Source organism: Bacillus sp. DX4.1, from assembly GCF_030348195.1.
Taxonomy (GTDB): domain Bacteria; phylum Bacillota; class Bacilli; order Bacillales; family Bacillaceae_G; genus Bacillus_A.
Genome location: NZ_JAUCFT010000008.1, coordinates 2,694,205 through 2,751,875 on the forward strand (window position 1 = coordinate 2,694,205; position 57,671 = coordinate 2,751,875).

The following is a 57,671-nucleotide window of genomic DNA, read 5'->3' on the forward strand; positions in this document are numbered from 1 at the left end:
CCGGTTGTGCTTTTACCCATTCGTTTAATTCCTTCGCTCCATCTGTACTTAGGTCCCATTGACTTATATCTTTTGTCCCTTTCCAAACTGAGCTGTTTAACACACGGTTTGAATATTGAAGAAACGATTCTCCCGCTTTCTTTTTAATTCCCCATTGATCTAGTTTAAAGTCATATAGTGATAGATTATTATTTTCTCCCATACCAGCAGTTGCGACAAGTAATTGCTTAACAGATGGTAGAAGTAAACTTCCATCTGCAAGAGTAGTCCCATTATGCGGTGTTGCCAATGTTGTTACACTATGCACGTAAGACTTTCCTCCCTGGAACAACGGAGAAATTTGCACATCGGCATGTTGTTTTGCATAGTTTCTTTCTTCTTGACTACCTTCTTTCAATAATTGGACAAGTGTACGTATCGTTTGTCCGCCCATACTATGTCCTACCAAATGAACCTTATTTGTTTCACTCCAATTTGGAGCAAATCCTGTATATGTTCTACCATATCGATCATGTCCATGTTTTGCAGCATGTTCCGCTCCATAGTCAACTGTCCCCCCATTGATTTGTGTGTATAACTCACATGCACGATCCCAGTTACTAGATAACGGTCCAACAGCTGCCGTATGTACATTATATCCATCTTTCTTTAAATTCTCTTGAATATCGTGAACGCCACCCCAATATTTCACACCTAACAATTCATCTCGTCCCCAACCTGTAAATCCATGAACAAGAATAATAGGATTATTATTGCTCTTTCCTTCTTCTGCATGTACCGGTGATGAAACCATTGCACATGAAACAGTAAAAAATAAAATCAAAAATCCCCCAAACAATCTTCTCATTTTACATCCCCTTTCTTTTTCTCCCCCTAATAAAACGCTTTCAATTCTCCCTTCTTTTATGCGATAGAAAAAAAGACCCAAAATATACACCTATGCAATACGCAAAGGTTATACAATGTGGATCTCCAGTTCTCTATCACAGTTATTAACTTAAACATACTGTAAACTATTTTATTTTAATTGTCACTAAATTATGAAATATTGCATAATTCGTTCGTTTTATTGACAATCGGGTACACTTTATAAACTTTCATCTCTTTATTTCTTATCTTCAAAAGTTACAAACTTAACTGATATTAACTTATCAAAATCTTTTACTTGTTTCTTCATTTTTAAGTATTCATTTACAACAGTATTATCTGTTGACATAGTCGGCTTTTGGTCTCCTAATGACTTTTTTAGATCAATCAATTGCAGATTCGTTTCATCAGCTTGTATCGCCTTATATTCATTGTTTTCTGTAACAATAAGATACCATTCTGAATCATAATCACGTGAACTTCCAAGCCAAGAATTACTATCATATGTAACAGGTATTGTCTTGCCGTTTAAATCAATACTTGTTATATGACTTTCGTCTTCATATGCAAATAGCAGTGAACTCCCTTTTGGTATTTTTGGTAATTTCGCTAATGGCGTAGAATCCATATTACCGTTCACATCATCACGTTTGTGAAAGATTTTTGATTTTATCAAAGCTTGAGCTGTTGATTCGTCTAAAATAAGCACTTTTTTCTCGTTAAATTTTCCTATTTTTACTCGAAACATGTCTTTTTCTTTTATATTTTCTTTATAACGATCAAAAATCGATAATGCATATTGTTCATCCCCAATAATAAATATCCCGTTCACTGGCTGTGTACGCTGCTTCGATTTTGAACATGCACTCAAGCTTACAAGAACGAGTGCACTTATAATAAAAATAGTTAATAACTTTTTCATTACGGCTCCTTTCTTTCCCGCGAAATAGGGAGCAATACTCCCCCATTACAAAATGAATTTGAAATAAAGAAGTAAGTTGAAGGATATACTCCCTATGATGAGCATTCTCATTTGTTATTGATAACACCAACCATTTCTTTACTGATCGATTGTCGTATAAAGTCTCTGCAGATAACGCCAACGGGTTATAAAGAAATACAAGATTTGTATACATAAGAACGAAATGAGAATGACAATTGAACTATTTAAAATAGAAAAGTCAACTAATTGTTGTAGTGCAATATATGCTACTGTTGTATGAATGATCGCAACGATAATCGGCAAAAAGAACATGATAAACAATTGTCTTGTTACAATTCTTTTTAGCTCTCGCTTACTTAATCCAATCTTGGAAATCATTTTATATTGCTGCTGATCTCGATCTAAATCTGTGTATAAACGGAAATAAATAAAGCTTGCCGCAAATGTGAAAAAAACAATTCCAACAAGAACACTTACCATAAGTAACAAACCATTCATTTGTTTCGCTTGTAGCCATTGTAGTGTTAAAGCTTGGAAATAGTACTTGCCATCTGGATTATTGTTATCAAGTATAGTATTCAATCGATTTGAAATCTCTTTTGTCTGTATCCAGTCTTCCACTACAAATCCGTAAATACGATTTTTTTCTGTATAAATAGGATCGTCCGCAGGAATGATTGTTGACATTTTATCATAGACACTATCTTTTACAGCAATAAGAATACCTCCTACATCATGTGGTAAAACAAGATTCTGCATTGCTTTTTTCACACGGAATGTTTGAATCCAATCTCCGTGGATTATCTCTATTTTATTTTTAAACTGCCCTTCTTTAAATTCTTGTTGCTGAGATATCCAAGCTGGGACAAGTAGTATTTCATCTTCTTTTCCCAAAGTCTCCATTTCGTAACCGAGAGCTTTTGCAAGTTCGTTATATTCACTTAATTTCATGACAGAAATTCCGTTCTCTGTCAACATAGGTGAGGCCGAAGCGTATTTATAATCAATTTTCTCATGATCAAGTTGCTTTTGAATCTCAGAAATATGTTGCTTTTCAAGCTTGTTTCCATGAAAGCTCATATATGTAAACGTGTAAGGATTTGTCATTCTTACTAGTTCTCTATTACCCAGCGCAAAGCTAGTTCCAATTGCAGTAAATGATACAGCAGAAATAATTGATACAATAAAAAACATTACAGCGTTGTCTTTCATACGGTATATGAGTTCTGAAAACGTCAAAATATTTGTTTTACTTAAGAATACACGTTCTCTCATTTTTAGGATACGCAATAAAAAGACACTGCATTGCGTATAGAGAAAATATGTACCTATGATAACCAATAACACACCTAATGCTGGGTAAAGTATAGAAATGATTCTCCGAAATACAAAGTAAAGTACGACACCGTATCCTGATCCAATACTAACCAATGAGAGAATTGATAACAATATAGAAGCTTTCGGTTCTGGTTTTGGTTTTTCTTCTGCTTGTATAAGTTCAACAAGCTCGTTCACTTTAATCGTTTTCATAATAAAAAGGGAAACGATTAAAAACAAGATAAGAAATGCGGTAACTGTTAATAGTACTGATTGAATTGGAATATAAAAAGGTAATCCCTTTGGAATCATTAAAATACTCGCACTAATCAGCAACACTAATTTTGCAAATATAAGACCGATGATAATCCCTATAAAGATTGAAGAGATGCCAATTAACATATTTTCAATCAGCACTAACTTCTTCAATTGTTTCATCGACATTCCTTGTATCATTAATATGCCAAATTCTTTTTTACGCGTTTTTAAAAATGAGCTAACAGAATATAGGATAAAGAAAAATGAAAAAATGAAAATTAAACCTTGTGAGATTCTAAATCCTATTGTGCCAAGTTCACTTATCGTTTCACTTGTCGATTTTAGCTCACCAGCTAAATCAGGATGAAATAATAAAAGTGCATACGTGAAAAAAATCATAATGGAAAATGTACTACTCAAAAAATGAGCGGCATACGTTCGTTTATTTCGAAAAATATTATTGAATGCGAATTGACGAAAAGTCATGCCTTTTCCCTCCTAACAACGAGAGAACATCCATAATTTTTTGATAAAAAGCTTCTCTACTATCGCCGCGATATATTTCATTATATAACTGACCATCTTTAATAAAAATGACACGATTACAGTAACTTGCTGCATATGGATCATGCGTCACAAGCATAATTGTCGTTCTCTCTTCTTTATTAAGCGCCGCTAACATTTCCATCACATCGTTTGAAGATTTAGAGTCTAAGTTCCCAGTCGGTTCATCTGCTAATACGAGTTGAGGTTTATGAATAATCGCACGTGCAATTGCTGTACGCTGCGCTTGCCCCCCTGATATTTCGAATGTTCGTTTGCTTAAAATGTCAGTAATACCTAACTTTTCCGCTACTTCTTCCACCCTCTTATTCATTTCCTTTACCGAAATACCATCTAACGTCATCGGTAACACTATATTTTCTTTCACTGTAAGCGTACTTAAAAGATTAAAAGATTGAAAAACGAATCCTAATTGCTGACGGCGAAATAACGCTAGTTTTTCAGATGATAACTGAAAAGGGTTTGTACCATTTATTAAAATTTCACCTGACGTTGGTGAATCTATTGTCGATACCATATTTAACAGCGTTGTTTTTCCGCTACCTGACGGACCCATAATACCAACAAATTCTCCCTCTTGAATAGATAAATCAATATCGGTAAGAGCTTTATAAGGAACTTTCCCTTTATATACTTTACTAATGCCTTTCGCATGTAATATTTCCATGTCTATTCTCCCTTCATGTATACTTCTTACTATGAAGTGTAAAGTAGTTTTCTTACATCTCATATTGAATCGTCTTTCATTTCCCTTACAACTTTGTAAGATTTCTGAAAAAAGCCGATGAAATGTACTGTTTCATCGGCTTTTCTTATGAGATATGAAAAATAATCCGTACAAGCGTGCCTTTCCTTACTTCCGATTGTAATTCAATTCCATGCCCTAAATGTTTTACAATTTCATGTGTAAGATATAATCCCATACCAGTAGATTCTTTAAAATCTCTACCATTTTCACCAGTGAAAAACGGCTGAAAGACACGCGGTACATCCTGTTTCGGGATACCAACGCCATAATCTCTCACTTCTAAAATAATTGCTTTCTCTTCTTCATAAGCTGTAATAATAATTTTTTCTCTACTACCTGCTGAATACTTAATCGCATTAGATATAAGTTGACCAACTAAAAATCGGAGCCACTTCGCATCACTTTCTACTACGATTTCTTTATCAATTTTGACTTCAGGATATACAAAATTACGGATAAAAAAGCGTTTGTGATCAAGTACAGCTTCGTTTACTAATTTATGTAGTTGTACTCTTTCCACATGAAAATCTTGTGTGAATGTTTCTAAACGAGCTACATATAAAGCCATTTCTAACCCTTTTTTTAGTTTGTCTGCCTCTTCGCTAATACTTTCAAAACGAGGATCTACCTCGTCTTGCGTAATTAATTCAATAACGGATAGAGGTGTTTTCATTTGATGAACCCATTGATTCATGAAAGTGAAGTGTTCATCATTTTTTCGCAATTGCAATTGCAGTTGCGTTTGATAGTGACGATATTGCACTTCTAATAAATCATGTAGAGTTGTTGATAAAGCCGCAAAATCAGATTTCTGTACGGATTCATCTAAAGATTGCATCGGATTTGATAACCGCTCATAAAAAGAGCGATGGGTAAAATAACGATATAATAAATACACAATAAAAAAACATATTCCGAGAAACATAGCGTAAAGTGCAGTTGCGACATGATGATACCCATCAAACCAATATACAAGAAAAATCGCAAGCAACTGTAAAACTGTAAAACAAATAAGTGGAATATGATCACGCAAAAATAACTTCATCATTTCTTCCCACCATTATTCCATGTAATATGTAAACGGTAACCTACGCTGCGAATTGTTTCAATTGCATTTTTTATTCCTAATGCTTGTAATTTTTTTCGTACACGTGTTGTATTCACACTTAACGTATTATCATCAACATAGGATTCACTGTCCCACAGTTTATTTAACAATACTTCTCTACTTACAACACGTGGATAATTTTTCAGAAGCACATCTAGTAAGATTGCTTCGTTTCTTGTTATATCGACTTCTTGACCACGTAATTGAAGCACAAGTCTTTCTGGATATAAGTTAAGCCCATGCTGTTCAATCATGCGCTCTTCTATTTTCGGAGCATAGTCTCCATACGCTCGCCTTAGTTGGCTCCGAATTTTCGCCATCACAACTTCATAATGAAACGGTTTTGGTATATAATCGTCCCCACCGTTCTCTAAAGCCATAACTTGATCCATCGTTCCTTCACGTGCCGAAATAAATAAAATTGGACACGTAGAAACAGCTCGAATCTGCCTACACCAATAATATCCATCAAAACTTGGTAGATTAATATCTAATAACACTAAGCTTGGTTGTTCTTCTAAAAAAGTATCGAATACACGCTCGAAATCAGAAATAGTGACGCTTTGATACCCATATTTTTGAACGCATGATGATAATAATTCCGCAATTTTCGGATCATCTTCCACGATCATAATCTTTACCATTTTATAGCCCCTTTTATTTAAAAGTTCTCATCAACAACTATGCAACACTTATACTACCATATTCTTCAATAGTTCACATACCATAGAAAAGAGATGGTTTTTTTAATAAAAAGCATCTCTTTAGGTTCAAGCCCATATACAAGTAACATTAAAATCCTTTTATTCTAAAAAAAACTTTATTTAAAAAAAGAAATTGAATATGCAATATTGCATATTATTTATAAAGTCACACTTGTAAAAGCACTACGCTACCTTTTCAACATAAGATTAGCTATAATACACCTCTAGAAAGGCGGAAAAACGATGGCACTCATTCCTTATAACGAAAGTGATGTCGATGTGTTAGCACGTTTAATTCGTGCTGAGGCTGAAGGTGAAGGTCGACAGGGTGAACAGCTTGTTGGTTGTGTTGTAGTGAACCGTGTTTTTTGTGATTGTTTAGATTTTAAACAATTGCGTACTGTGCGTGACGCAGTATATCAAAGTCCAGGCGGATTTGAAGCTGTTCAATACGGATATTTTTATCAACGTGCTCGTGAATCAGAAAAAGAAATTGCAAGGCGTGTATTACAAGGAGAATGGCGCTGGCCAGCAAGGTGGGCACTCTGGTATTTTCGTCCGAATGGTTCTTGTCCGAGCGAGTGGTATAACCAACCTTTCGTTGGACAATATAAGAGCCATTGTTTTTACGAGCCAACTGGAGATGAATGTCCGAAAATGTATACAAGGTAAAGTGAAACTCACTTCAGTTGGGTTATTTTCACTAGAAAAAAGTAATTGATATTAACAATATTTAAAGTACAAAAAAACTTAAATAACCAGGACTCTTTTTTTAAGAAAGTAAACTAAAATATAAAAGTTTACATCCATTTCCCCATAATCATTGACCGAATCCCCTGATATCATCAAATTTAACTACAAAAATATGTATTCAAAACACTAAAAATAAAAAAATCATAAAACCCATAAACAAAAAGAACATCTCATTAATGTACAACCGATCCGAATCAAAGAACAATTAGATGACATGAAATGGGCGCTACAGAATCAATAAAGAGGAAAAAGATAATGTACTTGATACCTTCCTTATCTGAATCAGTCCATAACCTCACTTCTCGGCGGTAAAACAGAAAAGGAACTAACTCTCATAAGATAATGAGTCAGTTCCTTCTTCACTCTTTTTTATAATATATGTAGAGCTTCATAATAGTAAATAAGACAATATTTCTTTGATGTCCATAGTATCGTCCCCACCTACGCCAGATACCTTGATAGCCACTCGTGCCATCCAACCCATTATCACCATAACAGAAAGCTCTTGCAAAGTAAGGGATTTTCTGTTTTTTTAAATCTTATTACTATGCCTCATTATAATGACAAAAAAACTTCATCCTCTTATGAAGTCCCTTTTGCTTTCCTTATAGCTATAATATAGACAAGTACGTAACTTTACTCATAGTAGAGAGAAGTGATTTTCTTCCATTTTTCAAAAAACCGACTTATTCCAATTTCCTATACATCGTTAGAGCCTTTTTATTTTTTTCTTGTGGTTGAAATTTCGTAATGATTGTTACATAAATATGACTAAAAAAGCCTGTCCCCATTCTTGGGTTCAGGCAGGTTACATATTAATTAGGGAGCGAACTCTCGTCTCTTCTCGTCTTGGTCAGATAGATGACCAAGCTCAAGATCGTTACGAGGAAGATCACGCTAGTTCCCACCGTACCCAGACCAAGGCCATCCGCATCGCGAGGCTGTGACAGGTAGTCGCCAAAAGAAGCGCCGAAAGGACGAGTCAAGATGTAGGCGATCCAGAAGGCCAGCACTGCATTCAGCTTGAAGCGGTAGTAGGCAATGGTCACAACCCCGATCAGTGCGGCGAATATGAGCGCTGAAATCCAGTAACCCAAGTTAAGACTCTCTGCTATGAGGTCACCGGCTGCAGTACCCAAGGCGAAGGTGAACAGGATGGTCAACCAGTAGAACGCTTCCCGCTTGGTCGTGTAGATGGAGTGAATGGACAATGTTTTTTCACTTGCGTACCAAGCCGCAAAGGTCGCCAGCAGTGCGAGAGTGAAGATGATGGTCGTTGTCTCCAGAGCGACCCCAAAGTTGTCTGTGAGGTTGTCGGTAACCAACGTGCCGACAACGCTGATCAGCAAGACCGTGAGCCAGTAGATCCCTGGCACGTACTTCCTTGACCTGAACTGGACGAACAGCGTGATGAACAAGAGGCCACTCATAACAAAGGTCGTGTTAGTCAAGCCCAAGTTCAGGTTTGCGTTCAGGAAGTCTGCGCCCGTCTCGCCCACTGTGGTTGCCATAATCTTGATGATCCAGAAGAAGATCGTGACTTCTGGAACCTTGTTCAACATCTGCCAGCCTCGTGGTGGGGCGGCCACGACTCCATCAGAAGTGGATGAATTTCCCCTATTATTCTCCTGATCCTTCTCATAATATTTCATTTATGATTCCTCCTTACCAGTTTTATTATGACCAACGCCTATTCATATATACAGTGTAAGTAGTGCAAATGAAATTCGAATGAAAAAATCATTAAAATAAGATTAAAAAAAGACACCTCTAATGTGTCTTTTTTTTGTTCAATAAATTCAGCTAAACAAGTATATTCTTTCTGTGTTTACGACATACAAAATATAGCAAAACCGGAACTCTTCATTTGATATCCTAAGTTTGTGACTAATCGGATAATGAATGGAGAGGAATATTTCATGCTAAAACGCTTCTCTACACTTATTATCGGGGGATTATTACTTATGTCTTTAACAGCTTGTACATCAAGTAATAAAAAAGTTTCAGCAATAAATGAGACTACATTTTGTATATTAAGTCTGTTTTGCAATGGACAATCTAACTTTTGTCTTTTTTTAGAATAAAATACTCGTAACAATGTAATCCTTCGGAAAAACAAACGCCATTTGCTCCATTACAAGTTGCTCAATATGTAAATCCTCTTCATGACGCTCGGTGTCTAAGAGGAAATCAATATCTATATTTCCACTCTTTAAATCATTTCTCAATTCCCTACACGTCGAAGCTTATAATGTGATTTTCACTTTTAAAATCCTCTTCACCCCTTTACATTTAACATATATCGATATATTTTATTAGTATCTTTGTTTATATTTGTAGGAGGCAACATTTTGATTAACGCAATAGGTATCGCTTTTATTCTTTCTAATAAACTCGAAAACAAGAAAAAAGTTTATCTTAATGATAGATTTGCACTACTAGACATTATTGAATCTAAAGATGCATATGATTCTGAAGGCAACCCATTAGTAGAGCTAACCTGTAAATATAGTATTTATTTGGATGAAAAATACTACTGTAAATCTCTTGAAGACTACACTGGACAAATATTCCCTTTCCTAAGTTCAAAAATAGGAAAAGGTCTTGTTAGAAATTTAAATTATTATTTTTCATATGTTGATGTATATAATAAAAAACCACCAGTTAAAGAGATAAGAAGACTTATGGAGCAAGTAATAAATTATAAATAACATTTAATATGTTCTAAATGGAAATGCTCTTTAAAATAAAGGGGGTATCCCTAAAGCCCCCTTATTTTTCAATAACTAATTATTAATCTTCATCTCGATATGTTAATTCAGCTAAAAATTCTTCTAGCGAATCACTATTTGACCAATCCCACGGCTGAAGCCATGGGATTCTTTTTCGCAAACATCTCACTTACTATGTTCCAAAGAAACAAGCAGAGGGGAGATTTTGGCGAACAACTCTCGATAGAAAAGTACGCTAACAAGAGGGCAAGGTCTGTGCCAACTACGCCATCCGACAGGCGATACTTTTTTTCAAAAACCTTTTATACCAAACCGGTTGTTTATGTACAACCGATACAATTGGTTGTACGCCCATCTCATGTAATTTACGCGCAATGTTTTGTGCACCATTTAGATCTCGATGGATTTCTGTTTTGTGAACAGAACATATAAAACGACGTCCGTTAGCTTTGTGTCTTCCCCCACAAAACGGACAGTCCTGTGACGTATAACTTTCTTCTGTTTCTTCCACTTTGATACCTTTTAGCTTTGCTTTATATGTTAGCTTTTGTTTGATTTTCCCTTGATTCCAAAGCGATAATTGTTGTCGTCTTTTTTTGTTGTTTTTTTGTTTCTTTTTTACATTTTGTTTTGTGTTTTTTTCAATTCCTGATACATTTCCAATCACAAAATGTGTCACTTGTTCTTGTTCTAAAAATTGAACTACTTCTTTTGTTGTTTTATGTTCTAACTGTTCCATTTGATTTTTACTTTTTTGACGGATTCGATTTCGTGCTGTTTTGTATTTTTTCCATTGACGAGAACCTTTTTTACACCGAGACATTTTTTTACTCAGGTCTGCTAATGCTTTGGCGCGAAATTGTGAAATACTACGTATGGCTCTTCCAGAAACTAATAAGGCTTTGTCCTTTGTTGCGACCGTTACTGCATGGATTTCACCTAGATCTCCGCCCGCAACTTTTTTCTTATACTGAGATATATCTTTTTCTGAAACAGCAACTGAATAACAAAACCAATACGCACCGTTACGCCAAACAATCTCTGCATAATTACAATCTTTTACATCATCGATTGCTAAGTTTGGGATGGATACCGCATTGTTTTTCTTTGCAATTGATTCGTTCCAATTTTTCTTCTTCTTTTTTGTTAATAAATCGACAAGGCTAACTTCATAATTCACACGTTTGATTTTAATTATTATGTCTGTGATTTCCATACTTGCCTTTTTTAATGGAATACAATAATAATATTTTCTTCGCCATGGATACTTTGCTTTTTTATCCGTTTTTCTTAATTTGCGAATGGTTTCACGATTCGCTTCATATTTGTCCGCAATTGCCTGTACAGTTTGAGAATGTAGGTTGTACGTTTGTTTGCGAACAGCTTGGATTTCGGACTTACTTAACCATTTTTTCCACGTGAAATAATAGCTCGTCGCTTCACGAACAATATCATTCCAAACCGTAGCTGTTTCTCTTTGCATGTTACGAAGTTCTTCGTATAATTCTTTTTCAAATGGAAGTTGAAACGCATGTGTGACAAACATATTGCATCCTCCTTTCTTCTTTATTTTCCCTTACGCTCAATATAACAAATAAAACGAAAATCTACGTCTGTTTTTATTCGCTTTCATCCCACGGCTGAAGCACATGGGCTTTCCCGCTCATAAATTCTGTAATATCTAAAATTTTCACCTCATGATTTTCTAACCGCTCGAGCATACATAGCAATTTATCAATTTCATTCTTGTAGGACATTTTACTATCTCCTCATCTAGCTTTTCGCCTTATAAGCCTATATTTCTAACGATACACAACACACTTATATACAATATAAATCGAATTCTTTTAACTTTTACTGAATCTCGGTATGATTTTCAACCGTACACTTCAACTTCTGTAACATATACCCAATGCCTTTACAGCCTTCTAATGGATAGAAAATCATTTCTTCTGGATATAACTTTGTCACTACTTTTTTATGTTTCTTTCCTGCAAGTAAGATAATTTCATCAAAGTCTAACAGCTTTTTATTAATCATCTGTTTTTTTAGTTGTTCTATACTAATAATCTCATCACTTTTCGAATTAAAAGCAAGATCATAGTTTTCTTTCACTATATCAGTTGGAAGTAAAAATCCATGCTTTGCGGATAAAATAACCCAATGTGTAAAGAATTGAGAAGCATACGCTTGGCACGCCTTTCCGAATGGACTAATGTATACATCTTTCGCTTCTATTGGCCCCTTATCAGGGTACTTATCCCAAATTTTCTTTTTTCCACATGGAATGATGCATAGCCTTTTCATTGTTACGTTCTTACCTCTTTTCTTTTTCAATCCCATTTATAATCTGCTTCATTTTTTCATTATTATTTTTAAGATATGACATATTAATTACCAATAAGATCATAGCATTTTCAATTCACATTTAAAAATAACAAGTTTCTCTTTTTTCATATTCATTTTCTATTTCTCTTATATGGAATACTTAAATAACAGACCTCAATACCCAGAATTTTATGCATCCTAAAAACAAAAAAGGACAAGCAGACTGTTTATCCGCTTGTCCTTTTCATTTCATCCAAGCCTACTCTTATAGAGCTTGGAACGTTTCTGTTAATACAGGAACGATTTGTTTTTTACGAGAAACAACACCTTTTAAAGTAGCTGTATTGTTTTCTAATGTTACGTTGTATGCCTTTTCAACAACTTGTGTTGATTTACCAATCGCAAGACCAACAGAATCGTTTGTTAAGATGTCAGTTACAACAAATAAGAATAGGTCTAAACCTTTTTCTTCTACTACTGCAGAGATTACTTTTTCTAATTCTGCTTGGTGTGCAAGAACGTCGTTTGTATCAACAGCGTTTACTTGTGCGATTTCAACTTTTGCATCGCCCATTTGGAATTCTTTTGCGTCAAGGGAGATTAATTGCTCCATTGTTTTACCGCTTAAATCTGCGCCAGCTTTTAACATTTCTAAGCCGTAGCTATCTGCATCTACACCAGCGATTTCTGCTAGTTCACGAGCTGCAGCTACGTCTTGTTCTGTGCAAGTTGGAGATTTAAATAATAGAGAATCTGAAATGATTGCAGATAACATTAATCCTGCAACTTCTTTACGAATTGCTACGCCGTTTTCTTTGTACATTTTGTTTAAGATTGTTGCTGTACAACCAACTGGCTCACAACGGTAGTACAAAGGATCGCTTGTTTCAAAGTTAGCAATACGGTGATGATCGATAACTTCTAATACACGAACAGATTCGATATCGTTAGCACTTTGTTGACGTTCGTTATGGTCAACTAAAATAACATTGTCCACTTCGTTTGCAACTGTCTCAACAAAACGCGGTCCTTCTACTTTAAAATGGTCTAACGCAAATTGAGTTTCACCGCTGATTTCACCTAAACGTACAGGCTCAGCATTCATTCCTAATTCTTTTTTCAGTTCTGCATAAGCAATTGCAGAACAAATTGCATCTGTATCTGGGTTTTTATGCCCGAAAACTAGTACTTTTTCCATGATTTCCACCTCTTCATGAAAAGGATATCTTATAGAAGCAAATATGACAATATTTTAAACACATTTTTTTATAAATAAACAAAATTTCTTTCCTATTTTGTATAAAAAAACAGCTAATCCACTTTACCTTTAAGGAAATATAGGATAACGTGTTGAATAAATTTACTTATAACATATATTTTCAAATAAAAAGGAGGTTCCATATATGCCGTATATTACGCTTGAAAATAATGTAAACTTATATTACGAAGATAAAGGTAACGGCACACCTATTTTATTTATACATGGTGTTTGGATGAGTAGTCGCTTCTTTCAAAAACAAATGCCTTATTTCAGTGAAAAGTATCGTTCGATTTCTGTTGATTTACGTGGTCATGGTCAATCATCCCAAGTAGAAACCGGACATACGATTTCTACTTATGCCCATGACTTACACGCTTTTATAGAAGCATTATCTTTAAAAAATGTAATACTAGTCGGCTGGTCAATGGGCGCTTTCGTCGTGTGGGAGTATATAAAACAATTTGGAGAACAAAATATAAAAGCGTCCGTGATTGTAGATGAATTGGCTTCGGATTACAAATGGCCTGATTTCCCAATTGGAGCGTTCGACTTTCCAACACTGATTCACTTTATGAGAGAGGTTCAAACGAATCAAATTGAATTTCTAAAAGGGTTTATCCCTCTTATGTTTAAAGATCCTCTTTCCGAAGATGATTCCGCGTGGATGTTAGAAGAAGTTACGAAAGTCCCGGCATCTATTGCAAGTGCTATTCTTTTCGATCAATCCGTCGTTGATTATCGTGAGGATTTAAATAAAATTAAGAAGCCAACTTTACTTTGTTTTGGGAGAGAAGAAAAATTAATTCCAGTTGCTGCTGGAGAACACTTACACAAACATATAAACAACTCTCAATTCGTTATTTTCGAAAATAGCTGTCATTGTCCGTTTTTAGAAGAGACAGACCACTTTAATAAAGTAGTAGATTCGTTTATTCAGTCTTTGTAACTATATAAATACAAATTAAAAAACCGACATAAAACCCTTCTTTTTAATGCAGCAATATTTCATTTGTAGAACCTTGTTGCTGGTAATCCATGGCTATTCCCTCCACACTTCATTATGTACACGGTGTAGTATGTACGTAATCTTTAAACGTATTCAATATTAACGTTAAGTGTATATATTTTCTTTACAAACAAAAAATAGCTGTTAGGACAAAATCCCTAACAGCTATTTTTACTACTCATCTGAGTTATTTAAATTCGCTAAAGCGAAAATACCTTCTTCATCATCTAATTCAAGTTGTAATCTTGCTGCGAATGGATTTACATTGTATTCCGTTTCGAGCCATAAGCGAAGTGCTTCAATTAAGTTTGCTTGAATTAAAATTTGCTGACGACCGTTTACTTCTACTTCAGCTGAAAAACCATAGTCATCATCATACATCAGCTCAACAAGAACTGCTTCAGGACCAACTTGTCTCTTTTCCGCGATATATACGCAAAGGGCGTTAATGAGCTCTTGCTCAGAAATTTTTATCGTTTCCATGCTGCTTATTCCGCCTGTTTCTTACGTTGGTTTTTGAAATATTTAAATGCACGAACTGCTAACATTACGATACCAGCCATTAATAACATATTTACCATAAACGCTAATACAGAACCAAGAGCACCCATGTTTGCAAATAAGCTACCCATTAATAAACCACCAAGACCACCAAGTAATAATCCTTTCATAAAGCTTCCTTTATTACTTTTTGGCGCTGTGTTTGTTGCTTTTGTTTTAGAATCCGGCGTTGTTTTCTTCGCATTCACATTTGAATCTTTTTTGTTTAAATTTACTTTAGAGTTTTGACCTGAGCTTGGAGTAAATGATTTTTTACCAGATTTATAGCTTTTCGCAGCAACGTTATCTGTAAAAACAAAGCTACCTGCAGCAAATACAACCATAAATGCAGTCAATACTGTAACGAATTTTTTCAACATATTATATTCATTCTCCTTTTATTATAGATATATGTGATATCTATCTTTCTGAAAAAATGAAAGTATAGATGAACTTTAAAGTTAAATTAAAAGTTCTTATGAACTCATTATATGAACTTTTAATAGAATAAGCAAGTATTATTTCTTAATCATGTTAACTTTATTTTAGGTTGTTGTTTAGAGAAGAATTAAAACAGAAGTTCCTTTAAATCATAAGATACAGATTCCCTAACGATTTTCTAAACGTTACTGTTTCTATTTTCATCTATCTTACCTCTTCAATACAAACATTGTTAACCTTTTCATAATATTCACTTTGTCTTCTATGTAATGAAACTAGTTTTGTTTTGTTAATCAAAAGGAAAAATCATGCAAAACAGAATTGACTTTGCTAGAAACAAAACATATTATAAGGTCATAAGAACTTTTATTATTTTGGAGGTGAAAAGATGGAAACATTTCATCTCACGCGAAACGAAATGGCAACCCTTCTTCTTTCTCTTAGAGGATGGAATACAAAAAAGCCTCTCGTTATTTTACAAGAAGCTTGGGCTAAGTCACATAAAAAAGACATTGAGAGTGGACAAAGTGTTACAGCTTTTATTACAACTGCACTTTCCCCTATTTTCGAGAAACTGATTAAAGTTGAAGATACAGATATTGGTTTTTCGTTAAACGAAATTGTTGCACTTGGCAATCAAATTGAAAATACGAATTTTTCAATAACTGCTATGCAAAATTGGGTAAAACGAGATATAAAAGAAATGATTGGTTCTCCGCAAAAAGGAAAAAAATATTCTATTGAACAAGCGGCCCTACTATTCATTGTCGAAGATTTAAAAACAGCACTCGATTTTGAATCGATTCGAAAACTGTTAAAACTAATTGTAAATGATCCGGCTGATCGCAGTGATGATTTAATCAATCCAGTTCATTTATATATCGCTTATTCCTCTCTATTCGAGGAATTAAATCAAGAAGGTTGTTTGCAATTTAATGCAACCGATACAATTCATACAATTGAACAAACTGTAAAAGAAAAAGCAGATAAAATAGCAAGTACTTTTCAGAAAATAAACAACGACCAACGCGAAGCAATTCGCAATGCCATCATTATCGCAACGTTATCTGTACATACCGCTTATGTACAAATGTTAGCGAAACGCTATGTATCAGCCACTTTATTTTTACAACACCTAAATGTAACAACATAAAAAACAGGAGCAAAAATTTGCTCCTGTTTTTTGGATATCTATCTTTCTTTTAGAAAATACATATACTCTTTCGTTGGTAAATGAACAACTTCTCGAACGAGATGTGACGCTTGTAAAACATCTTCAAAGTGAGAAGTTCTATTTATATAAATCCCACCCGTATAAGAACTATAACTCTTTTTTTCAGTTATTATCCCAAAGATATGATCCTCTTCTCTTTTACAACCATTGAAATCCCCTTCTATTCCTTCCATCCACTGCAAGCTTTGAGAGGTGGAAATATATAGCTTAGATAGTTGTGCTATTTCCATATTTTCTGACCTAGCAAAACAATGCATTTCATTGTAAATCACTTCATCGGTCAAAGGAAGAAAATCTTCTACTTTTAGTTCCTCTTCTCTCTTATGAAAGAAAATTTGTAACAGGGAGTTATAAAATGGAATTTGATGTTCTTTTATTTTCTTAAACACAGATTGTAATAACAAATCTTTTCCAACTACAAACGGATGACCAAATCCATTGTCATAAAGAGACTTTTTCACCTTTATTAGATGTTCAATATATGGTATCCCCACCTCTTCAATGACTAATGTATGATCTATGTAACGCATGGTAGAAATGAGCTGTTCGATTGGGATTCTGTCTAATCGCAGTGATGAATAATGCAAATCTCGATTCCAAAAATCAAGCTGATCCATTCCAAGTGAGAGAAACATCATTTCTTCGATAATTGGAAAGCGATCTTCTCCCAATAAAATTTTAACTACATCTTCAAGTAAACCAGATGTTCTTTCTAAAATACTGCGCACTTCTTTATCTTCTTGAATGATTCGTATTGTCCAATCCCCGTGATCTTGTCCAGAAATTCGCTGAAAACAATGAGAAAACGGTCCATGACCAATATCATGGAGAAGCCCTGCAACTGTAGCTAATTTTCTTTCATACAGTGAAAAATCAATATCTCCTATTACTGTAAGATGGTCTATGACTTTATTCATCAGTTCATAAACTCCAATTGAATGTTCTATCCTTGAATGGACTGCATTTGGATGTAGAAAGTATGTATGTCCTTGTTGCTTAATATATGAAAGTCTCTGGAATGCATTTGTTTCTATTAAATTGAGAATATCTTTATCATTAATATTAATCGTTTCATATATAGGGTCTATTATCTTCATATTTTCTCCCCCATCTAAAAAAATCGACTCATTTATGTATTATAGAAAACTATCTGTTTACTCCGAAACTTATTTAATATTAGATGTGCAAACCCCTGTTTTCTGTACCTTCATACTCACATATACTTTTTATGAAAATTTATTTTTTGTAAAATGAGAAATTTCTAATATACTTTTCATTCCTTCTTCATCATTCTTTCACACCACTCCAATTTCCCTACTTTACTATAAGAACTACAAACACAAAGGAGATGGTGCAAATCAGTTCTCAAGTTTGCGTATTATGAGCGTCATGCTTATGTCTTTTCTTTCGATTCAGCTCAATTGCGGAAGAAAAACAAATATGTGGTAGGAGGTGAGAATATGAAGAAACAAAAAAAGAAGCGCACAAAATTTCGTTGGTTCATCTGGATAAGTATCATTCCTTTCTTCCTTTTCACCCTATTCCTTGGACTTCATGGTTTGAAAATGGAAAGATGGCACCATGAAAAGCACCAGGCACTTGTTGCACAATCTGAAGGACAAGCTTACTTCTCCCAGAGAGAAAAAATTGCTTCCTTTGAAGATGGTGGAAAGCATCATAAGCAAGAACATAAAGAAAATGATTATGAACACCATGGGAAGCATCATGAAGAAGAGTTTGATGGAATGTTCTTTATTCTACTTTTGATAGAGTTAAGTTCCGTACTTCTTGGTTGGTTCACTCTCAGAAAAGCTGAAGGTCGTACGATAAGAAAATGGATAGGTATCCTTCTTATTGTTATTGGTTTATTACCAATACTTCCTCTTCTAGCTATAATAACATGTGCAATTTGGCTGTATAAACAGCGAAAACAAAAACAAGAAACCGCACACGTAATGATAGATTATACAGCGGATAGCTATTCAATAGCATCCAGTAATACGGCAAGCATTCTAGATCAATGGGAAAAACAGATTCGTAAGGAGGAGAAATAAAAGATGGGTATTTTTAAACGAATTAAAAATATTGTAGCCGCAGATGTACATGAAACGTTGGATAAATTAGAAAATCCGGTAAGTATGTTAAAGCAATACATACGAGAAACGGAACAACAAGTGGTAAAGGCACAACAAGCTCTATCCCAGCAGCTATTTCTAGAAAAAAAATATGAGGCACTGATTTTGGAAGCAGAGGCTGTTATTACGAAAAGAACACGTCAAGCTGAGCTGGCAGTGTCTCGTAGCGAAGATGATATGGCACAATTGGCACTTCAAGAAAAGATTGTCAATGAGAAAAAACTAGAGATGTATCGCGAGCATTACAAAATGACGAAACAACAAACTGCAATCCTGTATGAACAAATTGATACATTACAAAAAGAATATCAAGAATTGCAATATAAAGAACTCGTACTTGTTTCAAGATTACATGTTGCTCGTACAGTGAAAGAAAACAATGCAGCCCTCGCCTCTTTTCATACAGAGAATGCTGTGAAAGGTTTCGCAAGAGTAGAAAATTATATTCAAAAATTAGAAGCTGAGGCTGCTGCAAGTAACTACTTTAATCAAATAAAACCTATTTCTAAAGCACATGATGTTGAAGATGACTTGAAAGAAGAAGTAGAAATAGAATTAGAAAAATTAAAAGTAAGCAAATAAAAACACTCTCTCGTTTCACTTTTTTGAAACGAGAGAGCATTTTTTCGCAATCATTCATAAAAACAATCTATTAAAAATAGAAATGATAAATAATTAATCAGTGTGTAATTCATATATAAGGAATAAGGACTCTTTTTAAAAAATCTCTTAAATAGAAGGTGCAGTATGTTAGGTAGTTTTATTCATTCCATTTTATTGTTTTTAGAAGGTCTTGGTTATTGGGGGATTATGCTTGGCTTAATGATTGAGATCATACCAAGCGAAATTGTCCTTGCCTATGCCGGATATTTGGTATCATCAGGAAACATATCATTTATAGAAGCTGTTTTATTCGGTACAATTGGCGGTATAATCGCACAAATCTTTATTTATTGGATTGGGCGTTACGGAGGTAGACCTGTACTGGAGCGTTACGGCAAATACATTTTCATCCATAAAAAGCATATTGATTATGCAGAAACATGGTTTAATCGCTATGGAACTGGCGTCATTTTCACAGCACGCTTTATTCCGATTGTACGTCACGCTATTTCAATCCCGGCAGGAATTACAAAAATGTCCCTTATTCGATTTATCACACTTACAGCGCTTGCCGTCATCCCTTGGTCCATTATATTTATTTACTTAGGTGAGACATTAGGTGCAAATTGGAGCAATATCAATGCAGTAGCCGGTCCCTATGTTACATCTTTTGCTATTGCTGCAGTTATTCTTGTTATCTTCTACTTCATTTTGAAAATATGGTTGCGAAAGCGGGATAATTTGCATAATCAAGTGAAATGATAACAACATACCAATGAGAGATTGCTTCCCCCATCTAAACCTTTCCGTATAAGATTTAGGTGGGCTTTTATTGTTGGCTAGAGCAGGATAAATTTGGAACGATATAACAATTTTTCGTACTTATTAATTATAAATAGAAATGTTCACGACACCAATTATACATATAATGAGATGTGAAAAGCGTTACATAGAAATAGATACTAGGATAAGCAGCCATTTTAACTCATAATTCGTATAGTATCCTGTAAGGAGGGATACACATATGCCTTGGCAGCAAAAAGTTCAATATTTAATCGGTCAACCTGTTGGCGTTTCTTTAGTAAACGGGCAAGGAACTTCCGGTGTATTGTGTAACGTATATGGCGGACATATTTATTTATACGAATACTTATACCAATCGCAATTCGCTATGAAACATTATGATTTCAGGAAAATTCAAGATATACATGCTTTTCCAAACTGTCATTCTCAACATCCTGTATACTAAAAATGAAACGAGACACCTATCATTAGGTGTCTCGTTTCATTTTATTTCTTCATATCCGCCCACTTCAAGCTAGTTGCTGGGCCAAATTGATGCACATATAAATCTTTCACATATGACTTTTGTACATAAGACAGTCCGCGCTGGAAAACTGGTGCAATGACCGCATCATCTAACAACATTTTTTCTGCATCTTGCATTGCTTTCCATCGTTCTTTTTCATCGTTTCCTAATTCTATTTTTGTCTTTTTGATTAATGCATCGTATTCTGGATTTGCGTATCCAGTATTATTGACTCCACTTTCTGAGATGAAAACTTCTAGGTATGTCATTGGATCTGGATAATCAGGTAACCAGCGAGATAACGACATTTCATATTCTTTCTTTTTCTCTAATGCTAGTTTTTGAGAGTGTGGTTGCAGTTTCACTTTCACCGTTAATCCTGGTAAGCTTTTCTCCAATTGCTCTTTAATATATTCCCCTACTTTTTTAAAGTTTTCTAAATCATAGTTTAGTAATTCTAACGTAACTTCATTCGTTCCTGTTTCTTGTTTTGCTTTTTCCCAGTATTCTTTCGCCTGTTTTACATTCGTTTTATTAAATTCAGTTGTTGTTGCGCGAAAATCTTTTTTATCTGGTCCTTTTAAAAATCCATTTGGGACATAATAGTTTGCTGGTACTGACCCATCATTTAAAAATGAAGTCGCTAGCCCTTTTTTATCAAAAGCCATACTTAGTGCCAAGCGAGCGTTCTTATTTTTAAGCATCGGTACGTTTTCATTAAAACGGAAGAAATACATAACAGGGTCCGTATATTGCTTTAATTCTTTATCATTTTTATATTTATCTACAAATTCTGTTGAAATAACAGCACGATCAATCTTATCTGTCTCATATAAATTTACAACAGTAGAAATATCTTTTACAATTTGATAGTTTACTTCATCTAATTTCACTTCTTTTTTATCCCAATATTGATTATTTTTCTTCATTGTAAAATTCGCTTCATGCTTCCATTCTGATAGTGTAAAAGGCCCATTATATACAGTTGTATTTGCTTCTAAACCATATTTATCTCCTTTTTCTTTCGCATACTTTGCATTAATCGGATAAAAAGATGGTAAACAAAGTAATTTTGTAAAATAAGGAACAGGATGCTCTAATTCAACAACAAAAGTTTTATCATCCTGTGCTTTTATTCCTAACTCATTCAGTCCCAGCTGCTTCTTGTTTATTTTTTCTGCATTTTTCACATCATACATGATGTATGCATATTCAGATCCTGTTTCTGGATTGATAAGCTGTCTCCAAGCAAAGACGAAATCGTGAGCTGTTACAGGATCACCGTTAGACCATTTTGCATCGCGCAATTGGAATGTATAAGTTTTTCCATCTTTACTGATTTCATGTTTTTGAGCAATACCAGGAATAACTTCATCCTTTTTCGATAATCGGAATAATCCTTCCATTACATTATTTAATACGTTAAACGATACGGCATCCGTTACTTTTAAGGAGTTTAATGATGGAATTTCACCTGTCTCTGTTAACTGTAATATTTTCTTCTCATCTTTTGGCTTGGTAACAGTATTTTCTTTTCCACAACCAGCTAAAAATGAAGAAATGAGTAAAGTACTAACTAATGAAAAGCGAACAGCCTTTTTCATTCAAAAACCCCCTTTTCTATTTTCACTATCTATCATCATTCTTATTGTGGTAAAGTGAAACTTTAATCAGTGGGGGTTTTCTTCATCCCCTACTGATTATTAGCCTTCACCAATCGGGCTTTTATGGGCAGTTTATACCCCACCTAATCTTCTTGACTTCCTTCCGGATTTTGTATTACTGCCCGTTAATGCGGGGTAAATAACGACGAGCACCAGCATATTCTTCAATATAACCCGGTGTATTCACTGGGATAATCTCAACTGTTTTTGCTGCATTTGGAGAGTGAATCATCTTTCCGTCCCCGATATACATACCCACGTGATGAACACTGCCCTTTCCTTGATTGTACGCGAAGAATAGTAGATCTCCTTTTTGTAAATTTTCTTTCTCAACAGCGATGCCGGCTTTCGATTGTGGTCCAGAGTCACGCGGAATGGTAATGCCATGTGATTTGTAGATGGTGTGTGTAAAGCCCGAGCAATCAAAGCCAAATCCACTTGTACCAGCCCATATATACGGTAATCCTAAAAATAGCTTACCTGAGTGTACTAAATCATCACCTGTCGGAACAGGTATATCATTTTGTGATACATAAACGGTTCCATCATTTTTTCGCAGCCATGCTTTTTGCCCATTTGGTAATAGCACACGATACGAAATATTATCCTCACTTAGTAGTGGTAAACGTGTGTTATAACTCACTTCTAACGATTTGTATTTATCAGAAGGGTTAATATATAAAATAGCTGTTGGTTTTGTAACGAGTACAAATGGTTGCTGTTTTTTATCTGCGAAATCTTTGTTATAAGTTAGCTGTTTCGCTGGCATCCACCCTGGATATCCTTGTTCATTTCTAGGAGTTGGTTGCCCAGGAACAACTACCTTTACCCAATCACCTTGACGTTCAGTAATGGTAACTTCCTGTCCTAATAAAGCTTGTGTTTCTAATTTATTTGTACTTGTTAACCACAGTTTTTCATCAAGCGTCATTGATTTTGTCCATTTCCATAAATCAACGGGATTTGCCACTGAAGGTTCATCAATAGGACGAATTAAATTCGGTCCAGTCCATAATGTTGCCGCTGCCACATCTACAAATGCTTGATCTCCGTTTATTTCTTCAGCATTCACTACGGAGAAAGAGGTAAAAACCAATAGACATGTAAATAATAATGAAACAACTTTTCTCATAAACATCCCCCTACTATGATTTTATCCTGCTTTAACGGGTACTCCCTCTCAAAGAAGTATGATAAGAAATAAGTGCCCAATTGATAAGAACTTCCATCAGTAGGTAATATATATCTACTGATGGAGAGTTCACTTTATATTCACTGCATGATGCAGATTTACCATTGGTCCGCTAAATGTCATTCCAGTTGGTTCTTCCATTAACCATAAAGGAGCATCTAGATCAAAATAGTGTATATTGGGATGAGCAGCTGCCACATGTGCAATTGCTGTAACTGAAAGTGATGATTCCATCATGCTGCCAACCATGCATTTCACACCAGCCGCTCCTGCAATATCAGCAATTTTCCAAGCTTCCCGTATGCCGCCACATTTCATCAATTTAATATTTAATAAATCGGCATAGTTCCCTTGTACAAGCTTTAAAGCATCCTGTGCTGAAAAAACACTTTCATCAGCCATAATCGGTGTTTGTACATGATTTTTTACATATTTCATCCCTTCCCAATCTTTCGCATGAACAGGTTGTTCAACAAATTCTATATCTAGATTCCTTCTCTCCATTTCTCGAATTATCGCAACAGCTTCTTTCGGACTCCATCCTTGATTCGCATCTAATCGCAATGTGATATCTTTTGGAATACTACTTTTTATCGCTTCGATACGTTCTAAATCTAACGTTGCTGTCTTACCAACCTTTATTTTTAATATTCGAAATCCTTTCTCTACATGAATTTTCGCTTCTTTTGCCATTACAGAAGGCTCATCAACGCTTACAGTAATATCTGTTCGTATGTCTTTCTTTCCGCCTAATAATGCATACAGTGGCATGTTATAAAATTGGCAATACGTATCATACAAAGCCATATCAACCGCTGCTTTAGCGCTTGTATTGCCAACACAGCTTAATTGAATGTGTAACAGAAGTGTTTGAAGTTGCAACAGCTCCTTCCCAATTAATACGGAACGAATTGGTCCTAAAATCGCTTCTTCAATCCCATTTGCAAAATCCCCTGTAATCACAGGAGTTGCAGTTGTAGCTCCTTTCCCGACAACCCCCTCATCTGTATGAACAAAAACATCAATACTTTCAATTTCAGTAACGGTACGCAAGGCTGTTTTAAATGGCTTATGGAGCTTGATATAGCGACGATTCACGGTTAAATCCATTATTTTCATCTCATTCATCCTTTCTATTCAATAAAAAAATCCAGCCATAAGAAATACTCTTACGGCTGGATTTTGTCTATGAAAGTGTAGACAAAGCAGCAATTTGATTATATTTTTTTTGCGCGTCTTTTAATGCAACAAGCAATGCTTTTTGTGAAGAACCAAAATAGCGATTTTTAATTTCTCCCATTAAATTAGGGTCGTTTATATTTCTATGTAAAAATAAATGCTTCACAAATTGAACAGTTAATGAAATCGTTGCCGAACAGTCCGCATCAACGATCTTCCCTGTATCCTTTTCAACAACGAATGCTACGAAGTAACTTTTAAATTTTTCTGTAATGGGATTGTTTTGAGGTGCTTTTGCGTCCCCTACGATATAAACCGTATTAGAAGCGTACACATAAATCTTCCTTTCTCATATAAGGATAACGGTTTTCTTAACAGGCGAATGAGCTAGGAACTCATCGTTGATCAAGAAATGTATCCGCTTACCATACATTATATATAATTAACTGAATTTTAACAATATTTATTTCGATACAATGAAACTTCTATTAGTATGGAATTTCTTACCCCATTACTGATGATTAATCGGATAAGAAATTCCATGTTACTTCCTTGATTCCCTTTAATTTTAATATAGAAAAGTTAATGCCCATTAGTGCGGGATATATATTGCGCGATTAAATATCCAATCTCTGAAAATATATAATTCATATAATTTACACGTTCTACATCCGAGCTTAACACGGCTATGTATACTGTTTGTTCTTTTATTTTAAATCGTGCTACATCATGCGTAACGCACTGCCGCTCACCGGTTTTATTTGCTATTTCTAATCCTTCTATATTTGCTAACCTCCCGCACAATTTATGTGTGAATTGCTGTTGTAGCAGTGGCTGATAAAACTGTTCTTCTTTATCATAATGATGTAACAAAGACACAATATCTTCGGCCGTCGTGAAATTATCTTTACCCGATTCTTTAGGAGCATGCATCATATATCGCTGTATTTTCGTTCCAACTAGTTGTAATGAATCGATATGCTTTTGAATCTGGTTCATCCCTAATCGTTTTATGAACCAATTTGTTGCTGTATTATCAGACACTGTAATCATAAGTGTCAGTAAGTCTTGTATCGTTACATTCGGCGTATATAAGGAAGATATAATACCACTCCCACCCGTTTTTGGAAGAGATGAAACAGGGATTAATTCATATGGATTTAAACAGCCCTGCTTTATATATTCTATTGCACACGCAAGTATTGGCAACTTCATAAGACTAGCAGATGGATGAACATATTGTTCGTTGTAGCGATACGTTATCGCTCCCTGTATCATGACACTTACATTTCCTTGTATGTTTCTAATCAATTTTTCTAATTCACATACAAATTCCTCTTTTTTCATAATGACCCTCCTCTTTTAGGCATTATAGCACCCTATCTTTCTTACATTATTTATACAAGATTTCTACTTATTAAGAACGAATGATTATAATACAGTCACTTCTCATTCAAGTAGTACAAAAGACGTTTATAATTGGTTCAATGACTTCGAATTATCTTGCCAACGAGAATCACATCAAAATATTCCAAAAAGACCACTATATTTCATGCATAATACATGCATAAAATATAGTGGTCTACATACTAATATTTTTATTTAGATATGACGAATACTGTTTCATTTGGTTTTGAAAAATGATATTCCTTCCTCGCAAATTTTAAAATTTGTTCTTCATTATCTGTTAAATTCCCAACTTCTTTCTTTAAATATTCCCCATCTTTTTTTAAAGAAGTTACTTGTTGTTGCTGATTTTGTATCTCTTTTTGTTTTTCTTTAATCATTGCTTCTTGCTTAGACAGTATATATTGAAGGTAAAAGGCTGTTGAAAATGTGAATAGGACAACCAAGATAAACCGCCGTGTTTTTTTTTTATTTATTGTCACTCCGGGTTCGATAGATTGCGATGGATTGTGCTGTGCATTAGGAACATTTATGTTTCTGAGTTTCCTCATATTTTAAATCCCCCTAACTATTTTAACGTACTTCCCGAAAGAAGTCCCCATCTTCAAGCGCGTGACGGGCGATAGCCAAGCGATAAGGTGGGGATGAATTTCGGTTAGGTATCGCCTAACTGACTTGTAAGAATAACCAATTATGATTGTGGTGCGTACATTCAGCATCCGATATATTCACTTGTTTATAAGATTTAGCAGGATTTTGTATATAATGGCCGTCCAAATTTTGCACATACACCATCTTCCCTGTAAATCCTGTCACGAATCCTATTTGTCCAAATGCTTTCACCTTATCACCTAGATACATTGTGCCTACATACGGTGTATTTTTATTATTTCTTTTCGCTGTTCTATTTTTCGTTTTTCTTCCTTTTCTTGCAGTTGCTTCATGAAGAGAACGCTTTTTCTTTCTAAATTGCTTGATGCGAAACTCACCACTTTGCTGATATTCTCGTACCTTTTTCGGATTGGTAATCGCAATGGCATCGTTATAGTGTGTTTTTGATAATCTTAATTCTTTTCGCTTCGGTGTTGTGTAACATTAAAGTGTATATAGCTTTATTCTCTTCACTTTAAATAACCTCCTGTATAAAGAAATCTCGTAAATCAATCAATTAGAGATACCTTTCGACGGCATCCCCATATAACTGAAAAAAATTTATTTATTCGTGCTAAAAAATAGTGTTTTATGTATCTCTTTTTATTAAAGACATTGTCTTAACATCGTAGAATTATTATCCTATGCTATGACTAATTTACTAGAAAGAAAGTTTCAACATGGGTAGAGTAATTGGATTTGAGTTAAATAATCAAGAACCTGAAAAAGCACTAACGTTTTATTCTAAAGTTTTTAATTGGAAAGCTGCTACACTTAATTTTGATTATTGGGCTATTACAACAGGAAATGATAGAATTCCTGGTAGCATTTCAGTAGCATACACTTATAATTATTTAAACTTAAATTAGTATAAAAATTCAAGTTTTCTAAATCACTACATGTTCTTCAAACATATTACTTCCCCTCCCTGAATAGTTTAAAATGGATGGCCTTTTTTCAAGGAGGAGAACAAATGAACTACCGTACACTAGGAAAAACAGGATTAACTGTTTCCGAAATTGGATTTGGAGCTTGGGCAATCGGCGGTGATGAGTGGGGTCCTGTAAATGACAATCATTCCATTGCAGCGATGGAAAAAGCGGTTGAACTTGGAGTGAATTTTATCGATACGGCAGATGTATACGGATTGGGTCATAGTGAAAAACTTGTCGCACAAGTAATTAAAAAACGACGAAATGATATCATCCTTTCCACAAAAGGTGGTTTAATCGGACATCATTATGACCCAAGTGGTGAACCTGTTTATAATACTGCTGAAAAAGTCATTGCTGTATGTGAAACAAGTTTACGTCGACTTCAAACAGATTATATCGATGTTTATTTTTGTCATATTTGGTGGGATAAAAAAGAGGAAACAGAAGCATTCCTTCGTGCATTTGAAATATTAAAGCGTGATGGCAAAGTAAGGGCAGTTGGTGTTTCCACCCATGATTTACAATATATGAAACACTTTAATAAAGATGGCGGTATCGATGTTGTTCAGCTAGATTACAGCATACTGAATAGAGATCCAGAACTGGATATTTTTCCTTATCTACAGGATCATAACTTAGGAGCTGTCATTCGCGGACCGTTAAAGATGGGTATATTAACAGGAAAGTTTAGTAATCAAACAACATTCCCGGATGGTGATTTACGACAAGATTGGCCAAAAGAATCCTGGTTTAAGAATAGCCTACAAAAAGTAGAACAACTAAGATCATTCTCTCATCAAAAACGAAGTTTAGGACAAATTGCACTTCGTTATGTACTCTCTCATCCTTCTGTATCTGTTGCGATTCCTGGAGCAAAAACAGCATTACAAGCCGAAGAAAATGCTGGTGCTTCTATACGCCCTCTCCTATCAGATGATGAATTAATATATATTAAAGAACTATAAACTAAAATCATCAGTGGAACTTATGCCCCACTGATGACTTTTTATCTATACATGAAGATCTATATCATATTCCATTCTTTTTGCTGTTCTTTCTGCAATTTCTACACCTAATAAGTTTTTAATGATATGAAATGACATATTGATACCTGAAGAAATCCCTCCAGAAGTGATAATATGTCCCTCATCTACATATTTAACATTCTCAATCACTTCAACATTTGGAAATTAATTCCTAAATAATTCAATACTTGCCCAGTGTGTCGTTGCCTTTTTGTGATCAAGTAAACCCGCCTTCGCAAGAAGTAAAGCCCCAGTACAAACGGAAGTCATTAATTTTACTTCTTTCATTTGCTCCCAAATCCAATTTATAATATTTTCATTTTTAATCTCATATTCTCGTACACCTAACCCACCAGGAACAATTAATATGTCCACTGTCGGCATATCTAAAATACTATAATCAGGTAGCACGATTAATCCATTTCTCGCTTTTATCGCAACCTTTTATTAGAATTATATATTCGCCTAAAATAATCTGATTAATTTTGTACAAGATGTAAAATATGTTGATGCCCTTTTTCTATAGCAACATCAAAAGCTGTTTTCCCATCATCTTTCTTCACTTTTATATCTGCTCCCTTTTCTATTAACAATTTTACAAGCTTTTCATCCCCTAGCAATACAGCTTCATGAAGGCTTGTCCATCCACCACTTTGCGTTACATTTATATTCGCACCACGATCAATTAAAAACTCAACTAAACTAATTTTTTTATTCGCAACAGCTGCTTGAAGAGGTGTATTTTCATTGCGATTCTTTGCTTTCACATGAAGATTTGCACCCTTTTCCAGCAATAAACTCGCAATTTCTATGTGGCCAAAATAAGCAGCTAAGTGCAATGGCGTCCACCCATCTTCACTAAAAGAATCAACGAGTAACTGATCTTTATTTACCAGTTCATTCACTTTTTCGTAATCGCCGTTTATTACCGCATTTGTAATCGTAGCAATTTGATTCATCATTTCTCCTCCCATCTATGTATTTCACGCATTATGAATATTCCTTTTTCCAACTACATATATTTCTACAAACATATGAATATTCCTTTTTAGACACAATTATTGTTAACATAATATTATTATCGATAATTAATACTTACTATTCTAATATTTTTTCATTCCATTTTTAACAAAAGTTATTTAAAGGTCGTTTTAATTCCCTGAACAAGTTTTATGCGTATCAAGTACTATCCTATTATAATGCCGATAAAAGAGTAGTACACATCAATTTGAAAAGCCGTTTTTTTATCAAACCAATTTTTTACATTTAATTGCATAGCATTCTAGTTTTTCTCGAATTGCATTCGTAATAAAATCATCAGTAAGTTCGTAATATCCAGATACTCTTTCACTTGATTCGTATCTAAATATTGATTATCTGTTTCATTGTCCATATATTTAAACCATTTCTATCCAAAAATTAAACATTATTGAATACATATTCAATTTATTTTTAAATAAAAGAATTAGATTCATAAAAATTAAAATTATAAAGTTTTTTTATTTTTTGATCGAATATTATTTTTATAATTCAACGTAATAATAATTTTTATAATAAAAGAAAACCATAAAAAATGTATGGTTTTCTTTTATTATTGTATTTTACTACATGATCTTTCAGGTAAATGAAAGATATCATTTATTTTTTTATAGAGAATTTAATCATAAATTAAAAAAGATTTGATTTAAAATTGGGTCTAATTTAATAGAAAATAATAGTGAGGGTTTTCTTCATCCCCCACCTATAACTTATTTGCTTCCCATCGAACTTTGAGGTAGGGATATTACTGCCCGTTAATGCGGGATAAAAACTTAGCACCCCGTCAAATTACAGCAGCAGTTGTTCATATAAATGATCGTACAACGAAAGAAAATTACTTAAAGTAAAGGTTGATGAAAGATCAGGATGCTGGGGGTTGAATTGAAGAAGATGATTTTTAAAAGATGTACATATGTTACCATCAGTCACATTAATTAGTTTCCAAGAATTAAATTATGTTTTTTATTATATCTACTCTTCCTAATAAGATATCTTTATCCTTTATCCATAAAGTAAAAATAAAATGAATAAAAACAATAATTTATTATGTAATTTTTAAACAATAATTTATTGTTTTTATTTAAAATATTTATACTACCTAGATAATTGGTCATTCCCTCTTCCTATTATCTTTTTATATTACTTTGTCCGGATGTATAAAATTTATGATCCTCATTTATCATTATGTACATCGGCATAATATTCATATATCCTTTGTAGGTTTTACCTTCACCCTACAAAGGATATATGAATCATGACTAACACATACTTTTATATTTTTTAATTGATGATTTATTAGATTGTGAAGTTGCTACGGTTTATTTTTGCATTATTTTTTATCCAATATTTTTTAATTTAATCATAATTAAGAATATTTTTATTTAAAAACAAAATCAGACTTTTCAAATGAATAGAAAAATAACATTTTAGTTTTCATTCGATTTATTGTCAAAATTTAATCATTTTAAGTCAGAAAATCTTACATGAAACTATATTAATCTATAACAATTTTGCCTTCTCCCTTTTCCTGTCTCTTTTACTATATAAGATTTCATAACGAGCTTTGTTAAAGAATCTGTTAGTGTTTTATATGATAGATTCGATAATGCGAGTAAATCGTTCGTATACAATATTTTATGTTTTTCTAGCAATAATAATACAAGTCGTTCAGAGGGTTTTAATGCTTCATCGCTTTCCAATATAAAATCTATATTTTTCATATAATAATATAATACTCCTTGTAGTTAAAGTTAATTGTCATTTTATCTATTATTAATATAGAAATATTATATAATAAATTCTTGATTATACCAATATAATTATATGATAGTAAATATCATAGTTTTATGATAGTTTTAGTTCCCATATTTCTTCAATTACCTCTTGATCTGATAATACTTTCATTGTTGTATCTACAATTTGAAATCCATACTTTTCATAAAGAGACCTTGCTGCTTTAAGGTCACGCTTGGTACATGATTTTATAATTTTGTTTTTCAGCAAATTCAATAGCAGAATTTTGAGGTGGAGGATTTACTGCCCGTTAATGCGGGATAAACATTTATAATGTGATTCAATTACATACTCTCGATCATTTTCAGTGAATAAACGGACCATATATATCTTTCTTTCCTATTTTTTAACATTTTTACATCAAAATATTTATATGTATCTATGAATATCTTTTATTGCTAAATAAAAAACCTCCAAAAATGGAGGCTTTTGTTTATTTTACAATTGGTAATATAAGTTCACTTAATTTTACTGTGAGTTTTGTTCCCGCTTTTGGACGAATTGTATAATCATAGTCACTAGAAATTAGCACAACTCCAATTTGATGCCCTGCCTGGAATACATAATCATCCGGCTGCATGTCCCATTTGAAAATATAATCTTTTCCTGGTGTAAGTGCTGTTGATTGTTCATTTCCATTTAAATTTTGTGGATCCATCCACCCTCTTGTTACAATTTCTGGCTTTACTCCACCATAATCAACAAGTAAAGCTGTTAAGTTTGAAACAGGACGATCAAGATTTGCTTGTATTGAAATTTCAGGTGTACCACTTATACGCATTTCTTTTTGTAATATAGGTGTGACATATAATAAACGGTTTGGTGATTCTAATTCTGGATTTTCTACTAACTGATTTGATTTGATTTTAGCATCATCTAATATTGATTGAACATTTTGCGGCCTATTTAAGCCTAGTTCCATTTTCCCCGGTAATTGTGCAGTAGCATTTTTTAAATTCAAACGTATTTGTGTTGGAACTGCGGCAGGATCTGGCCAATTTTTCAACTTTTGCCATGTTTTATTTTCACGCTGTACATCTACCATTGGCTCATCCATAATTCCATTTTCAATCCCATACAACCAATAATCAAACCATTTATTTTGTGTTTGTTGCCAATTATTGCTGGATGTTCCTCCATGTCCACCTTGATGTAACCACATTTTACGAGGAATATTATTTTTTTCAAGAGCATCCCACCACTGTGAAAATTGCTTTGTTTTTACATTCCAATCATTTAAACCATGTACAACAAACACACTTGCTTTTACGTTTTTAGCATCTTTCACATAATTACGCTTGTCCCAAAAATCATTATAATCTCCAGTTTTTCGGTCTTGACCATCTGTAAGTTCTTTTATTATTTTCTGACATACTTCAGGATTTTCTCTTGTTAATACGGCTTCGGCCATATTATCCGCATCTTCTCCTTGATAGCCTCCAGGGGCAATTACTGCACCATTCGCACGATAATAATCATACCAACTACTAATAGCCGCAATTGGAATAATTGTTTTTAATCCTTCTACACCCGTTGCAGCGACAGCATTCGGTAATGTTCCATTATAAGAAGCACCTGTCATTCCTACATTTCCTGTAGACCACTCAGCTTGTACTTGTTTACCATCTTCTGCATATGCGTTTGCTCTTCCATTCAGCCAATCAATGACTGATTTTGTTCCAAGAATTTCTCGCTCATCACCAGTTGTCGGACAGCCGTCTGATTTTCCAGTACCTATACTTTCACCTAAAATTACCGCATACCCACGAGGAACATAATAATTTCCATAAGAACCGAGATTAACTGGTTCTGCGAAAGGTTTTCCTCCGACAGCATGTAACTCTTCATCAACATTGTATACAGGTACATCTTTTAATCCTGCTCTGTATGGACTCATTTCATAAATAACAGGTACTTTCACACCCGGTTCTGTTTTTGGACGCATTACCTTTACAGATACACGATCTTTTTGACCATCCCGATCACTATCAACCTCTGTTTCTACATATAGATTCTCTACAATTGCCTCATCAAGTGAATAAATCGGTTTTGTCATTCCGTTCTCTAGTTGAATTTTTGTTGATTTAGCTATCGTTTCAAACACTTTCTCATTCAACGGAAGATTCACTTCAGTTGAACTATTCTCTTTCTTCTCTGCATGTACTTTCATGCTAGACACTCCTGGTATTAGTGTTAGTGACAAAGCTGTGGATATTGCAATTGCAATCTGTTTTTTCTTCAAATTCCTTCCTCCCTTTTGGATAATTTAACTTCCTCTTCCAATATACAACAAAATAATAGAAAATTCAGTCATTTATCCACAAAAAGAGTTTGATCTATATAAAAGTCTCTGTTAATGCAAGTTATTGATATTTTGAGATATAAAAATCACCACCTAAAAAGGTGATGATTTTGTTCGTATTTTAATGAAGTAACACATCAGCTAGCACTCATGCCGCGCTTCGCAGTACCACATATTATAGAGGAATTTCCTTTCTTTCATGGGAGTTCAATGAATACATGTACAACTAATTACTGCATGAAATGTTGTGTAATTACTCCTTTCCCCTCTTCAACTTCAACTTCTGCCAATGCTCCGTTTATAAATGTGATTTGCGGAGGTACATGACCACAGTCTATATCATAAATAATTGGAATTTGAAGCTCATCAGTGAGTTCTTTATATACATCTTCAGCAATATAATCATTGATTGGATGGCTTGCAGCACTACGTCCAAATAGTATACCTGAACAATTATCAAACCAACCTGCTAGTTTCATTTGAACCAATGAACGTCGTAAATCGGTAGTAGTCAGCTCACAGTTTTCCAAATACCAAATTAAAGGGTCTTTATCAAAATGTTTATTTCTAAAAGCTTGCACGCTACCAAATGGAGTGCCAATAAGATGTCTAATGACATCAATACAACCACCAAGCAATCGACCTTTGACTTTTACATTGTCAGTTGAAGTTGTTTTCCAGTTTGTATCTTCTGTTAAATGATAAACACAAGGGGATGGGTTATTATGCTGCCATTTCTTTTGATATTTACCTGAAGAGTATTGGGTGATTGAAGTCCCTGTTTCTGTTGATAATACACTTTGCCACATTGCTGTTGTATCATCGGAGTATTCGCCTCTTAAATCTACTAGATTTGTCCCATGAGCAGTGGCTATTCCTGTGTTTAAAGTAATTGCTAATAATAAAACACTTATATCCGAGTATCCTAATACCCATTTCTTATTTATCTTTTTAAAATCAATTTCTTCTAGTATTTCAATTAGTAATTCACCACCCCAAGGAGGAATGATGATATCAATATTTTCGTCTTGCATCATTTCAACAAATTCATTTGCTCTCTTTTTAGCACTAGAAGACTTAGCTTTCTCTTGTGTCCAAACCGTTTCTCCGCAAACAACTTTATACCCTTTTCTTTCCATACTTTCACAGGATTGTTTAAACATATTATGTAACTCTGCATTTACACCAGAGGAAGGCGCTGTCACACCAATCGTTGCTCCTTTTTCTAAAAATGGATATTTTATCATATGTATTTCCCCCATTCTTTCCTATGTGCTAGAATAAGTTTTAATATAGTTAAGTTATTTATCTCTCCATTTGATAATTAACTTTCCAACTCAAATAACCAAATAAGATTGGCGAATTTGATTATTTGGATGATAATTAACAGACAAACAACTTTTAATCATCATCTCTTTTATATTTGTTAAACTACCATCAAAATCCTTCATTTCAAGCAATTGAAATCACATCAAATAATTATCTAAATATTTCGTTTCTATCCGATTAAAAAGATCTATCCATTGACCTAATTTGGAATGTTATCCTCTTGGTACATCTAATATAAAATACTCATGGGACATTTGTTTGATAAAAGGAATTTTTTCAAAACAAAAAAAGCCTACTTACGTAAGCCCTTTTCCATATACATATAAAATTCTATTTCATCTTTCATAACGAAAACCCCGTATTTGAAACCATGTCTTTCTAAAATACCTTTCACAATAGCTAGCCCTAGCCCTGTTCCTGATTTTTCTTTACTTCGCGAGGATTCTAATACGTAAAACGGTTCCCAAATTTTTTCGATATCATCAATAGATGAAGACTCTATGCCGTTTTTAATTTTAAAAAACACTAGTTCCTTTTGCTCTTCTAATGTAATTTGTATTCTTTGATTCGTTGTATATTTAATTGCATTTGAAATGAGATTATCTAAAACCATTTTCATTTTATCCTGATCAGCAATAATGGAGATGTCTTTCGTACGACTATCCATTTGCAGTTGTATGCCTTTAGACTGTAATTCAATTTCATGTTTTTGAATGCTGGTATAAACGAGCGTTTCAATATTAATTATCTCTTTCTGTAAAAGGTCTCTTTCTAATTTTGCAAACCGTAACAATTCTTCTATTAAGTGTGAGATTTGATCTGTTTGCTTAATAATAGTATCTAAATATGTACCATCATCTAGACCATCTTTAATTCCCATTGAATATGCTTTTACTAAAGCAATGGGTGTCTTTAACTCATGTGTAATATCTCCCATGAATCTTTTTAAATGTTCATTTCGCAATGTTAAATCTTGATGAGCCTCATGTAATGTGTCACTCATCATATTAATACTATGAGCTAATTCTTCAATTTCATCATTCGTCTTTATCTTCGTTCTTTTAAATTCAAGGTTTGAAATATCTTTAGCGACATCACTTAACTCTTTTAACGGCGTTGTAATGATTTTTGATAGTATCCATACGAGTACAATAACAAGCAAAATTGAAAATCCAAAAATATATAAGTTAAATGTGTTAAGCATTTCTATGATTTCATTAGAATGTGCAATGGATACACCTACTAAAATTAACATATCATCTTTTGAAATGAAGCTTGCAAAAAAACTTGCCTTTAATTTTTCTTGATCATATAATTTGTTTACTTTTCCCTCTTCTTTTACTTTAAATAAATCATCTTGCGTAATCCAAAACTTATTTAATGTAACTTGTTTTTTTATAAGCTGTGAACGCAGTGATTCATTAATTTCATCTTCAGTACTCTTTATCGGGGTAGAAACAATTGTTATATTATGCTCTTTTTCAATTTGATCAATATTATCAATTAACTGTTCTTTTGAAACAGCTTGTACTTGTTTCGTTATGACGCTTAATTTCTCTCTTGTTTGATACACATTGTATTTTGGTAAAAAATAATTCGTTAACAATAATGAAATCGTAAAGATGAGCACGATCGTAAAGGATATACTGATGAATAGCTTTTTACCAAGTTTATTCACGTTCTTCCTCCAGACTATATCCTAAACCGCGGTGTGTTTTAATAATATGCTCCCCAATTTTTTTACGCAGACGTCTAACGTGTGTATCTACCGTTCGTTCTTCTCCAAAATAATCAAATCCCCATACGATATCTAATAACTTTTTTCGAGTTAAAATCATTCCTTTATGATTTAGAAAACACTTTATTAATTCAAGTTCTGTTTTTGTAATTTCCAATTCCTTATCATTTTTATATACTTTACTTTTTGTTACATCAATTTTAAGATCTTGGACTTGAATCACTTCATCCTTATTTAGTAGTTTTTTCGCTCGTGTAAGTAAAATACCAGGATGAAATGGCTTTTTCACATACTCATCAACTCCACTATGTAAGGCTTTAAGTTCGTCTTCGTTTTCACTCTTTGCAGTAAGCATTAATACTTTTACACTCGAATTTTTTTTCATTTCCTGACACACACCTAAACCATTTACTTTTGGCATCATCCAATCTAAAATGGCTAAATCAATTTTTTCATTATAAAATACCTGTAGCGCTTCTTCTCCATCTTTCGCTAAAAACACTTGGAAACCTTCCTTTTCAAAATATGCTTTTAAAATCTTCAACATATCTTGTTCATCATCAGCAATTAATACTTTCATTTTCTTCCTCCATCAACAATCCATAATATAAGGTTTCACTATAATAATTATCTTACCAAAACAAAGTAAGAAACTCATTCTCTTTTTTATGTTGTTATGATACATCTTTTTTGTTACACCAATGTGACAAACTAAACTTTTTATTTGAACATAGGAAAATCTATGTAAATGCTAGATACTAAAGTATTTATATCATACAAGGGTATATTAATCATGAGGTGTTGTATCATGTTAAAAAAAGCATTCTTCGCTTTAATATGTATTTGTTTTCTATCAACAAATGCAATGGCACAAACAAATAAACAGATTGAAGTATTTGACTGTCAAAAAGAAATGGTAATACAAAAACAATCTCTAGATATGACTATACAAAAAGAAGCTATACAATATGCAAAATCAATCACTGGTGTATACAGAAATCTTAATGTTGTTCCAAAAAACGGACATATGATAAAAATCCCTTTATCCAAACCTGTTATGATAACAAATCAATGGATACATACGAATATAGATGAAGTTCTCGTTTTGCTTCCGCTTAAAGAAAAACCGTATATCATGATTTATGATGATGAAAATAATCCTCATTTTTATTATGTGCAAGGTCATCCTGAGAGTTTGCTAAAACAATTGAAAATCAAATCATACTGAATACATATTTTAAAATTTGACTCTGTTAAAGCTTATTGTTGATTTTAGAAAATAAGAAAGAGGGCTTCTATTAAGCCCCCTCTTTCTTATAGAACAAAAGCACCCTAAATGAAATAACGTATCTTTGTATTTAATGTAATTGTGGTACTAGTGACTTGACTATTTCTCCAATTATTCCCTTAGTTTGGTGAATGCCTAAATCTGAATTTGTCATAATAACAGCACCGGTTCCTAAATAGGGAAACGCAATCATCATACATTGATATCCAACTCCCCAACCTAGTGATGAAATTTCAAGTTCTTGATCTGATTTGTCAAGAAAGATCCCTAGGCCTGTCCACTTTGAACACCCTTGAGGTGTAAACATTTCCTTTATCATACTTTCAGAAAGACCAAGTTTGCCACTACCATTTAATGAATTAATCAATTCAATTACCAAAATAGTTAAATCTGACGATGTTGTCCAAAGTCCAGCAGCGGCCGGATATGGATATATTGGATACTTTCCACCCAATAATTTTCCATCTTTATTGTGCCCACAAGCAACATTATCTCTTCTTACTTCTGGTATAGAACATTCTAGCGTGCTATTTTTCATATTTAATGATTCAAATATCAACTCATCCATTAATAGCTTAAAAGGTTTTCCAGAAATGTCTTCTATAAGTTGTTGTATTATACAAAAACCCGCGTCTGAATATTGAAATTCGCTTTCAGGTTCATACTTAACTTCAATAGGTTCTGGACAATATGATTTTCTACCCTCAAGAAGGTCAAGCATTGTAGGGTTGCCTTGAATGGAATCATATTCAAAAAAACTTCCTTCAGGGTCAATTACCCCAGATTGATGACTAAGTAGTGTCCGTAAAGTAACTTTTTTATATTGAGTAAATACATTTTCAGGAACCTTCCAAGATATAAGCCGTTCATTTACATTCTCATCTAAGTCAAGGATACCTTGTTCAGTTAATTTTAATACTAGCATTGCCGTGGCAAACTTACTTATGGAACAGGCATTGAAAATGGAGTCACTGTTTACTTTATTGTTGGTTCCCGCCTCTAGTACACCAAAGCTTTCTTGCAAATCAAGGATACCATTATTAATTAAGGCTATGCTTAAACCCGGTACACGATAATGCTTCATTCGTTCATAAATATCTATGTTCTTTAGTTCCAAATGAGTTTGATTGATCATACAGACCTCCATAATAAGTTTTCGATTCTTCGTATATAGTTTACTTACAAATTTAATTATATATAAAATATTCAGAATAATAAATATTAAAAATTTATAAATGCATATATCATTTACCATTAAAAAAAGGATTGATCAAAATGATCAATCCTTTACTCTACCTCATTTAAGAATACTAATGTTAAAACGCCTGGTCCTGTATGAGCTCCAATTACGGCCCCAATTGTATTTATTACAAATACTTCACAACCAAATTTTTCAACGATTAATTCTTTTAGTGCGTTTGCACTTTCTATGTCGTCACCATGTGTAATTCCGATGGTTTGACTCTTTAAGTCTTTTCCACGTTCATCCATTATTTCCACGATTCGATTCAAGACTTTCTTTCTGCCTCTCACTTTTTCAAGTGGAACAAGCTTTCCTTCATCAACATTTAAGATCGGTTTAATATTTAATAAGCCACCAATAAATCCAGCTACTTTGCTTAAACGGCCACCTCGAACTAAATACTGTAAATCAGCTACTGTGAAAATATGCTCCATATGTTTTGTTAGAAAAGCAACACGGTTCAAAATTTCTTCTTTCGTTGCACCATTTTGTGCCATTTTTGCTGCTTCTAACACAACAAGTCCTTGACCAAGTGAAGCACATTTTGTATTAATAATTTCTATATCAAAATCTGTATATGTTTCTTTTACTTCTTCTTTTATAACGACCGAAGATTGATATGTACCCGATAGTTCAGATGAGAAAGCTAAATAAATACAAGGAATATTTTGCTTAGCATATGTAACAAATGTTTCTTGAAACGCTTCTAATGATGGTAGTGATGTTTTATATACTTCGCCTTCTCTCATTTTCTGTAATAAGCGAACCGACTCTAATGTTACTCCGTCTAAATACTCAGTTTCTGCTTCATCATATACACGAAGTGGAATCGAATCTATATCGTAAGTACGCAACAATTCTTTTGGTAAATCAGCCGCACTATCCGTAATAATTTTAACGCTCATTCTTAAACCTCTATTCTTTTATAAGTATACTAAAATAAGACCATTCTCTTTTAAATTATATACGTAAAACGATGATGAAGAAAGAGATAGTATTATCAAAGTATTCTATATTTTATGCGTGGAATGTCAAAGAATTCACTTTATTTATAATGACTATCGAAATGGACTTTTTAGTGAGGGTATATCAGCAATACCTTATATCTATTCTGTATAGGTGTTAGAAAGTTATTTTACAAACTTGTTAGCATTTTTTCATTTCAACAACCACCAATATTAATTACGTACCCTATTCAATTCTTCTGCTACTTTATCCACCCTTTACATTTTCAATTCTTTAAAAATGCACGAATTATATACCTTGGTTTAGCCCTAAAGTTACAATTCCTGCTGCACAATAAAATAACTAGACTCATATCCTATTCCGTATATTCAAACCACGTATGAAGCAGAAGGGCAGGAAAATTAAATGACTTCTTATATGGATTACACCTCTCCCTCTATCCAATTCACTTATGATGTAAGCAAGAGTAATTTCTTTAGAAAAGATGAGCACAATTATATCAATGTGTTGGGTGTTAATCAATTGAATACATTAGAAAATACTTCTTTACTAGACATCTTTTTAAGTGCGGATAATGTTATAGAACCTCATGTACACCAGAATGCTGCTGAGCTTGTTTACTGTATTTCTGGTGCGGCTGTCGTTTCATTGCTCAACCCATCTTCTAATTTACTAATCAAATTCTTAATTCCCCTATAAAACCAGGTCAAGTTACCAACATTCCACAAGGCTGGTGGCATTATGAAATTGCCTCTGTTGACAATACACATTTATTGGCCATTTTTAATGCACCTACCCCAGAAGTTATTTTCGGATCTGATATTTTAAGATTAACTCCATCAAATGTAATGGCTCATACTTATTGTCTCGATGAACAACAATGGAAACAAGCGGTATCACCTATTCAATCTACTACCGTAATTGGTCCTCCAAAAAACTGTAATCAAAATCAAAATCAAAATCAAAACCGAAATGAGATGCACAATATACCATATCAAAACCAAACACATACACAACAGCCCTCTTCTTATTACCAACAACAATTCCCAATTCATCCATATTGGGGCTATTAATAGCGGGAGACACTTTTAAAATCCATGAATGATATACACCTTCACAAACAAATCATACTCAACTACCAGTTACTCCAATTTCTTTTCTCTGTATTCTGTACTCCTAAAGAAATGGATCACTGGTAGCTTCCCGTTATATTTTTGCTTAGGAATTTGTGTGCGCTCTTCATGTTTTTCTCTTTCCATCCTTACATACATCTTCATAGCGCTCACAAAGCTTCTACTTTTCCAGTTAGAGTAGTATCGCAAACAATTTTTTCATATAATTTCTCCGTACGATTTCATGTTTCTTATAAAAAACGTTATAATAAACTGTAGCCTCTACGATTACGTTATAAAGGAGAATGAAACATGGCTAAAATTAAAGTATATCAACCAAAAGAAGAAAATATGGATGCAGTAAAAAACATCATAGATGTAGAAGAACAAAACCCAACTACTGATGATTTACAAAATCTATACGCATGTGTATTAGACACTGAAGATATGGCTTTACCTGATTCTTACATCGAGGAAGATATTTTAATCGATTCTATTGAAGTTATGGTAAATGTGTCTCAAAACAAACTAAGAGACTTAACTACTTACGATGTAATTGAAGTACAAAACAAAGGTAAAAAAACACAAATCTTACTATTAGCAGACGAAGAATACGAAATTATCGAAGGATAGTTTTCAAAACTTACATAACAAGAAAAGCTCCTTTCCAATTAGGAAAGGAGCTTTTTCATATTCTATGCCTTTGATTTATGCAAAGATGTGGAAGTAAGTAAATACTGCTACTGTAGCACCTACGATTGGCGCTACAACTGGAACCCAGGCATATCCCCAATTTGATTTACCTTTACCTTTGATTGGCATAATCATGTGAACAAGTCTTGGCATTAAATCCCTTGCAGGGTTTAAAGCACAACCAGTGATACCGCCTAATGAAAGAACAATACCCCATACTAGAAAACCGATTGCTACGTGTGCAAGTAATTTATTATCTCCCATAAGTGGAGAGTGTGTGATACCTAATGCACCGAATGCTAGAATGAATGTACCAACAAACTCAACTGTGAAAGCACGTGCCTTAGAAGTTCCTTTAGCAGGTACTGTACCAAAACATCCTAAAACTTCGCCTTTCTCTTCTGTTTGTTCCATAAACGGTTTATACATTACCCATACTACTAATGCACCAACGAATGCACCAAGTAATTGTGCTGTAACGTATGGAATAACCTCTGACCAAGGGAATTGACCGTTAATTGCTAATGCGATAGTGAAAGCAGGATTGATATGGTTTCCACTAATACCACCAAAGATTATTGCAGGAATCATTACTGCAAATCCCCAAGCTGTTGCAACAACCATAAAACCACTTTGATGACCTTTAGTTCCTTTTGAATGTACATTGGATATAACACCAAGACCTAAAGTTACCATTAACGCTGTAGCGAAAAACTCTGCGATGTATAGTACCATTACTTTTTCCCCTTTTTATACATATTGTCATGTAATTCACGTACTGCACGTTCTAGTATTTGAGTTTAACTAACTTTAAAATCTGTTTCCTCAGAATAGTCGTCTACTAGTTCATCAAACATTTCTCTTAAATCGTCGGTAAATCTTAATGATGTAGACTTTTTTTACCATATGATTTTACATCCTTCATTTTTTATCCCAAAATGTATTATATTGTAGTACGTTGTCATACAGTTTACCGATCGTTCCCATTCATAAATAGTGCTAATACTAGTTCTAATACAGTTGCAAATAACATTTGTTCATTCCCCTTCTGTGATATTCTTTTTATAAGACTCAAATATTTCTAAGGCTTCATTTAAACGATTAAGTGAATAGTTTATTTAGTATAGCCATACCGTCTTTACCTCTATAGTGAATGGTAAACTTGTCGTCATTGAATCCAATCACCTTCAGCGGTTTCTTTAATTAGTCGAAGTAATTCTTTATTTACTTTCAGTTTCTTAATAATTTCTGTATCCGTACTACCTCCAAGTTATATAGATGTATACACTAAATATGTTCACTTTTTCACATACTTTCGTAAGAGAAATGGTGACACAAGCCACCTATAGCCGTTACTTCTGTACCCTTTTTGCATAACTCAATCGTATAATTCTTTCTAACGTTTGCGACTGGTTTAATTTAATATGAGTATCTTCACTGTAGTAATACACCACTAATTCATCAAGCATCCGCTTAACTTCGTTAGTTGTTTTAAATGATATGCTAACCTTTTTATGCATCTTACCACCTCTTTCATTTACAGTTAGCGGTGGTTGTTACTTAGTTTGTACTTCGTAGAATGTTGCGTGGTAGTTATGTTTAGAAGTTGTTATCTGTTTTACAAAACGTATATTATATTAAATTACATTAGATTACTATGAATAACTAATGAACAAATACCTTCAGTAAATATTGGTAAGACCACTATACTGTTGACGGATTAAATAAAATATAGTATTCGTGTGTACGTATTATATATAGGAAAGTATTTATCAGATGCTTTATTTTCGATTATAAGAGACTTTATATATTAGGTAGGAAGATTTGATTAGGATCTTTACCACTCTGATTTTCTTTCACAGCTTTTATTTTAAAGTCGGCATGGTAGGTAATAGAACGCTCGAATTGTTCCCATCGCTGTTACGACAATTTTATTATCCACTGTGTTTTATAACTACTAGGGCTAATATGTAAGAGTACCAACGAGGTTACAAGCGTAGCTTCTCTAATACATATCAAAAGGCTTCAACAACCGTATGGACGAGAAAGGGTTGTGACAAACTAAACAAAAACAAAAAGGTGGAAATAATAATAATGACAACTAAACAAGAATTTTTCAATACAGTAAAGAAATCACACCAATTTGCGGGGGAACTTACAGTAATGGAAAACCGATATTACGACTTCATTATGTGGGAGGGTGACAAGGAAGAAGAAACCAATGCACTTCAAGCAATCGCTAACATCAAATTTAAGTTACAGATTCAAAAAAATACACTAGCTAAAATGAGAAAATCATTTACTCATGAACAGTTAAAAGAAATGAGAAAAGAATATTACAGCGAGTAGTTTTAATAAGTAAACAAAAAAGGGAAGCGATTCGATTTGGACTACTTCCCTTTAAATATAACGATAGTCGTTATTGTCTTCCTCTGCATTAAAATATAGTTCATTGACGGATATATCTTAGGAAATTGTCACCTTTATCACCTTTGGTGAAATTTTGAATCTCTTTTAACGCATGGTTTGTTAGAAAAACTTCCAACATATCTAAATCAAAATGTCTGCTGTGTAGACCACTATAAAATTCTTTCTTAGCTTTCTTTTTAGCTTCTGCAATAACTATTGCAATTTGTTCATCAGTACCGAAATTCTTCATTTCTTATCCTCCTTCATCGGTTTATACTAGATAACCGAAAGGAACTTGATTTTTGCACAACGAAATAAAAAAAGACTATCTTTTTCAAAAAAAGAGTAGTCCCATTGTGATTCGAACCGGTAAAGGAGTGTAAGGAAGATAATCCACCGTTGGGCGACTGCTGATGTATCTCTTATTGAAACCTTTTCTTTAAAGTTAGTTCACCTTCATTAATTTCATGAATTGTCCCTACCGCATATTTTCTTGACTCTTTCAATTCACTTACTTGATGCTTTTTCATTGTTATTTTCCTTCTTTTAATTTTGTAAATACTTTTCCGTTATTTAATTCACACCAGTTTAAATTTTCAATTTCAAACTCACTATATTTTTCTAGAAACTCTTTCTTTGTTTCAAACAATTCCATTGATCCATTTTCTAATTTTACTAACATATCATAAGCGTTTAATTCGAATATTCTACTAATCGCAATCAATTCACCTATAATTAATTTATCTGAAAAGTTCATTTTATTTCACGTCCTTAATTTCAGTTTGGAATAGAATGTTATTGTTCGAATCCATAATGAAAACTTTCTTTAGTTCGAACCCTTTGCTTTTTGCGGCTTCCATTGTATTAAAGTAGAATTGGTGAGAAGAATTCATTACAACGTTTTCCCAACTATTGATAGAGGCGTTATCTTTTACAGTAATAACAACGCCCTCTGTTGTAACTTCCATTTTTGCATGAGTTGTGTTATTGAATTCCACGTCTTTTTGTCGTGCTTCTTTTGTTTCTACATTAATCTTTTCAGCTTATTTAAATTCTTGCATTGCTTTTTGTTCAGATGCTTTTAAATCTTCTTTTACATTAGTTCCGCAACCTGTCATTAAACCAATTGTAACTAGTCCTGTCATGAACCCTGCTAATAATTTTTTTCATTTTAGTTGTCCTCCTTTCCTAATAGAAACGATGCAACCAATTCAATGATTATATTAAATAACATTTTGTTTACCTTCCTTTTCATATTTGTTTTTATTTTAATACAGTCATCTATACAAATTATGTTTAAAATATCACATACTTGTTTAAAGAAACAGTGAACAAATACCTTCAGTAAATATTGGTAAGACCACTATACTATTGACGGATTAAATAAAATATAGTACATGTGTGTACGTATTATATTTAGGAAAGTATTTATCAGACGCTTTATTTTCGATTATAAGAGACTTTATGTATTAGGTAGGAATATTTGATTAGGACCTTTACCACTCTGATTTTCTTTCACAACTTTTATTTTAAAGTCGGCATGGTAGGCAATAGAACGTTCGGATACCTTCACCACATTTTCATTCTTCTCTAGTTGTTTCAGTTGAATTTCATTAAAAATAATTTTACTCATTTCCCGTACCTCACTTTTATCATTATTTACATTACAACGAGGAAATAAGTACAAAAACACACAAAAACCCCGAATCATGGACTTTTTTTAAGTGTCCACAATTCGGGGTACAGTCCAATTAGGAAAGAAGCTTTTTCATATTCTACGCCTTTGATGTTTCACCTTGCGCTTCTTTCTGTTCCTTCTTGTATACCATTCTTTCATTTCCCATAAAGAAGATAAATATGAATGCCAATCCAGCTGGAACTAATGCCCACATGAAAGTATGGACGATTGAGCTAGAGAAGGCGATGTTAAAGGAAGTAACTAGGCGTGCGACTCCATAAAGGCGTTATCACACAAGCCGAGGCTGATTCATGGGGATAATAAGAGTAGTAAGCGAACAAGCTCCGACCTTAACGGGTACGGGGCTTGTTCTATGTAATTGAACCACCTACCTTCCCTCTCCTCTGTTGTACCATGAAGATGAAGTAAAGGCGGCTGAGATTAGCGCTACAGTCGATTTAGCGTTCGGACTAGTGAACTAGTCCTTGCTAATCGATCAGAAATCGGCTACAGGGAGTTGTTACCAGTGTGAATTACATCACACATCAATAAATATACAGAGATTACAATAACTGGAGTAGGAAATAACATGCACGTCCCACTGGGTTATGACATTAAACTGTCCTCGCTGATTAATAAAAGAACAACTAACTGGAGGAATTACAACATGGCAACATTCTTTAGTGTATTAGCATTCTTTACATTCATCGGTGGTCTTGGTTTTGGGATTATAGCAGCAGTTAGAGGTTTAATTAAGCAAGACCTTAAGAAGGCGGCTAAGCGAGCGGGTATTGGACTTGCAATAGCAGTAGTATCAACGATCGTAGGCGTTTCAACTGTATCTAACGAAGAGCCTAAGAAAGAAGTTAAGCAAGAGGAATCAACAGAAGCTTATTCTAAGAAGATCGAAGCTGCTGAGAAGGAAAGTGTTAAGAAGAACGAAGTTAAACCAGCTCCTGAGGTTAAGACAGTATTTGCTTTCGGTGAAGAAGCTGCTTTTGATAGTGGATTAACAGTTAAAGTTACAGGTGTTACAACGACTACTGAACGTAATCAGTTCGAACCTTCTACTCCTTTAGTAGCAGTAGTATCCGCAGAAGTTACTAATAATACAGGTGGCGATCTTACCTTAACATCTCATGACTTTTCTATTATTGATGGTCAAGGTTTCCAAGGAACTCCTTATGCACAAGGTGATATTGGTAAGAAGATTGCAGCAGGGGCTAAGATGAAAGTTCAGTTCCATTATGCAGTTGAGAACGCAGCTCCGTTTACTGTAAAAGGTGGAGTAGCTACTTGGAAGTAACGGGGGAGCTTCGGCTTCTCTTTTTGTGTTATACTGCCCCTTAGAAAGGAAGTGACAACGTGGCTAATCGTTCGGATAAGATTCCCCTATCGTTCAGAGTAGAGCAAGACGTAAAGAGTAAGCTTGTAGCCGTCACGGGGGCGATGTCAGAGCTCAAAGGGATACCAGTTATCACAAGACTCAAGCAATCGAGTATTTAATTAAAGAGGCTCATAAGAAGTATTGTAATGAAGACTAGTTGCCTAAGCGGTTGCTAGTCTTTTTGTGTTATATCATGTCACCGAGATTAACGCTACAAGGCGATTAGAAATAACCCACTTAACCGCCTAGAAATCGCTTGTAGGGAGTTAGGTATTAAGGCGCTGAGGCTCTTCATTGTAGTCAAAAATAACAGTTATTTCCTTTCCCTAGAGAATCGGCTTGTATTTTTATAATTTTAGTAATGCATGCGTTGGCGGTCTTTTATTTCGATCATCCCTTGAGCGGTTTCATGGCTATGGTCATTTCATTCCCATGACGGGCGCTCTCCTTATACTTACTAGGAGCTTCTCTGACGGGTCTAGAGGCTCGTTCATATCCATACAAAAAGACGGTGTCATTACCGCCTCTTTAGGGTCTTAATCCTCTTTATCGTATGTCCAACCTCGTAAGCCGCACTCCCATCGCTCAGCATCCTCAAAGTCGGACTTAACTATTTTAATAATACGGGCATACCTCTTATAATCGTCACTGTCGCTCTCTAACAGCTTCATGTAACGCCCTCTCCACCTCTCAATATACTTCTATAGCATACCGTATCTCACGAGGCTCAGCGTTCTTATCAATTAATTTAAGACGCTTAAGACGCTTCTCCATTGCTACTAGCTAGTCTAACCAAAAGTTTAGTTGTGATGCTCCGTTGTATAATGCCTCTTTACTTAACATAGTTGCTCCTTTTATATCTCCATTTACTAAGAGTATATAATATTCAAGGATGGCGGTCTATCAGGCGCTGTAGTCTTAGCGGTCTTATGTTATAGTTAGGTTGCTGTTATAAGATACATTCCATTTATCCATTGATGCCATCAATATTCCAAGTAATAAACCAGCGACAACAAAGCCTAGTTTACTATCCTTGGCAACCATATTGTTTACTCTCCCTTTTACCTTTAAATTTGTCTATGTTCTTTTACAACCGATGTTCCTTTGTGTTTAAAACTAGCGTGATATTCAACAACACCAATTTCACAGCCAGGCCCAATTATGACATTGTTTCCTCTAACAGTATCTGCTTTCGTATATTCTAAGTAAATATCATCGCCTTCTATACTTGTTGTATGAAGCTCACCAGCATGATTTGTAAAAGGAATGAATGCAGATTTTTTTCGTACCGTAATCTTCTTTCCCCCAATTTCTTTTACTTTACTTCCTTCATAACGCAATGAAATGTTAATATTCTCTGCATTTAAAAGTCCTTCACTTTCAAGACCACCAGTTAATAGAAATTCTTCTACCTCAATATCTTCTTTTACTGTAAGGCCGCCTTTGATATCTATATAATTTCCAGATAGTTTTCCATTAACTTCAAACATTCCTCGAATTTTTGTTTTGTTTATGTGACAATCATTCTGTACTTGTGTATTACCATATACTTTCACATACTCAGCATTTAAACTGCCTTGTACTTCACTATCTCCATACACAATATACGAGTTTGCTGTTATATCACCACGAACATCACTTGTTCCGTATGTTTTAAATTCATTACAACCAACGTGGTTTGAAATTGTTCCTTCGCCTCGAATCTTCACCTTATTGTAAGTTCCGCCTGATGAACTACCAGAGCCATTCAAAGTAAGACTATGCCGCTTTTCCATATCCATTCCTCTCTCCATAAAAAATTAAACTTGCTGAATTTCTTTTACTTTTGCATTTTTATCGACATGAAGAACTCCTGTATATTCAATGAGTCCGATCTCACAATTTGGCCCAACTGTAACATTGTTACCTCTTACTGTATTGATTTGCACATGATCAATATCAATATTGTCACCTTCTAATAGTTCAGCCTCTAAATGTGATCCAAACATTGTTTTAAAGAGCCTACTAAATGCAGACAATCTCTGCCTTACTTTAATCGTTTGTCCCCCAATTTCTTTCGCTCTACATGTACCATGAATATCGATATCAATTTCATCCGCGCTCAGTAAGCCACCAATTGTAAACTGCCCTTGTGACGAAAAGACATCCACTTCGCAGTTACCATCTATAGTCGCTTGCCCGCGAATCTTCAATTCTTCTCCAGTCAGTGTGCCACCAATTGTCCCTTTACCAGAAATCTTCATATTACTAACACTTACATCCCTTGTAATCGTTGCTTTACCATCAATTCGCATGTTTTCAGTAGTTACTTGCCCGTCAACTTTTCCAGAGCCACTAATTCTTGTACGTTCACTTTTTAAATCACCATTTACGTTACCTGATCCATTGCATTCAAAATCATCGCAATCGATATGTCCATTAACAGTTCCTCTTCCATTTAACTGTACTTTATGGAACTCTCCACCATTGGAAGAACCGTAACCATTTATAATTAATTTTTCTGTTCGCATTATTTCTCCCCCACTATAACAGTTTTGTTTTTAATGCTTCTGTATAGTTCATGATTGTTATACGTACAACAACCTTCGTACCTTTTTCAAAAAATAAATCATCAACATTTGAAACTAAGAAACAAGTCGAAATACCTAGTTTACGAATTACCACTAACTCACTATTCTTTTGTTTCATTTTTTCGTAGTTCTCATGTAAAACCTGTAGCACCATCTTTCCTTCTTCTAAACTAATTTCTCCCGATTGAAGCAGTTCCTCTAAAATGTACAAATAGAGAATATCAACAAATTGAAATTCCACGGCTTTATTCGTTTGTTCTATAAAAAACTGCATAACTGGTTCTGAGGCAATTCCTTTTCGTAACATATCTTCTTTCGTTAAACAAATTTCTGTTACACTCGGCGAAAACATATTCGCTAATTCATCAAGTGATAAATCCTCTTTCATCGTTTGAATTTTATCAATACGCTCTAATATCTTTTCTTTTGGAAAAAATGTTTCTTGCCCTGTAAAAGTTGATTTTCTCACAAACCAATCTTCCGGTATTAAATTCTTTCTTTTCCACCTATACAGCTGTCCATATGAAATACTAGTCAGTTCCAGTAAATCTTTTTTTGAAATTAAATCCGTACTCAATTGCATAACACTCCTTCCTGATAACAATGTAACATAACACTGTTACGTTGTAAATGTGCTTTTTATAAAAATGTGTGAAACAGTGTCCTACACCTTCGCTAATCCACGCAAAAAAGGCCTCTCGATTTCCAACCGAATAAGGCCTTATTCTTTGTGTATTAGGGCTTAAACCATATATTATAAAAATCAATCCAGCCCTGAGAATTAATCATTATATTTTGTACTTTTTCGTGTGTACTTATCTGTTTTTTATTACGATATAAAGGAATGATATGAATGTTACGTAACAATGTGTCCTCCACAGCACGTAACAGTGCAATCCGTTTTTCCATACTAGGTTCGGCAAAGAATGTAGTTAATTGTTCATTAAAATCAATAAGACTATGTTGATATATAAAACTATTTTTTGAAAGAAACATGTACAGAAAACTTAGTTCTATCTGCTCACTTATTGTAGCACTATCATGAATGATATCTGCTTGTTTTATCGTTTCAATCTGTAATAATTCCTGCGCATCAAGAAACTTTATTTCAATTGTAACCCCATATTTTGCACATTCTCTTTGAATCCAGTGTGAATCTTCAACATGATCCTGTTCCTTAAACGTGTACAAATATAATATTTCACCGTTATATTTGCTCTTTTGTATGAAATAATTAATATTCTCTTCCACCCTCATAGGAGAGCTATTCCCTAACAGTAATTCATTTGCTGCTTCACCGCGTTCTCCCTCTAACTCATCCATCATTTTCTTACTATGAATAATTTGATATAACGCTTGCCGGAATTCAATATCTTGTAAAGGTCCTTGTTTTTTTGTATTTAGCGTAACATACGATACATTGGCTTCTAATTTAGAAAGATCTTTGTGGCGACTCTCTGTTTCCTTGTTTTGCGCTCTCATTAAAACGTCGTATGCATCACTACTTTCAAGCACATTCCATAATTCAATCCGATCAAGGAATGGGCGTTCACGAAAATACGAATCATGTGCTTCTAAGACAAAAATAGAATCATTATTTTCACTCAGTTTAAATGGTCCTGTTCCTATTAGCTTGTTTTCCTCATCTACCGTCACAATAGAACACTGTTCGCCGCATAAAATATGTAATAATAATTCGTTTTCTGTATGTAAATGAATCTCAATTGTATATTCATTTACAATATATATTGTTTCAACGTGTTGCAGCATCCACAAATAAGGATTATCCTTTGTACTCATAAACCGCTGAAAGGTGTAGTAAACATCATGTGCAGTAAAGGGTTTGCCATTATGAAATCGAACCCCTTTTCTCAAATAAAACGTCCATACTTTTCGATCACGATTACATTCCCAATGAAATGCAAGGCGAGGCTCTATTTTATTTGTATTTTCGTTCACATATACAAGCGTATCATATAAATGTTTTACCATATGACATTCTGAACGTAATGTTGCATATACGGGATCCAAATGAATAATCAGATTCATTTCAACTTGTAAACGAAGCACATCTTGTCTCCCTTGAGAAGTTATTTCAACTTGATAACCAAAGATTGAGTCTATCCATGCTTCGAATTGTTTTATCAGTTGTGGAAAATAAGAGCTATATTGTTCAACGAATGTTTTTCCACCCTTTACATCTCCTTGTTTCGTTATCTCTTTCCCCTTTTCTAAAATTAGAGTGATGGGGTCTTGTTGAAATGCTATCTTAGATCGATTTCCTCTACCACGACCTGGATACCAACAAATCCAGCGTAGTTCTTCTAATTTTTTTATAATAAATTTACTATTTCGATCTGTACAAAACAACGTTTCAGATATATTTTGTAATGCTATCTCTATTTTCTCCCCGCGTGTTCTCCCTTTTGCATACTGGAGCCACAGTTGTACGTACTGCTCCATAATGACCATACATATCCCCCTCTAAAAGATAAAAAATTCCTTCCTTTCATTCTACCCTTTTTCAAATGTTGCTTCCATTTTAAAATTCCAATATAGAAAGGAGGAAATGCATGAATCGTCTTATGAAACGGTATAACAAGCTCATTTTGATTCGATTATTCGGTGAATTATTAACGAGTACAACGGGTGCCATGTTAGCTATCATCTTTATTGTATACGTCAATAAAGCTTTAGAAGGAAACGTTATTCTCACGATGCTTCTTTTCGGATTACAGCCACTTACTGATATTATTTTCACACTATTCGCTGGTGGCGTGACCGATCGATATGGTAGAAAAAGTATCATGCTACTTGGGATATCACTACAAGCACTTGCAATGAGTGGGTTTTTCTTCGCTGAATCGGTTGCCCTTTTTGCATTATTATATGTGATAAATGGAATTGGGCGTTCTCTTTACATCCCTGCACAGCGCGCTCAAATTGCTGATATAACCGAACATGAAAAACAAGCAGAGGTCTTTGCTCTTATTCAAACAGTAGGTGCTATTGGTACAGTGATTGGCCCATTAATCGGTTACTTTTTTTATGAAAATCATCCTGAATTCCTATTTATGCTTCAAGCAGTTACTCTCGTTCTCTATGCTATTCTCGTCTGGACACAGCTTCCGGAAACAGCTCCAACCATTCAAACAAGTGAACATGGTGCACAGTCAATTACATGGAAGCAGTTCATTTCAAATCATTACGCTGTATTTGGTCTTATGATATTTACCCTTCCTATCAGTTTTTTCTATGCCCAAGTCGAAACGAATTATCGGATATTCGCAGAAAATATTTTTTCGAATTTTCTATTCGTTCTCACATTCATATCCACATGTAAAGCCGTGATGGAAATTGTTCTGCAAGTGTGGCTCGTCAAATGGACAGAAAGATTTTCTATGAACAAAATTATTATTTTCTCGTATATTTGCTATACGTTTGCAGCAATTGGATACGGTTATTCTCATACGTTATGGTTATTATTTTTTACACTGCTTCTCTTAACAATTGGTGAAAGTATTGCCTTAAACCATTTACTGCGATTTGTTGCAGAAATGGCTCCTAATCATATGCGAGGACGTTACTTTTCGATTTACGGAATCCATTGGGATATTTCTCGAACATGCGGGCCAGCTGTAGGAGCGGTTATATTAAATCATTTTAACGGTGGCTTTTTATTTACCATTTGTGCATTATTGTTATTATTCGGGGGTATCGCTCAGACTATCTTCGTTCATTCGATAGAACGGCACAAAACAAAAAAGCTGTCCCTATAAAGGACAGCCTTACTCTATGTATTTTACGCTTCAATCTGTTTTCCATCTTCAACGATATGATACAGTAAGTGAGCTAAATGATGAATTGGACCATATTCTTCCTCTTCTTCATCTGTTTCACCTTGGTATTCAAGATCATTTAAGTATAGTGCTAAAAATTGATAGTATAGTTTTAAATCAAAGCCATAGCAAGCACTTGGTTCTTCTTGTTCGCCCTCATATTGCAGCATTAAGTATTGTTCGTTTCCTTCTGCATCTTCTGCATCAAAAAATACAAAGAAACCTACATTTGTATCTAGATCAAATAAATGACGAGTTCCTTTTTCTGTCGCTTTGTTGAAGTCTTCTTCACTTAACTTATGTACTGTTGTTGCTTTTGCATTGTCTTCTTGATGAAAGTTTACTGTAAATGTTTTCAATGCTAACACCTCCTGATTGTATACGAGTAGCATAACAGATTAAAGTAGATAATACAAAAAGGACCACTTACAATTGTAAGCAGTCCCCTACATACTATTTTCTCATTGCACGTAGCAAAAAGCTGACAATAAAGATTAAAATAATGGCACCAATTAATGCGGGAACAATCGCATACCCTCCAATAATTGGACCGAATTTACCAAGTAATGACGTCCCGACCCAAGAACCGATAATACCAGCAACAATGTTTCCAATGACACCACCTGGTACATCTCTTCCTGTAATTAAACTTGCCAACCATCCTAAAATACCACCTACGATTAAAGACCATATAAATGACATGAAATTCCCTCCTTAATTTTTGAAAACCATAACTAATGATAAGAACAAATCATTGCTTACCACTAGTTATGTTACTTTTATCATTAAGTTATACTTCATCTGTTATAAATCTCCCTTATCTAAATACACTTTCACATGCAAGTAGCTTGTTTTATTCACTTGTCCCACCTCTCATAATCATTTTCTTATAATTATTAGTATGGTAAATAAGACAAGAGTGTGAAATCGTATATAGCAAAAAAGCCACCTTATTGATTGGCGGCTTCCATCTTTTTATAGGAAAGATATGCTAATACGTTCTTACTTGTTGTATATTTTGGATTGTTTCCTTTTCTTGGTTCTCGAACATGCGTTTTTTCATATCCAGGAACTTCCGGCATGTTCTCCAAAAATTCACCAATCTCATTTTCAGTTCCTTCAATACGTACACGAATCATACTAAACTTACTCCTTACTACATATTATTCCTGTAATAAGTATAGCGGACAAAAATAAGACTGCAAGCAAATTATCGTTTTAATGTTGAGCTTTTTCGGCAAACAAATAATGCCATCTCTGTGTAAAATGATTCTACCTTTTTATTTTCAATGTGGATTTTGAAAAACTCCTGCATTTCCTTTGACGTTTTCATCATACAATCCGTTAGCTTTGAACGCGTTTGTAGTGGTACATCCATCATATCGCACCACCAATCAAAATTAAATTGTTTCTCAAATGTAAGACAAGATTGCATTTGCAAACCGTTCTTTTCTAATAATGAAATCCATTCTGTTTTCTTAAGTGCTCGGTGATGACTCGGATCTCGTTTCTTTTCAATAAAATTATAAAACGTATCATATTCTGTATCTTCTGGTGAAACATTATCAATTAATACAAACAGGCCCTTTTCTTCTAATGTCCGGTGCACCTCATGAATAAACTGAGGTGCGTTTGGAAAATGATGTGCAGCGATGCGACAAACAACTGTATCAAATGATGCATCTGGAAACGGTAAAGCTTCCGCATTCCCTGCCACAAATGAAACATTCTCATGTCCATTTGAAATGATGAATTCTTTTGCTTTTTCTAACATATTCTCAGTTAAATCAAGGGCAACAACACTTTTAAATAACGAAGCTAACGTATTTGCAACATGACCTCCGCCCGTCGCAATATCTAGAAGTCGATCATTTTTATTATTTTTAACTTGTTGGACTAAGTGCTGCAAATCCTGACCTTTTGCATGAATTTGACTCTTTACATATTTTTCGGCATTGTTACCGAATTGCTTCGTTACAAGTTCTTCATTACTCATTCCACATCATCTTCTTTCTACATATATTCATACATTGTCTTTTCAGCAAAAAGTAGAAAATTCCTGCTTTGTAAATGAGCATGATTTTAAGCGAACATTCTATTAGTGGTACACTTCTTTTGAAATATTCATCAGCTGTTGCTGTACTGAATTTGAAAAAGCATGCGAAAGATGTTTTCCGAGCAACGCTTGCTCTATTGGTGTAATACCGATTTCTATCAAAAATTTTTGAAACACTTTATATTGTCTTGTTTCGACTCGAGACAAATTTTTTCGACATTTTAATTTGTATTCCTTTTGGATTCTATCCCATAAATCATGTGCATATTGCTGTTCTAAGCGAAACGCTTTCGCCTCAGCACTTTGTTTTCTTTCTTCTCCCTCAATAAATGCCCGAACTTCTCCATTATATTTATAAATAATATAGGACATCGAATATGTAAATAGCTGATTTATTATTCTATCTTCTAAAACGCAGAGATACTCCTCTATTTCTCCACAATCATAAACCATCACCGTTTCATAATCTGCCGATTCAATTTCAGTTTCATTTGCCCCAACTTCTATCAACATCTCTTTACATAATAATGAGTGTTGCTTAACAAAAGAATTAAGATAATTAGAATAAATGATATGCAAACACTTTTCACGTATACTTTCTTCTATTTTAATATGAAAAAGACCTATTCCTGAACAAGAACTCCCTCTCGTTTCTCCACTATATTCATTTAAAAAATCTTCTATCGTATTATACATGTGTTCTTCATGGGATTGGTTCGTATTTATTAATCTCCCACTATATTTCCAAGATGAATCATCACTATGATTTACAACATATCTAGGCGTTTTTATGAAATAGTATACAATCCAAAAACAAACTTTCCCTAATATTTCCTCTTCATGCCTTTGTAAAAACTGACCCAACATTTTCTTAAAAAATTGCTGTATCATGATCATTCCTCCTCTAGGTAAGTATAACTTCATTCCACTATATTTTCTAAAATGGATGTTTAAATTTCGCGCCTTATAAAACACAGATTTATCCAAATCAAAAAGATTGAGTTTCTACATTCAAACACGTAATATAGACTCTGACTCTAAAAAATAGCAGCATTAAAAAAATATTTATAAATCCATTTTGATTTTTCGACATATAGCCACGGCTATGGATAACAAAAGGTGACCTGCACTCGTTTTCTCTCTTTGTTTTCACTTCGCATGGGGCAGGAAAAGGATCTGACCGCTTCTACGCACGAACAGATGCTCTCTTCCACCTAAAAGAAGAGTTTTATGTCGGTTTTTTAATTTGTATTTATATACATATAGGAGGATTTGTTATACGATTTTTCCTAATTTAGCAGACTGAGAGGTTTTATTATGTGGCG

Annotated in this window: 60 protein-coding genes and 4 pseudogenes (2 of these 64 only partly in view); 18 read left to right on the forward strand and 46 right to left on the reverse strand. The window is 34.0% G+C overall.

The window, feature by feature from the left end; translation table 11 throughout:
• From QUF99_RS16640 to QUF99_RS16665, 6 genes are all read right to left on the reverse strand, one after another.
• Positions 1-793: the 5' portion of an esterase/lipase family protein gene (locus QUF99_RS16640; RefSeq protein ID WP_289374681.1), read on the reverse strand. Its footprint begins 395 nt before the window's first position; only the first 793 of its 1,188 coding nucleotides appear in the window; its start codon is at positions 791-793; the stop codon falls past the left edge of the window.
• Positions 794-1,105: 312 nt separating this feature from the next.
• The gene (locus tag QUF99_RS16645; RefSeq protein ID WP_289371396.1) at positions 1,106-1,789 is read right to left on the reverse strand and encodes a lipoprotein BA_5634 family protein; all 684 of its coding nucleotides are present in this window, start codon (positions 1,787-1,789) and stop codon (positions 1,106-1,108) included.
• A 138-nt stretch (positions 1,790-1,927) separates the two neighbouring features.
• Positions 1,928-3,871, reverse strand: coding sequence for an FtsX-like permease family protein (locus QUF99_RS16650; RefSeq protein WP_289371398.1), 1,944 nt, complete (start codon positions 3,869-3,871; stop codon positions 1,928-1,930).
• Entirely contained in the window at positions 3,843-4,616 is a 774-nt protein-coding gene (locus QUF99_RS16655) for an ABC transporter ATP-binding protein (RefSeq protein ID WP_289371400.1), read from the reverse strand. The genes QUF99_RS16650 and QUF99_RS16655 overlap by 29 nt, the downstream gene beginning before the upstream one ends.
• A 145-nt stretch (positions 4,617-4,761) precedes the next feature.
• Positions 4,762-5,745, reverse strand: coding sequence for a sensor histidine kinase (locus QUF99_RS16660; protein WP_289371401.1), 984 nt, complete (start codon positions 5,743-5,745; stop codon positions 4,762-4,764).
• Entirely contained in the window at positions 5,742-6,449 is a 708-nt protein-coding gene (locus tag QUF99_RS16665) for a response regulator transcription factor (protein WP_289371402.1), read from the reverse strand. Before QUF99_RS16665 ends, QUF99_RS16660 begins: the two co-directional genes overlap by 4 nt.
• 303 nt (positions 6,450-6,752) lie before the next feature.
• Here QUF99_RS16665 and QUF99_RS16670 point away from each other — a divergent pair, with 303 nt between their 5' ends.
• Positions 6,753-7,181 (forward strand): cell wall hydrolase, encoded by a 429-nt coding sequence (locus QUF99_RS16670; protein WP_289371403.1) that lies wholly within the window; start codon positions 6,753-6,755, stop codon positions 7,179-7,181.
• Between the two features lie 896 nt (positions 7,182-8,077).
• Here QUF99_RS16670 and QUF99_RS16675 read toward each other — a convergent pair.
• Both QUF99_RS16675 and QUF99_RS16680 read right to left on the reverse strand, forming a co-directional pair.
• Positions 8,078-8,914, reverse strand: coding sequence for a COG4705 family protein (locus QUF99_RS16675; RefSeq protein WP_289371404.1), 837 nt, complete (start codon positions 8,912-8,914; stop codon positions 8,078-8,080).
• A 423-nt stretch (positions 8,915-9,337) separates the two neighbouring features.
• The gene (locus tag QUF99_RS16680; protein ID WP_289371406.1) at positions 9,338-9,490 is read right to left on the reverse strand and encodes a hypothetical protein; all 153 of its coding nucleotides are present in this window, start codon (positions 9,488-9,490) and stop codon (positions 9,338-9,340) included.
• A gap of 123 nt (positions 9,491-9,613) precedes the next feature.
• Between QUF99_RS16680 and QUF99_RS16685 the strand changes: the two genes are divergently transcribed.
• The gene (locus QUF99_RS16685; protein WP_289371407.1) at positions 9,614-9,973 is read left to right on the forward strand and encodes a cytoplasmic protein; all 360 of its coding nucleotides are present in this window, start codon (positions 9,614-9,616) and stop codon (positions 9,971-9,973) included.
• A 283-nt stretch (positions 9,974-10,256) separates the two neighbouring features.
• On the opposite strand, the gene QUF99_RS16690 is transcribed toward QUF99_RS16685, so the two are convergent.
• The 4 genes from QUF99_RS16690 to ppaC all read right to left on the reverse strand — a co-directional run bounded on the left by QUF99_RS16690 (position 10,257) and on the right by ppaC (position 13,520).
• Positions 10,257-11,540: an RNA-guided endonuclease InsQ/TnpB family protein gene (locus QUF99_RS16690; RefSeq protein WP_289371408.1), complete on the reverse strand. Its 1,284-nt coding sequence runs from the start codon at positions 11,538-11,540 to the stop codon at positions 10,257-10,259.
• Positions 11,541-11,613: 73 nt separating this feature from the next.
• The gene (locus QUF99_RS16695) at positions 11,614-11,751 is read right to left on the reverse strand and encodes a hypothetical protein (protein WP_289371409.1); all 138 of its coding nucleotides are present in this window, start codon (positions 11,749-11,751) and stop codon (positions 11,614-11,616) included.
• A 97-nt stretch (positions 11,752-11,848) separates the two neighbouring features.
• Positions 11,849-12,301: a DUF6884 domain-containing protein gene (locus QUF99_RS16700; RefSeq protein ID WP_289374682.1), complete on the reverse strand. Its 453-nt coding sequence runs from the start codon at positions 12,299-12,301 to the stop codon at positions 11,849-11,851.
• A 286-nt stretch (positions 12,302-12,587) separates the two neighbouring features.
• Positions 12,588-13,520: a manganese-dependent inorganic pyrophosphatase gene (gene ppaC, locus QUF99_RS16705; RefSeq protein ID WP_289371411.1), complete on the reverse strand. Its 933-nt coding sequence runs from the start codon at positions 13,518-13,520 to the stop codon at positions 12,588-12,590.
• Between the two features lie 205 nt (positions 13,521-13,725).
• On the opposite strand from ppaC, the gene QUF99_RS16710 reads away from it, so the two are divergent.
• Positions 13,726-14,529 (forward strand): alpha/beta fold hydrolase, encoded by an 804-nt coding sequence (locus QUF99_RS16710; RefSeq protein ID WP_289371412.1) that lies wholly within the window; start codon positions 13,726-13,728, stop codon positions 14,527-14,529.
• A gap of 234 nt (positions 14,530-14,763) precedes the next feature.
• Here QUF99_RS16710 and QUF99_RS16715 read toward each other — a convergent pair whose 3' ends face one another.
• Both QUF99_RS16715 and QUF99_RS16720 read right to left on the reverse strand, forming a co-directional pair.
• Entirely contained in the window at positions 14,764-15,072 is a 309-nt protein-coding gene (locus tag QUF99_RS16715; protein ID WP_289371413.1) for a YxcD family protein, read from the reverse strand.
• Positions 15,073-15,077: 5 nt separating this feature from the next.
• The gene (locus QUF99_RS16720) at positions 15,078-15,509 is read right to left on the reverse strand and encodes a hypothetical protein (RefSeq protein ID WP_289371414.1); all 432 of its coding nucleotides are present in this window, start codon (positions 15,507-15,509) and stop codon (positions 15,078-15,080) included.
• Positions 15,510-15,958: 449 nt separating this feature from the next.
• Between QUF99_RS16720 and QUF99_RS16725 the strand changes: the two genes are divergently transcribed.
• Positions 15,959-16,723, forward strand: coding sequence for a DUF1836 domain-containing protein (locus QUF99_RS16725; RefSeq protein ID WP_289371415.1), 765 nt, complete (start codon positions 15,959-15,961; stop codon positions 16,721-16,723).
• Between the two features lie 38 nt (positions 16,724-16,761).
• On the opposite strand, the gene QUF99_RS16730 is transcribed toward QUF99_RS16725, so the two are convergent.
• Complete coding sequence (locus QUF99_RS16730; protein WP_289371416.1) at positions 16,762-17,901, reverse strand: HD domain-containing protein; 1,140 nt, start codon at positions 17,899-17,901, stop codon at positions 16,762-16,764.
• A gap of 363 nt (positions 17,902-18,264) precedes the next feature.
• Between QUF99_RS16730 and QUF99_RS16735 the strand changes: the two genes are divergently transcribed.
• The 4 genes from QUF99_RS16735 (at position 18,265) to QUF99_RS16750 (ending at position 20,791) form a co-directional block, all read left to right on the forward strand.
• Positions 18,265-18,858, forward strand: a complete 594-nt coding sequence (locus tag QUF99_RS16735; RefSeq protein ID WP_289371418.1) for a hypothetical protein — start codon at positions 18,265-18,267, stop codon at positions 18,856-18,858.
• A gap of 3 nt (positions 18,859-18,861) precedes the next feature.
• Positions 18,862-19,521: a PspA/IM30 family protein gene (locus QUF99_RS16740; RefSeq protein ID WP_289371419.1), complete on the forward strand. Its 660-nt coding sequence runs from the start codon at positions 18,862-18,864 to the stop codon at positions 19,519-19,521.
• 165 nt (positions 19,522-19,686) lie between these two features.
• Positions 19,687-20,304, forward strand: coding sequence for an undecaprenyl phosphate transporter UptA (gene uptA / locus QUF99_RS16745; RefSeq protein ID WP_289371421.1), 618 nt, complete (start codon positions 19,687-19,689; stop codon positions 20,302-20,304).
• Between the two features lie 262 nt (positions 20,305-20,566).
• Complete coding sequence (locus tag QUF99_RS16750) at positions 20,567-20,791, forward strand: hypothetical protein (RefSeq protein WP_289371423.1); 225 nt, start codon at positions 20,567-20,569, stop codon at positions 20,789-20,791.
• Positions 20,792-20,832: 41 nt separating this feature from the next.
• Here QUF99_RS16750 and QUF99_RS16755 read toward each other — a convergent pair whose 3' ends face one another.
• From QUF99_RS16755 to QUF99_RS16785, 7 genes are all read right to left on the reverse strand, one after another.
• Positions 20,833-22,455 carry a peptide ABC transporter substrate-binding protein gene (locus QUF99_RS16755; RefSeq protein WP_289371424.1) on the reverse strand — a complete coding sequence of 541 codons (1,623 nt, stop codon included), beginning with the start codon at positions 22,453-22,455 and terminating at the stop codon, positions 20,833-20,835.
• Between the two features lie 175 nt (positions 22,456-22,630).
• Positions 22,631-23,647, reverse strand: a complete 1,017-nt coding sequence (locus tag QUF99_RS16760) for a C40 family peptidase (protein ID WP_289371425.1) — start codon at positions 23,645-23,647, stop codon at positions 22,631-22,633.
• A 129-nt stretch (positions 23,648-23,776) separates the two neighbouring features.
• A complete protein-coding gene (locus QUF99_RS16765; protein WP_289371426.1) occupies positions 23,777-24,826 on the reverse strand; it encodes a dipeptide epimerase in 1,050 nt (349 codons plus the stop codon).
• A 67-nt stretch (positions 24,827-24,893) separates the two neighbouring features.
• A complete protein-coding gene (locus QUF99_RS16770) occupies positions 24,894-25,220 on the reverse strand; it encodes a DUF3870 domain-containing protein (protein WP_289371428.1) in 327 nt (108 codons plus the stop codon).
• A gap of 248 nt (positions 25,221-25,468) precedes the next feature.
• Positions 25,469-26,233 (reverse strand): serine hydrolase, encoded by a 765-nt coding sequence (locus QUF99_RS16775; protein WP_289371429.1) that lies wholly within the window; start codon positions 26,231-26,233, stop codon positions 25,469-25,471.
• 251 nt (positions 26,234-26,484) lie between these two features.
• Positions 26,485-26,844: an FtsB family cell division protein gene (locus tag QUF99_RS16780; protein WP_289371430.1), complete on the reverse strand. Its 360-nt coding sequence runs from the start codon at positions 26,842-26,844 to the stop codon at positions 26,485-26,487.
• A gap of 115 nt (positions 26,845-26,959) precedes the next feature.
• Complete coding sequence (locus QUF99_RS16785) at positions 26,960-27,136, reverse strand: hypothetical protein (protein ID WP_289371432.1); 177 nt, start codon at positions 27,134-27,136, stop codon at positions 26,960-26,962.
• Between the two features lie 488 nt (positions 27,137-27,624).
• Here QUF99_RS16785 and QUF99_RS16790 point away from each other — a divergent pair, with 488 nt between their 5' ends.
• Together QUF99_RS16790 and QUF99_RS16795 are read left to right on the forward strand one after the other, a co-directional pair.
• Entirely contained in the window at positions 27,625-27,813 is a 189-nt protein-coding gene (locus QUF99_RS16790) for a VOC family protein (protein WP_289371433.1), read from the forward strand.
• 104 nt (positions 27,814-27,917) lie between these two features.
• Complete coding sequence (locus tag QUF99_RS16795; RefSeq protein WP_289371434.1) at positions 27,918-28,844, forward strand: aldo/keto reductase; 927 nt, start codon at positions 27,918-27,920, stop codon at positions 28,842-28,844.
• A gap of 45 nt (positions 28,845-28,889) precedes the next feature.
• On the opposite strand, the pseudogene QUF99_RS16800 reads toward QUF99_RS16795, so the two are convergent.
• Together QUF99_RS16800 and QUF99_RS16805 are read right to left on the reverse strand one after the other, a co-directional pair.
• A pseudogene (locus QUF99_RS16800) lies at positions 28,890-29,339 on the reverse strand (DJ-1/PfpI family protein); the annotation flags it as partial.
• A gap of 44 nt (positions 29,340-29,383) precedes the next feature.
• Positions 29,384-29,863, reverse strand: a complete 480-nt coding sequence (locus QUF99_RS16805; RefSeq protein ID WP_289371435.1) for an ankyrin repeat domain-containing protein — start codon at positions 29,861-29,863, stop codon at positions 29,384-29,386.
• An 843-nt stretch (positions 29,864-30,706) separates the two neighbouring features.
• Here QUF99_RS16805 and QUF99_RS16810 point away from each other — a divergent pair.
• Positions 30,707-30,790, forward strand: a pseudogene (locus QUF99_RS16810) (site-specific integrase); the annotation flags it as partial.
• A 642-nt stretch (positions 30,791-31,432) separates the two neighbouring features.
• Here QUF99_RS16810 and QUF99_RS16815 read toward each other — a convergent pair.
• From QUF99_RS16815 to QUF99_RS16835, 5 genes are all read right to left on the reverse strand, one after another.
• Positions 31,433-31,663 carry a hypothetical protein gene (locus QUF99_RS16815; protein WP_289371437.1) on the reverse strand — a complete coding sequence of 77 codons (231 nt, stop codon included), beginning with the start codon at positions 31,661-31,663 and terminating at the stop codon, positions 31,433-31,435.
• Between the two features lie 506 nt (positions 31,664-32,169).
• Positions 32,170-33,978 carry a Xaa-Pro dipeptidyl-peptidase gene (locus tag QUF99_RS16820; RefSeq protein WP_289371438.1) on the reverse strand — a complete coding sequence of 603 codons (1,809 nt, stop codon included), beginning with the start codon at positions 33,976-33,978 and terminating at the stop codon, positions 32,170-32,172.
• A 290-nt stretch (positions 33,979-34,268) separates the two neighbouring features.
• The gene (locus QUF99_RS16825; protein ID WP_289371440.1) at positions 34,269-35,285 is read right to left on the reverse strand and encodes a S66 family peptidase; all 1,017 of its coding nucleotides are present in this window, start codon (positions 35,283-35,285) and stop codon (positions 34,269-34,271) included.
• A 374-nt stretch (positions 35,286-35,659) separates the two neighbouring features.
• Entirely contained in the window at positions 35,660-37,045 is a 1,386-nt protein-coding gene (locus QUF99_RS16830) for a sensor histidine kinase (RefSeq protein ID WP_289371442.1), read from the reverse strand.
• Positions 37,038-37,685 (reverse strand): response regulator transcription factor, encoded by a 648-nt coding sequence (locus QUF99_RS16835; protein ID WP_289371443.1) that lies wholly within the window; start codon positions 37,683-37,685, stop codon positions 37,038-37,040. Before QUF99_RS16835 ends, QUF99_RS16830 begins: the two co-directional genes overlap by 8 nt.
• 228 nt (positions 37,686-37,913) lie before the next feature.
• On the opposite strand from QUF99_RS16835, the gene QUF99_RS16840 reads away from it, so the two are divergent.
• Complete coding sequence (locus tag QUF99_RS16840; protein WP_289371444.1) at positions 37,914-38,333, forward strand: hypothetical protein; 420 nt, start codon at positions 37,914-37,916, stop codon at positions 38,331-38,333.
• A 130-nt stretch (positions 38,334-38,463) separates the two neighbouring features.
• Here the strand turns inward: QUF99_RS16840 and QUF99_RS16845 are convergent, their stop codons facing one another.
• Both QUF99_RS16845 and QUF99_RS16850 read right to left on the reverse strand, forming a co-directional pair.
• Positions 38,464-39,510 carry a serine hydrolase domain-containing protein gene (locus QUF99_RS16845; RefSeq protein WP_289374683.1) on the reverse strand — a complete coding sequence of 349 codons (1,047 nt, stop codon included), beginning with the start codon at positions 39,508-39,510 and terminating at the stop codon, positions 38,464-38,466.
• A 170-nt stretch (positions 39,511-39,680) separates the two neighbouring features.
• A complete protein-coding gene (locus QUF99_RS16850; protein WP_289371446.1) occupies positions 39,681-40,541 on the reverse strand; it encodes a DegV family protein in 861 nt (286 codons plus the stop codon).
• A 466-nt stretch (positions 40,542-41,007) separates the two neighbouring features.
• Here QUF99_RS16850 and QUF99_RS16855 point away from each other — a divergent pair.
• Together QUF99_RS16855 and QUF99_RS16860 are read left to right on the forward strand one after the other, a co-directional pair.
• Positions 41,008-41,675: pseudogene (locus QUF99_RS16855) on the forward strand (cupin domain-containing protein).
• A gap of 351 nt (positions 41,676-42,026) precedes the next feature.
• The gene (locus QUF99_RS16860; protein WP_286120646.1) at positions 42,027-42,347 is read left to right on the forward strand and encodes a hypothetical protein; all 321 of its coding nucleotides are present in this window, start codon (positions 42,027-42,029) and stop codon (positions 42,345-42,347) included.
• Between the two features lie 75 nt (positions 42,348-42,422).
• Here the strand turns inward: QUF99_RS16860 and QUF99_RS16865 are convergent, their stop codons facing one another.
• On the reverse strand, positions 42,423-43,142 hold the full coding sequence (locus QUF99_RS16865; protein ID WP_289371448.1) for an MIP/aquaporin family protein: 720 nt from the start codon (positions 43,140-43,142) through the stop codon (positions 42,423-42,425).
• A gap of 1,359 nt (positions 43,143-44,501) precedes the next feature.
• Between QUF99_RS16865 and QUF99_RS16870 the strand changes: the two genes are divergently transcribed.
• Complete coding sequence (locus QUF99_RS16870; protein ID WP_289371449.1) at positions 44,502-44,756, forward strand: hypothetical protein; 255 nt, start codon at positions 44,502-44,504, stop codon at positions 44,754-44,756.
• A 100-nt stretch (positions 44,757-44,856) separates the two neighbouring features.
• On the opposite strand, the gene QUF99_RS16875 is transcribed toward QUF99_RS16870, so the two are convergent.
• The 4 genes from QUF99_RS16875 to QUF99_RS16890 form a co-directional block, all read right to left on the reverse strand.
• Complete coding sequence (locus QUF99_RS16875) at positions 44,857-45,066, reverse strand: hypothetical protein (RefSeq protein ID WP_289371451.1); 210 nt, start codon at positions 45,064-45,066, stop codon at positions 44,857-44,859.
• A gap of 282 nt (positions 45,067-45,348) precedes the next feature.
• Positions 45,349-45,573: a hypothetical protein gene (locus QUF99_RS16880; RefSeq protein WP_289371452.1), complete on the reverse strand. Its 225-nt coding sequence runs from the start codon at positions 45,571-45,573 to the stop codon at positions 45,349-45,351.
• Position 45,574: 1 nt separating this feature from the next.
• The gene (locus QUF99_RS16885) at positions 45,575-45,814 is read right to left on the reverse strand and encodes a hypothetical protein (RefSeq protein ID WP_289371453.1); all 240 of its coding nucleotides are present in this window, start codon (positions 45,812-45,814) and stop codon (positions 45,575-45,577) included.
• A 464-nt stretch (positions 45,815-46,278) separates the two neighbouring features.
• Positions 46,279-46,449, reverse strand: coding sequence for a hypothetical protein (locus QUF99_RS16890; RefSeq protein ID WP_289371454.1), 171 nt, complete (start codon positions 46,447-46,449; stop codon positions 46,279-46,281).
• A 712-nt stretch (positions 46,450-47,161) separates the two neighbouring features.
• Here QUF99_RS16890 and QUF99_RS16895 point away from each other — a divergent pair.
• A complete protein-coding gene (locus QUF99_RS16895) occupies positions 47,162-47,800 on the forward strand; it encodes a hypothetical protein (protein ID WP_289371456.1) in 639 nt (212 codons plus the stop codon).
• 1,050 nt (positions 47,801-48,850) lie between these two features.
• Here the strand turns inward: QUF99_RS16895 and QUF99_RS28750 are convergent.
• The 5 genes and pseudogenes from QUF99_RS28750 to QUF99_RS16915 all read right to left on the reverse strand — a co-directional run.
• A pseudogene (locus QUF99_RS28750) lies at positions 48,851-48,925 on the reverse strand (multidrug MFS transporter); the annotation flags it as partial.
• Between the two features lie 23 nt (positions 48,926-48,948).
• Positions 48,949-49,656: a cytoplasmic protein gene (locus tag QUF99_RS16900; RefSeq protein ID WP_289371458.1), complete on the reverse strand. Its 708-nt coding sequence runs from the start codon at positions 49,654-49,656 to the stop codon at positions 48,949-48,951.
• Between the two features lie 24 nt (positions 49,657-49,680).
• A complete protein-coding gene (locus QUF99_RS16905; RefSeq protein ID WP_289371459.1) occupies positions 49,681-50,391 on the reverse strand; it encodes a polymer-forming cytoskeletal protein in 711 nt (236 codons plus the stop codon).
• Between the two features lie 13 nt (positions 50,392-50,404).
• Entirely contained in the window at positions 50,405-51,028 is a 624-nt protein-coding gene (locus QUF99_RS16910) for a YhbD family protein (protein ID WP_289374685.1), read from the reverse strand.
• Positions 51,029-51,186: 158 nt separating this feature from the next.
• A complete protein-coding gene (locus tag QUF99_RS16915) occupies positions 51,187-52,923 on the reverse strand; it encodes an SgrR family transcriptional regulator (RefSeq protein WP_289371460.1) in 1,737 nt (578 codons plus the stop codon).
• Positions 52,924-53,024: 101 nt separating this feature from the next.
• On the opposite strand from QUF99_RS16915, the gene QUF99_RS16920 reads away from it, so the two are divergent.
• Positions 53,025-54,230 (forward strand): MDR family MFS transporter, encoded by a 1,206-nt coding sequence (locus QUF99_RS16920; RefSeq protein WP_289371461.1) that lies wholly within the window; start codon positions 53,025-53,027, stop codon positions 54,228-54,230.
• Positions 54,231-54,253: 23 nt separating this feature from the next.
• On the opposite strand, the gene QUF99_RS16925 is transcribed toward QUF99_RS16920, so the two are convergent.
• The 5 genes from QUF99_RS16925 to QUF99_RS16945 all read right to left on the reverse strand — a co-directional run bounded on the left by QUF99_RS16925 (position 54,254) and on the right by QUF99_RS16945 (position 57,237).
• Positions 54,254-54,649: a cytosolic protein gene (locus tag QUF99_RS16925; RefSeq protein ID WP_286120660.1), complete on the reverse strand. Its 396-nt coding sequence runs from the start codon at positions 54,647-54,649 to the stop codon at positions 54,254-54,256.
• 94 nt (positions 54,650-54,743) lie between these two features.
• Positions 54,744-54,992, reverse strand: a complete 249-nt coding sequence (locus tag QUF99_RS16930; RefSeq protein ID WP_289371462.1) for a GlsB/YeaQ/YmgE family stress response membrane protein — start codon at positions 54,990-54,992, stop codon at positions 54,744-54,746.
• Between the two features lie 248 nt (positions 54,993-55,240).
• Complete coding sequence (locus tag QUF99_RS16935; protein ID WP_289371464.1) at positions 55,241-55,429, reverse strand: YvzF family protein; 189 nt, start codon at positions 55,427-55,429, stop codon at positions 55,241-55,243.
• Positions 55,430-55,500: 71 nt separating this feature from the next.
• The gene (locus QUF99_RS16940) at positions 55,501-56,286 is read right to left on the reverse strand and encodes a class I SAM-dependent methyltransferase (RefSeq protein WP_289371465.1); all 786 of its coding nucleotides are present in this window, start codon (positions 56,284-56,286) and stop codon (positions 55,501-55,503) included.
• A 102-nt stretch (positions 56,287-56,388) separates the two neighbouring features.
• Positions 56,389-57,237, reverse strand: coding sequence for a hypothetical protein (locus QUF99_RS16945; RefSeq protein ID WP_289371466.1), 849 nt, complete (start codon positions 57,235-57,237; stop codon positions 56,389-56,391).
• Between the two features lie 426 nt (positions 57,238-57,663).
• On the opposite strand from QUF99_RS16945, the gene QUF99_RS16950 reads away from it, so the two are divergent.
• A protein-coding gene (locus QUF99_RS16950; protein ID WP_289371467.1) for an MFS transporter crosses the window boundary here: on the forward strand, positions 57,664-57,671 show its 5' portion. Its footprint extends 1,195 nt past the window's final position; the window shows 8 of its 1,203 coding nt (coding positions 1-8); its start codon is at positions 57,664-57,666; its stop codon lies off the right edge, out of view.

Coding starts and splice junctions, on each gene's coding strand:
- QUF99_RS16645 (WP_289371396.1), bottom strand. CDS start 1,789: ATGAAAAAGTTATTAACTATTTTTATTATAAGTGCACTCGTTCTTGTA.
- QUF99_RS16650 (WP_289371398.1), bottom strand. CDS start 3,871: ATGACTTTTCGTCAATTCGCATTCAATAATATTTTTCGAAATAAACGA.
- QUF99_RS16655 (WP_289371400.1), bottom strand. CDS start 4,616: ATGGAAATATTACATGCGAAAGGCATTAGTAAAGTATATAAAGGGAAA.
- QUF99_RS16660 (WP_289371401.1), bottom strand. CDS start 5,745: ATGATGAAGTTATTTTTGCGTGATCATATTCCACTTATTTGTTTTACA.
- QUF99_RS16665 (WP_289371402.1), bottom strand. CDS start 6,449: ATGGTAAAGATTATGATCGTGGAAGATGATCCGAAAATTGCGGAATTA.
- QUF99_RS16670 (WP_289371403.1), top strand. CDS start 6,753: ATGGCACTCATTCCTTATAACGAAAGTGATGTCGATGTGTTAGCACGT.
- QUF99_RS16675 (WP_289371404.1), bottom strand. CDS start 8,914: ATGAAATATTATGAGAAGGATCAGGAGAATAATAGGGGAAATTCATCC.
- QUF99_RS16690 (WP_289371408.1), bottom strand. CDS start 11,540: ATGTTTGTCACACATGCGTTTCAACTTCCATTTGAAAAAGAATTATAC.
- QUF99_RS16695 (WP_289371409.1), bottom strand. CDS start 11,751: ATGTCCTACAAGAATGAAATTGATAAATTGCTATGTATGCTCGAGCGG.
- QUF99_RS16700 (WP_289374682.1), bottom strand. CDS start 12,301: ATGAAAAGGCTATGCATCATTCCATGTGGAAAAAAGAAAATTTGGGAT.
- ppaC (WP_289371411.1), bottom strand. CDS start 13,520: ATGGAAAAAGTACTAGTTTTCGGGCATAAAAACCCAGATACAGATGCA.
- QUF99_RS16710 (WP_289371412.1), top strand. CDS start 13,726: ATGCCGTATATTACGCTTGAAAATAATGTAAACTTATATTACGAAGAT.
- QUF99_RS16715 (WP_289371413.1), bottom strand. CDS start 15,072: ATGGAAACGATAAAAATTTCTGAGCAAGAGCTCATTAACGCCCTTTGC.
- QUF99_RS16720 (WP_289371414.1), bottom strand. CDS start 15,509: ATGTTGAAAAAATTCGTTACAGTATTGACTGCATTTATGGTTGTATTT.
- QUF99_RS16725 (WP_289371415.1), top strand. CDS start 15,959: ATGGAAACATTTCATCTCACGCGAAACGAAATGGCAACCCTTCTTCTT.
- QUF99_RS16730 (WP_289371416.1), bottom strand. CDS start 17,901: ATGAAGATAATAGACCCTATATATGAAACGATTAATATTAATGATAAA.
- QUF99_RS16735 (WP_289371418.1), top strand. CDS start 18,265: ATGAAGAAACAAAAAAAGAAGCGCACAAAATTTCGTTGGTTCATCTGG.
- QUF99_RS16740 (WP_289371419.1), top strand. CDS start 18,862: ATGGGTATTTTTAAACGAATTAAAAATATTGTAGCCGCAGATGTACAT.
- uptA (WP_289371421.1), top strand. CDS start 19,687: ATGTTAGGTAGTTTTATTCATTCCATTTTATTGTTTTTAGAAGGTCTT.
- QUF99_RS16750 (WP_289371423.1), top strand. CDS start 20,567: ATGCCTTGGCAGCAAAAAGTTCAATATTTAATCGGTCAACCTGTTGGC.
- QUF99_RS16755 (WP_289371424.1), bottom strand. CDS start 22,455: ATGAAAAAGGCTGTTCGCTTTTCATTAGTTAGTACTTTACTCATTTCT.
- QUF99_RS16760 (WP_289371425.1), bottom strand. CDS start 23,647: ATGAGAAAAGTTGTTTCATTATTATTTACATGTCTATTGGTTTTTACC.
- QUF99_RS16765 (WP_289371426.1), bottom strand. CDS start 24,826: ATGAAAATAATGGATTTAACCGTGAATCGTCGCTATATCAAGCTCCAT.
- QUF99_RS16775 (WP_289371429.1), bottom strand. CDS start 26,233: ATGAAAAAAGAGGAATTTGTATGTGAATTAGAAAAATTGATTAGAAAC.
- QUF99_RS16780 (WP_289371430.1), bottom strand. CDS start 26,844: ATGAGGAAACTCAGAAACATAAATGTTCCTAATGCACAGCACAATCCA.
- QUF99_RS16790 (WP_289371433.1), top strand. CDS start 27,625: ATGGGTAGAGTAATTGGATTTGAGTTAAATAATCAAGAACCTGAAAAA.
- QUF99_RS16795 (WP_289371434.1), top strand. CDS start 27,918: ATGAACTACCGTACACTAGGAAAAACAGGATTAACTGTTTCCGAAATT.
- QUF99_RS16805 (WP_289371435.1), bottom strand. CDS start 29,863: ATGAATCAAATTGCTACGATTACAAATGCGGTAATAAACGGCGATTAC.
- QUF99_RS16815 (WP_289371437.1), bottom strand. CDS start 31,663: ATGAAAAATATAGATTTTATATTGGAAAGCGATGAAGCATTAAAACCC.
- QUF99_RS16825 (WP_289371440.1), bottom strand. CDS start 35,285: ATGATAAAATATCCATTTTTAGAAAAAGGAGCAACGATTGGTGTGACA.
- QUF99_RS16835 (WP_289371443.1), bottom strand. CDS start 37,685: ATGAAAGTATTAATTGCTGATGATGAACAAGATATGTTGAAGATTTTA.
- QUF99_RS16840 (WP_289371444.1), top strand. CDS start 37,914: ATGTTAAAAAAAGCATTCTTCGCTTTAATATGTATTTGTTTTCTATCA.
- QUF99_RS16850 (WP_289371446.1), bottom strand. CDS start 40,541: ATGAGCGTTAAAATTATTACGGATAGTGCGGCTGATTTACCAAAAGAA.
- QUF99_RS16860 (WP_286120646.1), top strand. CDS start 42,027: ATGGCTAAAATTAAAGTATATCAACCAAAAGAAGAAAATATGGATGCA.
- QUF99_RS16865 (WP_289371448.1), bottom strand. CDS start 43,142: ATGGTACTATACATCGCAGAGTTTTTCGCTACAGCGTTAATGGTAACT.
- QUF99_RS16870 (WP_289371449.1), top strand. CDS start 44,502: ATGACAACTAAACAAGAATTTTTCAATACAGTAAAGAAATCACACCAA.
- QUF99_RS16875 (WP_289371451.1), bottom strand. CDS start 45,066: ATGAAGAATTTCGGTACTGATGAACAAATTGCAATAGTTATTGCAGAA.
- QUF99_RS16880 (WP_289371452.1), bottom strand. CDS start 45,573: ATGAACTTTTCAGATAAATTAATTATAGGTGAATTGATTGCGATTAGT.
- QUF99_RS16890 (WP_289371454.1), bottom strand. CDS start 46,449: ATGAGTAAAATTATTTTTAATGAAATTCAACTGAAACAACTAGAGAAG.
- QUF99_RS16895 (WP_289371456.1), top strand. CDS start 47,162: ATGGCAACATTCTTTAGTGTATTAGCATTCTTTACATTCATCGGTGGT.
- QUF99_RS16900 (WP_289371458.1), bottom strand. CDS start 49,656: ATGGAAAAGCGGCATAGTCTTACTTTGAATGGCTCTGGTAGTTCATCA.
- QUF99_RS16905 (WP_289371459.1), bottom strand. CDS start 50,391: ATGCGAACAGAAAAATTAATTATAAATGGTTACGGTTCTTCCAATGGT.
- QUF99_RS16915 (WP_289371460.1), bottom strand. CDS start 52,923: ATGGTCATTATGGAGCAGTACGTACAACTGTGGCTCCAGTATGCAAAA.
- QUF99_RS16920 (WP_289371461.1), top strand. CDS start 53,025: ATGAATCGTCTTATGAAACGGTATAACAAGCTCATTTTGATTCGATTA.
- QUF99_RS16930 (WP_289371462.1), bottom strand. CDS start 54,992: ATGTCATTTATATGGTCTTTAATCGTAGGTGGTATTTTAGGATGGTTG.
- QUF99_RS16935 (WP_289371464.1), bottom strand. CDS start 55,429: ATGATTCGTGTACGTATTGAAGGAACTGAAAATGAGATTGGTGAATTT.
- QUF99_RS16940 (WP_289371465.1), bottom strand. CDS start 56,286: ATGAGTAATGAAGAACTTGTAACGAAGCAATTCGGTAACAATGCCGAA.
- QUF99_RS16945 (WP_289371466.1), bottom strand. CDS start 57,237: ATGATACAGCAATTTTTTAAGAAAATGTTGGGTCAGTTTTTACAAAGG.